Source organism: Streptomyces sp. ML-6 (assembly GCF_030116705.1).
GTDB lineage: Bacteria > Actinomycetota > Actinomycetes > Streptomycetales > Streptomycetaceae > Streptomyces.
This window is the reverse complement of record NZ_JAOTIK010000001.1, coordinates 4,407,545-4,461,962: the sequence shown is the minus strand read 5'-3', so window position 1 is coordinate 4,461,962 and position 54,418 is coordinate 4,407,545. Positions and strand designations below refer to the sequence as shown.

The window sequence follows — 54,418 nt, the reverse complement described above, 5'->3', positions numbered from 1 at the left end:
GCCCAGAAGCCCAGCAGCCACCCGCTCCGTCCACCGCCCTCGGCCCGTCCGCCGCCTCCGGCCCGGACGGTCCGTACGGCCAGGGCCGCCGAGCCGAGGGCGAACCCCAGGAGGCCGACGGTCACCAGCCAGCCGTGCGGCAGGTTGACGTATCTGCTGACCGTCTCGGCCAACGGGTCGTACCCCTCGTTGACCACGTCGGACACGGTGAGGGCGAGGGCGGCGATCGCGAAGCCGGCCAGAGAACTCGTCTTCGTGGAAATTGTCTTCGTCATGAGGCTCGACGGTAGGTTTTCGCCCCCTGCCGGGGCATCGTCCCCACCGCGTCACCCGGACCTGCGCCATCGGAGCAGTCACGTACTCCGATCGATGTATGCCGGCCCGGTACGCGTCAGCCGTGCTCGCGGGCCTTCACGCGCCGCGTCTCGCGGGCCTTCACGCGCCGCGCCTGGCTGCGCACCGCGCCCATGCTCGCCCCGATGACGAGGGCGATCGCCAGCGCGTCGGTGGTCGACAGGGCCTGGTCGAGGACCAGGAAGCCGGCCGTGGCCGCGATGGCCGGTTCCAGGCTCATCAGGATCGCGAAGGTGGGGGCGGGCAGGCGGCGCAGCGCCATGAGTTCGAGGGTGTACGGGAGTACCGAACTCAGCAGCGCCACCAGCGCGCCCAGCCCCAGCGTGGACGGGACCAGCAGTTTCGAGCCCGCCTCCATGACGCCCAGGGGCAGCGAGAAGGCCGCGGCGACGACCAGGGCCAGGGCCAGGCCGTCCGCCTGGGGGAAGCGGCGGCCGGTGCGGGCGCTGAAGACGATGTACGCCGCCCACATGGCGCCCGCGCCGAGCGCGTAGGCGGCACCGGCCGGGTCGAGGCGGTCGAAGCCGCCCCCGCTCAGCAGCACGACCCCGCCCAGCGCGAGGCCCGCCCACACCAGGTTGACCAGGCGGCGGGAGGCCACCACCGAGAGGACGAGCGGGCCCAGCACCTCCAGGGTGACCGCCGCGCCCAGCGGAATGCGGTCGACGGCCTGGTAGAAGAGCGTGTTCATGCCGCCCATGGCAACCCCGAAGGCGAGGACGGTGCCCCAGTCGGCGCGCGAGTGGCCGCGCAGCTTCGGGCGGCAGACGAGCATCATCACGAGGGCGGCCACGGCCAGGCGGAGGGTGACGACGCCGAGCGCACCGGCGCGGGGCATCAGCAGGACCGCGACGGCGGAGCCGAACTGCACGGAGAGGCCGCCCGCGACGACCAGCGCGACCGGGGCGAGCGCCGCCGCCCGGCCGCCGGGGCGGTCCGGCCCCGGCCGCCCGCCCGGGGCGGCGACCGCCTCGGGTACGGCCACGACGGCGGCCCGCTCCGCGGCTGCCACCCCTGCTGCTCTACGTCGGTCGTTCACCTGCGGTGTTCCTTCTGGGTCCGGAAGCCGGGCCGGGAGCGGGTTCGGGAGTACGGTCCGACGCGTTGTCCCACGTGTCGTCCGAGGCGCACGCGCCGGGCTCCCGTCACGTATGTCCCTCTTACGGTAGGTGTCTCCGCGTGGCACGTGAAATGCCTACTGGGCTCCCGTTATGCTCCCCACGCATGAGCCCGGGACGCGATGACGACGACCACGGCGGGGGACGGCCGGGACAGGACGACAACCACCACGGCGGGGGACGGCCGGGCCGCGACCCCGGCCGGGGCATCGAGATCCGCCATCTGCGCGCCTTCCTGGCCATCGCCGACGCGGGCAACGTCACCCGCGCCGCCGCCCGTCTCCGCCTCACCCAGCCCGCGGTCTCCCGTACACTCGCCGCCCTGGAACAGCACCTCGGCATCCGGCTCGTCGACCGGTCCACCCATCACCTGACCCTCACCCCCGAGGGCATCGCCTTCCGGGACAAGGCCGCCGTCGCGGTCGCCGCGTTCGACGAGGCGCTCGCCCCCGGCGGGCCGGGGCACTGGCCCCTGCGGCTCGGGCACGCCTGGTCGGCGTTCGGCCCGTACACCACGCCGTTGCTGCGCCGCTGGCAGGAGCGGTACCCGCGGACGCCGCTCGAACTGCTGCGGATCGACGACCGCACCGCCGGGCTGACCCGCGGCGAGGTCGATGCCGCGCTGCTGCGGGGGCCCGTGGAGGCTCCGGGGCTCGTCACGGAGGTGCTGTTCGACGAGGACCGGATGGCGGCGGTCGCCGCGGACGGCCCGCTCGCCGCCCGCACCACGCTCCGGCTCGCCGACCTGGTGGACGACACCGTCGTCCTCAACACCGTGTCCGGCACCACCACCATGGACCTGTGGCCGCCGCACGCCAGACCCGCCGCGAGCCTCACCGTCGCCAACACCGACGACTGGCTGGCCGCCATCGCGGCGGGCCGGGGCATCGGGGTCTCGGCCGCGTCCACCGCCGCCATGCACCCGCACCCCGGGGTCGCCTACCGCCCCCTGGTCGACGCCCCGCCCGTCCCCGTACTCCTCGCCCGCCGCGACGCCCCCGGCCACCCGGCCCTGCCGGCCCTCGCCGCCCTCGCCCACGAGATCGTGCGCCGGAACACTGCTGCCGGCTGACCAACCCGCGCCGGAGCTACGGAGGCGGCGGCACCACGCCCCCGCCCCGGCGCGCGGGATTTACGGTGCGTCCGCCCTGTCGAGCTCCAGGGTCGGCGGCCCGTCCGGATCGAACTGGAAGTACACCGTCCCCTCGCCCTTCGTGTAGAGCTGGACGCCGCCGATCTTGCCGAGTCCACCGTCCTCGACCGACAGATAGACGAAATCGCTGGACGTCTGGCTGTCGTGGAACTCCCATCGACCGCTGAAGTCGGCCGGCCCGGAGCCCTCACCCATCGATACGTCGGTGGCGGAGAAAGTCCCCTCGGAATCGAGCCGGACCTCGCTGCCCGTCTCTTCGTCGCGGTACACACCGGGCAACTTGCCGACATCCACCGGGGCCGTACACCCCGAGACGACTGCCACGGAAGCGGCCAGAACAGCGCCGAGCAACCACCCACCTGCCCTTTTGCTCATCACGGCCCCAGCGTAGTACCGGGCCCAATGGCCCGGCTCCGGGGGTGACTTCGAGCTGCGGTCGCCGGCCGTCGGCCACCGAGAGGTTCGGGCCGGGAGGAACGCGAGGGAACGGAACCGGCCACATCCAGGGCCCGGCCCGCAAGGTCAGTACCGGTCGACCTCCCGAGCAAGTTCGACGAGCCACCCGACCGCGCTGAGCGGGGCGGGCGGCTCGACCTCCAGACCGAGTTCGGCCAGCCCCGTGACGTAGTCGATTTCCTCGACGGGAAGCGCGAGCAGATCGCGAAGCTCACCGGCGAGCTGGGCCACCAGCCCGGCGTCGGTACCGTCCAGATAGTCCTGGAACGCGGCCTCGTGGCTCGCGAACTCGTCCGGCATGTCCTGCGAATACCAACCACCCAGCAATTGCGCGAGTTCCGGAAAACGGGCGCGCCACTCCCAGTGGGTCTGTGGCGGTGCGGGCGGTGGGGCCTGTCCGGTCTCGATGCTCTCCTTGAGCCGGTCCGCAAGCATCAACAGCCATGCCTGGATCTCCGTGTCCGGCAACCCCACATCGGGCACGGGGTAGAACTCGCCCAGACGCAGCCGCAGCCGCCCCGGAGGGTTGTGTGCGTACTCGCGAAGCTGGAACTCGGCGGTGGCGATGGCCCAGGGACGCGTGCGCCAGGTGTGGCGCAGATAGCCGGTGATGGCCTCCTCGTCACCGGCGGCCCGCCCCAGATAGGCACGAATGACTTGGTCCAACTCGCCGTACTTGCGGTCGTGTTCGAGCGGCTTGAGGGACACGGGCGCCTCTAGAGGTAGATCGGAACGGTGGAGTGGACGACAAAGCCGTGGGGCCGTGTGGGGTCGCGCCTGAGGACAACCCGTGCGGCGCGCACATCGACGGCGGGGCGCCCGGCCAGCATCATCGCCTGCAGCAGCACACGCCCGACCGGCTCGGGACGGGACGGCCACGCCGCCTCGATGGTGAGACGCTGCCGCGTCGACTGGGCCAGCCAGTGGTGGATGGTCTGCTCATTGGCGGTCACGACCTGCTGAGTGGCCCATTGGGCGGTCTCACGATCGGTGTACGTCGCACTGCGGGTCCGCATGATGTGTACGTCAGTCCCTTTCCGGCCACACAGGGGGGTGTTCGGCGGCAAGGTGGTCGATGATCGAGCGGGCGAGCAGAGGAAAGAAGTCGACGAAGTCGGCTCTACCCGATCCCCCACCGAAAACGGAGGAGAAGAATCGGTCCATCGCGTCTTCGTCGTTCTGGAACAGCGCCAGGGCCTCATAGCTTTCGGCAGCCAAGCCAGGAAGCCTCCACATGCAATGAGGGTGAGCTTCCTCGATGACCAAGGCAATACCCTCCTCGATGGTCGAGAACTGCATGTCATCGGAGATCGCCACCCCGTCCTGCCCGAAGTAAATGGGCAAGAACTGACTGAATCGTGGAAATCTGAGCGAGATCTCATGGGCAGTCATCCGACCCTGACGATACTCATCGTCAAGCAGCAAATCATTCTGATCAAGAATATATGCAGCGATATCTCGATAAATTTCGGGAGTCCGGTCGCGAGGAACCGCCGTCGGGATATTCTTCAGCGCGCGCGCATCAGGATCGACGCTGAAAATATCAGCAGCCCTGAGCAACTGGTAGGAGACTTCGTAGCAGCTCCTCCCACCCCCATCCTCGGCGTAGCGCAAGCCACGCACAGTGGGCGCCAGCTTCCTCTTCCACTCACCTGGATCACTGGGCAAACCGCCGTAAGAGAACAAGGAAAGCGCACTGCGCGCACCCTGGAGGCTGAAATAATCCATCAAATTCTGCCGCATTTGAAACTCACCTCCAAATTCGACGTCATTTATCCTTCAAATTCTTGGGATCGGCAGGCATGGACGACAGCACAGTGAACGGCGGATCCAGATCGGGATTGTACACGAGGCGCGTTTCAACCCCCTTCACGTTAATCGCCTTGTCTACAGGAAACGGAGAACCCTTCATCTCGGCCTTGTCGATGCTCCGGCCGCTGTACTCATCCGGATCAGCGGTGTGAGCCACCCGGATATCCAGTCGTTCACCTTTTTTGGGTTGCCTCTCGATCCAACGATCGATGGAATCTTGGTTCGCGTCGATGGTGTACTGGGTCATTCGCTGAGCCGAATCGATGTCCTTGAAGGCAGAGGCTCTGGCAACCATTGGCTGCCCGTACTCCCATTCGGTTCCGGGCCGGGGCCCCTTCTTCAGGTCGTCCCGCAGGCGTTGGGCGAGTTGTTCGTCCGTCAGGCCGACATGTTTGTTCACGGTGTGCGAGTTCTCCAGCCACTCGGTCGAGGCCAGATCGATTTCGTAGACACCGATATCCGCGTTGCCCGGCCGGGACCAGCGATGGCGCGGCTTGAACTCGTCGAGCGCCCGAGCGCCGAACGCGCGGGCACGCGCCTCTTCCGCCGCGAACGTCGGAGCGCTCAACGAGGCTTCCTTCAGTTCGGGTTCGAGTCCTCTCACTGTCTTCGCTGCTTCGTGGAAGGCGGCATGGCAGGCTTCCACCGCCGCGTCCGCACCTTCCTTGTCCATGTGCTTGGCGAAGGTGGCCGTGATCTCCCCGAACGCCAGCGTGGCACCGAGCCTGGTCAGCTCGCCGAAGTCGATGTCCACCGTCAGGTCCTTGACCGTGGCGTTTGCCGCCTCCGCCGCGAGCCGCGAGGTGGTCTCCCGAGACTTGTCCGCCGCGTCCGCCGCGTCGTGGAAGGCCCGGTGCAACGTTTCGCCGGTTCGCGCGAGAACCTCAATGATGGGTCGTCTGCCGGCTGGCGACTCGGAAGGGTTGGTTCTCCACTCCCGGGCGTCCGCAGCACCGCGGGGTGCCGGTTTCGCGTCGGAGATCCTTCGGCTGCCGCCCCAGGCCGTCGTGCCCCAGATCGACTGGCAGAAGGAGTTCATCGCTCCTTGCCACTCACTGTTGCCGCCGTCGGTGAGGTAGGCGATGCACGAAGTGAAGTTGGTGGCGGAGGCTTTCGCCGCCTTCGAGGCCGCGAGCCATGCGTCACCGATGGCCCGTAAATGCTCCGTCTTGGCACCGGGGGTGATCTCCACGGTTTTTCCGAGCCTGAGGACGTGCTCGATGGCCTCGTCGATCTGTCGGGAGAGCCAGTCCGGGCCGTCTCCGGCCCACGCGAGGATCGGGCCGGAGTCGTCGCCCGTCCCCGTCCACTTGATCGACGACACCGGCTTGTACGTCGTCCTGCCCACGCTGACCGGCGGGTTCCTGGACGGAGGTTCCTCCCATCGGTTCCGGCGGCCGGCATCCCGCGAGGCCCAGTCCGCCCGCTGGTAGTTGTTGGCCGTCACCGTGAGGCCGACGATGACCCCTTCGATGCTCATGATGCTCTTGGCCCACAGCTGGAGAAAACTTTCGGCTACATCCGCGTAGGCCGCGGCGAAGGCGTCAGCGCCGTGCCCCCGCCCTGCCACCTGGGTCTGGCTCCACCCTCCGACCGCATCGACCAACCGTCTCGCGGACTTGTCGAACTCGAACTGCTCGTTACTGACGAGACCTGAGGCGTAGTAGACGTGCCCCGGCGAGATATCGAACCCGCCATTGCCGTCCGGAGGAGTCGCGGGCTTGAGCGCCTCGACGTTCCTCTTGCGCTCCCGCTCGGCGGAACCGGTGTCATGACGCGATATGTCCCGCCCCTGGGGGTCCTTGAGCGAACCGGGCGAGGGTTCCGGAGCCGGCTCGGAACCACTGTCCGAGGGCCCCTTCGGTGAGCCGCTGCCGGCCGAGGGCATGGCCGAGGGGGAAGGGCTGGAGGACGGTTCGGCCATCAGGCAGCCCCCCAACCGCGCAGAACGGCCCGGTGGGCTTCCGCGTAGTTGCTGTGACCGGTGGTGACGACCTCGTGCAGCCATGCCTGGGCCGCCTGCAGGTCCTGCATCTGACGGTCCCACTTGTCGAGCTCGTCCACGAACGCGTCCCGGGCTTCCCCTTCCCACGTGAGAACCACCTTCTCGGTTCTTCCGTAAAGCGTTTCGAGCCTCTCGTTGAGCTGTTTGAGTATGTCCTCGAGGTCGCCGGCCAGTTCTCGCAGGGTGGAAAAGGTGACACCTATGTGGTCGTTGGACACGTGGGGCTCCCCCGGGGTCTTCGTTCAGAGGTCGTTGATCTTGCTGTACGGCGGGGCAGTGCCCTCGGAGAGCTCACGTGCCTCGGCCACCACATCGACTTCGGCCTGGACCGATCGCATGGATCGGAGCACGTCCAGGTCCTGCTCCGTGAAGCCGTCCCGCCCCATTCGCACGGCCTCCTCCAGAACCTTGAGGATCTCCCTGATGCGTACAGCGTCCTCGGCAGCTCCCCTGTGGAGGGCCCGATAGCCCTTGGCCGCCTCGCCGCGCCAGCCGGATTCGATCCGGTCCACGATGGCGTCCATCCGCCTGACCTGCTTGTCCAGGTGGTCCTGCATCTCGCTCAAGTCGCCCGCAAGTCGCGTGAGATCGCCCGACGAGACGGCAAGTACCGGTTTTTCCACCATCGTTGCGCCTTCTCCCGTGAGATCTTCAGATCTTCGGGCACTGTAACAACGCGACCACAGTCGTGTCGGCCTGCGATCAAGCCCAGGTGAGGCGTTGCCCGTCGGGTCCGACATGCAGCCGCATGCGGTCGGCGGACGGGCGCCCGTCCGCCCGCCACCGCGTGACGCGCTCGGTGATCTCGTCCCACAAACGCCCCGGGCCGCCCTGCCGGACCAGCCACCGTGCTCCGCCCCGTACGTCCTGGAAGACGGCTGCCCACGATCCGGTGCTCACGTCGATCACGAGGTGTTCCGTCCGGCCGCCGCGTCTCAGCGTCAGCCGCTGTGCGTACGGAGCGGCGGACTGCGCGACGAATCGGGCCGTCCAGTCGTCGAGCACGTCCGCACCGAGTCCGGTCCACACGGCCTCACCTACGTCGATATCCGGCAACATACCGAGCGGTGGCGGGAGTTGGGGGCGGGCCAACATGAACGAGACCTGCCCCCCGAGAACCGGGCCGTCGGCCGTTCCGTCGTCGCGGACCGTGAGGCGTACGAGTTCGGACGCGTTCATCCATCCCGCGACCGTGACCAGGACCTCGCCGCCGGGCCGGGTCTGCGCGAGCCAGCGGGCGGGCACCGTGTGCACACCGCATGTCGCGATCACCCGGTCGTACGGGCCGTTCCCCTCGAAGCCCACCAGGCCGTCGCCGACCACACGAACAGGCCGGTGCCCGACCCCGGCGAGCGCGATCCCGGCACGGGCGGACACCTCGGCGTCGACCTCGACCGTGGTCACGCCGTCCTCACCGACGGCATGGCACAACAACGCGGTCGAGTACCCCGTGCCCGTGCCGATCTCAAGAACGCGCATCCCCTCGGTCACCCGCAACTCTTCGAGCATCCGCACGACCAGCCCCGGCAAGGTGGACGACGACGAGGGGGCTGCGGCGACACGCCCCTCTACCTGGTCGGGGAAGACTCCTCCGGCGACCTGCGTCACGAGGGTGTCGTCCTCGTAGATCCGCGCGAGCCCCTCCGAGGAGTCCCCGGACGCCGGGCGGTACCAGCCGCCCTCCTCGTACTCGAACCAGCCCCGCGAGAGGAACGCCTCCCGGGGCACCGACATGACGGCCGCCTCCCATTCGGGGCTGCGCAGAGTGCCGGCCCCGGACAGCCGCCGCACGAGGTCGGCCCGCAGGCGTTCCGAGGCCGAGGGGCTGGTCATGACAGCTCGCTCCGTTCTCCGGTCTCCAACAGGTCCGTGATCGCGGCGGTGATCGGCAGTCCGGCCACCCCTTCGAGCCACGCCCATTGCCCGTTGGGATTGCACTCCAGGAACCACCACACGCCGTCCCCGGTCACGGCGAAGTCGAAGGCACCGAAGTTCAGCCCGAAGTCCGCGAGGAACCGCACCAGAACCCCACGTACCTCCTCCGGGCAGTCGATCGGCTCGTAGGCGAGGCTCTGGTACTCGGCTCTCCAGTCCACGACCCCGGGCGGCGCGGTGATCCGGGCGCTGAACACCCGCTCGCCGACGACGACCGCGCGCACGTCCGCCACCTTGAGCACCCGCGCCTGGAACAGGTGCGCGCTGTGGCTCACCGCGTCGTCGATCTCGCCCGCCTCGACCGGGGCGGCCCAGATTCCGGCGGGCTCGCCCTCGACGTCGTACGCACCGGCATGCAGGGGCTTGTAGATGACCGGCTGTTCATCGCAGAACGCCTTGGCCTCCGCCGGGTCGTTCGTGATCAATGTGGCGGGGACCATGAGGCCGCCTCGGGCCGCCGCAGCCAGCTGCGCGGGCTTGTACTCCGCCCGTGCGATGGCCTGCGGATGGCTCAGGTACAGACACCCCGGCAGCGCACCGAGCACACCACCCAGGCCACGTCGGTTCTCCCGCGCGGCAAACCGGGCCCCCTGCTCGCCGCTGTCCGTCGGGCAGGGGTTCGGGCGACGGTGGTACAGGGCACGCACGGCGGACAAGTCGACCGTGCGCTCCCCGACCGTGAGCCGTCCGCCCCATCCACCCGGCGCGATGCGTGCGGCAAGCGTGGCGGGGGCGGGGAAGTCCCGTCCGGGGTCGAACCGGAGGACGGGTACCCGGCGCCGGTTCAACTCCGCGATGACCAGATCGGCGGTCGCGTCCTCGTACTGCGTACAGACCAGCACAGGGCGTCCGTCCACGGCGCTGTCCCCTAGTCCTGCGTCGCGTCGTGGCCGGAGTCGGCGTCCATCTTGCCGTCCTTGCCGACCTGCGTGGGCGGATAGGTGTTGACGGACGTGCCGTGCCTCCCGAGCTCGGCCGGTGTCATCGTTCCGTCCTCCCCGACCCACCGGCCGGTCTGCGTGGCCGGGTCGACACCCACGTACCGCCACGGCGAGGGGGAACCGTTGCGCAGCGGAGTCATCCGGCGCAGCCCCCACGGGGCCCGTACCGTCGTGCCGGTGGCTGAGGTGTGTGTTTGCAAGTCTCCTCCTCGGTCGTTTCGTGCAGTGGGTGGGGTGGTGCCGGCCGCGTCGAAACGGGCAGTGGGCACGATCGCGCGTGGACACGGACCGTGCCGCCGGGACCGGTCGCGCCGGAGGCGTCGTACGCTCTCGACTCCTCGTAATTCACTGACTGTCGGCAGCGATCGCACCTCGCCCGCGGGCCTGCTGCCACACGCGGGTGAGCCGGCCCGCGACCGGACACGGCGCACACCGGCAGGCAGCACAGCAGCAGGTGTGGTCGAGGAGCGTGCGGTACGCCTTGTCGCCGCGCGAGCGGACCGGCTTCGTCAGGAAGATCACGTCGACGCGTCCTTCCGACAGGATCGGGGGAACCAGCGAACGATGGACCCGAGCACATCGATCGCCCCAGGCCCCAGGCCGACCGCGTTGTCGGCGGACAGGGTGATGCCGCAGAACACGCAGCACACGCCACGCTGCTGGGCATTCGACAGCGATGCGACCGGGTGCGGCTCCCGAGGGGCGTCCACGGCGGTCGGCGGAACACCTCTGCCGGACTTCCGGGGCCGCTCCCAGCGGGGACCGGGCGAGGGCGCGCCCGCCTCCCGTGTGCGGTGAATCAGCGTGCAGCCCGAGAGGTCGGAAGCCGGTCGGTCCAGGCACGGGCTGTGTGTCCGTAAGGCCATGACCAGGACAGTAGAGGCGTCGGATGCCTACTTGCGGTCCGATTGCCCAGGATTGCGAATACGGGTGCAGAGATTGCTCACCCGAGGTCCAGCGACGCACGTGCACGGCCGATCAGACGTCGAGCCGGTGCCCCGTACTCGGCAGAGTCGGCCAGCCACTCCCACGCTCGCTCATACAGCTGTACGTCCTCGTTGTCGGTGAGCCACAGCTCCTCGGTGATCGTCTCGACAATCACCAACCGGGTGTCGTAGATCCAGAACGCGTGAGGAGCGGTACGGCGCAGCTGTGCGCCGAACGGGATGATGCCCAGCTCGACGCGCTGCCGACCGACGAGGTTGTAGAGGCGATCGAGTTGCTCGGCCATCACCTGGGCCGGGCACGGCCGGTGGTACAGAGCTGCCTCGCAGATCAGGAACCGAAACGTCTTCTCCGGGTCGTACAGGGCCTCTTGCCTGCGCATCCGTTTCTCGACGGCCGCCTCGGTCGTCGCAGGAATGCCCCGGAACTCGGCGAGGGAGTCGAAGACAGTGCGTGCGTACTCCGGAGTCTGGAACAGGCCGGGAACCCGCGAGACCTCGATACCGCGGATCTGTGTTGTGTTCTCGGTGAGCCTGACCGCGATTTCCTGCCTGTTGCCGATGCCGCTGGCCAACTGCTTGCGCCATGACCGGTTGCGCTGCTTCATGTCCAACCCGGCCAACAGGCCATGCAACTCGGGCTCCGCATCCGGCTGTTCGACAGAGTGCGCCCACGCGGTGAGATCGGCACGAGTAGGGGTCTGCTTGCCGTTCTGGAGCCGCGAGACCTTCGAGGCCTGCCAGCCGAGCCGAGCAGCGAGGTCCTTTCCTTCCAGTCCGGCTTCGGTGCGCAGCTCCCGCAGGCGTGCGCCGAGGGCTTCACGAGCGGTCTGGAAGTCGGTTGTCACACTGCCGAAGCTACCTCGCGAATTGTTGCGTGGGCACGGCGTGATGCCAGGCGGCATCACGTGCCTGGCAGGCAGCGAGTACCTCAGCAGGGTCCTCCGTGACGTACACACCGAGAGTGGTGTCGTTCTCGTCGAACGCGAACCGGGCCACGGCCCTGGAATCGAACAGCCAGAAATCGTAGTCGGGCAGGCGCAGCTGCTCGGCCCGTGCACGGGAGAGAGTGCGGATGTCCTCGCCGGCACCCACGTTGCCGGGTGCACTCGCGAGGAGGAATTGTTGTCCCTCGGTGAGCGGCTCGTCGACCAGGCGGACGCGCTCGAACCGTTTGCCGGCCGCTGTCTGTCCGGCGACGTTCTCCAGCCAGCCGCTCGCGTCCCCGGCGACGTTCTCGCCGGCCTGCCAGCGCGTCCACTTCGGACTGCGCCGATCGGAGGCGTACCCGCGGCGGGTCTCCAGCCGCCACGCCGTGTGCCGGAATTCGCGGAACAGATGGGAGATCGAGGAGAACGGTTGCAACTCCGGTGCCTCGGACCTCGGCGCGAACCGGGTGAGCAAGCTGCGCGGGACGCGGATGAACGCCTCGTGCGGTTTCACGTCCCGCAGTTGCACCAGGTGTTCCGGGTCGGTCTCACGATCGCCCTGGACGAGGATTTCGTCCGTTCCCTCGATCTCGTACAAAGTGGGGCAGTCGCCTTCGTCGCTGGTCGTACCGATGAGCCTGAGCGTCACATCGCCCTCCAGGGCTGTGCAGTCGGAGATCCAGGATGAGCGAGACATGGCCCGAGCGAGCAAGAATTGCGGCGAGTTGTGGTTTTCCCTGGAAGCGGCTCGATTGCGCGCAATCGGGTGCGACACAGCCCCGATCGCTCCCCGAGAGAGGAAGCGATCTCCTCACAGGTAGAGCTGCCGCTCGCAGGCCCGGCAGAAGGTCTTGCCGGCGCGGTTCTCGGTCTGCCGGTGCTCGCACGCCGTCGTCCCGGGCCCGCCCGCCGGTGGTGTGTGGGCGGGCAGGGCGAGTCTCGCGGGCCGCACGGTCCGTGCGGGGCGTACGGCGCGGCTGTCGGTTGTGTCGCGGCTGTCGGTTGTGTCGCGGTGGTGGGTCTGGGCTCGCACTATGCGGTCGATCTCCATCAGGCACGGACCGCACGCGTACACGTCGCCCGTCGCGCCGGGGGTATGCACGGAACCGATCCACAGCACGCGCACGCCCTCGCGTCGGCAGTACAGCCAACAGGCCCCCTCCACCCACGCGTTGCCGTCATCCGCCCGCGCGACCGGCGGCCACGCATCGCGCCACGGCCGCCCGGCGGCGGGGGCGAACCTCACGCCGTTCCTCCGTGCGTCCGCGCGAGCCGGGCCGGTTCGTCGGTCAACGGCCGCAGCACCGCGTAGTCGCCGAAGTTCCGGCGGTAGCGCCGGTGGCCCGTCTCCTGCGTGTGCCCGCGCTGCCACTCCTCCACCGGCCCGGGACCGCCGTACGTACCGAACTCCGCACCGCACTCGGTTTTGTCACCGGACACACAACGCGCCCCGTACTCCGGTTCCGCCGTCACGTCCTGCTCGACGGAGAACGGAACGTAACGGAACACCCGCCGGGTCACCGCCCCGCCTCCCGCCGGAGCGCGACAGCGAGCGCACGGGCCGTCTCCACATTGCACCGCCCCAGGTCGACCAGCACACCCGGGGCGGTCCCCGCACAGGAAACGGCATCGAGGGACAGGGACGGCAGCTTCACCCCCGCCACCCTCAGCGCATCCCTCAACTCGTCGCGCGCCCGCTCGGCGTCCTCGATGCCTTCCTCCGTCGGCTGCAGTTCGCCACCTGCCGTCGTCATGTCCGCCGCTCCGTGTGCCATTGGCTGTTCACTCCCGCTGCTCTGTGTAACTTCTTGCTCACACCATGGCTTCGGGGCGCGTACGCTCGATAGACCTGGAGCCATTCCAACGCAAGCGGAATACTGGGGAGTTGAACAGGTGATCGAAGGGGCCGACCAGGCACAGGAGCCGGCGAACGGCGCCGTGTACTTCGGCGAGGAGACCAAGGCGCTGCGTGCAGCCCTGCGGCTGTCGCAGGAACAGTTCGCGGACAAACTGCACTACCGGCAGGCGCAGGTCAGCAAGGTCGAGAACGGCTCCGTGCTCGCGTCGGAAGCCTTCGCGGACGCCATGGATCGCGTGGCCGGAACGCCTGGCGTGTACGCCCGCCTGCGCGCCAAGCTGGGCAAGCAGGGGCATCCCGAATGGTTCGTGCCGTACATCACCCTTGAGGAATCCGCGAGCGGGATCACGGACTACTCGTGCACGTTCCTCATGGGCCTGTTGCAGACCACGGAGTACGCGACTGCTGTCTTCCGCGCCGCCCACCCGCGCGAGGCGGAGGAACGACTCAAGGAACGCGTGGGGCTGCGCATCAGACGGCAGGCCGTCATAGAGCGCGACGCGCCACCGCTCCTGTGGGTGGTGATTCACGAAGCCGTCCTGCGCGCATGCGTCGGTGGTCGGGACGTCATGATCGGGCAGCTTGAGCACCTGATCGCGCAGATGGCATCGCCCCACGTCACGGTCCAGGTGCTGCCGTACAGGGCAGGTGCCGCACCCAGCCATCTGCCGTTTACGCTGCTCTCGTCGAACAACGCACCTCACGCGGTCTACACCGAGACCCCCACCCATGGTGGTCAGGTGGACAACTCCCCTAGCGTGGTGGCGGCAGCCGTCGGCATGTTCGACCGGCTTCGCATGGCGGCGCTGTCCGAGGAAGATTCACTGACCCTGATTCGCAAGATCATGGAGGATCACGCCACATGAGCAGCGCGCCCGACCCTCGGTCCATACGGTGGGTCAAGAGCACCTACAGCGGCGGTGACGGGGGGCAGTGCGTCGAGTGGGCGCCCGACCACGCACGCACAACCGGTGAGTTCCTGATCCGCGACAGCAAGAATCCGAGCGGCCCGCACCTGACCCTGACGAATGAGGCGTTCACCGGCCTCGTGGAGTTCGCCAAGCACCACGGGTGATCCGCTGATACCCGACCGGACGGCCCTCGCCGTGCAGCGGGGGCCGTTCGTCAGGTTCGGCTCGACTTCTTCGGCCGACCGTCACCAGTTCCCGTAGTCCTCCACCAAGTTGGCGGTGAGCGCGAGCAGTGCGTCGACCCGGTGCCGGTCCTCGTGCTGGTCCTGCAGGGCCTGGTGGGCTGTCCGGAGCCGGGCCAGAGCAGCCGGCTCGCCGTCCATCACGCCGTCGATCACCGGCTCGGTGATCAGGTCCAGGCACGCGCTGAGCAGTCGGCGGGTGGACGGGGAAGGCGGGGTGGGGTCGGGGGCGGCGTAACCGGTGGTCAGATAGCGTGCGGGATCAGTCAGGCTCCAGCCGACGACGGAGCCGTGCTGGACCAGGAGCGCCACGTCCGGAGCAATGCCGATGCGGGCCTCCAGCGGTTCATCGAGGACGGCGAGGTCGCGCAGGCAGGTCAGAACGGCGTCCCCGGGCGCACGGCACAGCACCGAGGTCACCTCAAGGCGGCAGTTCCGCTCTTCGTCCGCGCGCAGCCCGCCCGGGCGGACGGGAGGCGTGGAAGGGAGGCGGGCGCAGTCCTCGGCGGAGGCGGACTCACCGGGCAGCTCGAACTCGGCGCCGATCAGTTCCCGGGTGCCCCGGTCGAACCCAAGCGTGTCCGGGGTGTCCCACAGCCACTCCTGGCTGCCGAAGGTGTCCAGGAGGAAGCGCTCACGCTCTTCCCGGTTCGTGTGGTGCGCAATGGCCACGGAATTGCCCGAAAAGCGGGGGACGACGGGCAGCGGATCGGGTGTCACCGTCGCATACCAGTCGTCTTCGAAGGCCAGTCTCACGGTCAGTACTGCCTCAATCGATTCGGAGGCCTGCAATCCGGCGTCGCCGCACCGGGCTCACCTCTGATGCCCGACGAACCGTACGTTGTGGTGTCCAGGCCGGCCCGGGAACCCGACTCATGGGTCATGACGCCTTCTTCGCCTGCTGGAAGATGAGACATCCCCCAAGAAATCAATGATCCGATCGAAATCGCGCAGGGCCGCAACACAAAACTCTTGGTCTTCATCTTTTATTTCACACATGATCTCCTGAGACTTGAAATTGCCACGCTCCTCCAGCTCCCGAACGACACGAGAGGGAGTTATAAGCCAGTTTTTCATGGATGAATCAAATACCCACCCAAACTGCAGCGAGTTGCAATTTACCGCACGCTCGAACACTTCCACGATCCCCTCTCCCGGAGAGTCATACCGCCACGCCAGGTAAGGAACCTGCTGATGGCCGCGGAGGGAGTCCGGCCCCGAGACGAGCTTGAACCATGCCAACTCACCGAATCCGACCAGGATCTCCATGCACCGAGTGCCCCGCGAAGTCATTTGCAGTCCATTTCACGCTTTCCGTAACAACTGCGAACCCGGGTCAGAAATACTCTTCCGCAAGGTAGTCGAAGTGATCCACCGTCGCCCTGTCCAGTGCATCGCGCCGGATCTGCCTCAGCGGCGCGAGGTCCTCGGCCTCGACGAAGCCCGTCTCGGTGAGCCCGCCCAAAGCATTCAGTTCGCTTTCGCGGCAGTCCGGCTCGGTTTCCAGAACCACGAGGGAGGACAGCAGCGCAGAGAGCAGTCTCACCTCCCGACGATCAAAGGATTTCAGCCAGTCGCAGACCGTTTCGGATGCCTCCTCCCTGACATCGAGGTCCGAGGAAGCCAGCCCACGAACAACCGAGACAAGATTTTCGTCACCCACTGCCATGACTCTCCTCTTTCTCTACATGGGATGACCGGTCTCGAAGAGGTTCCAGGGGAGGTTAGCCGACAACAGCCTTGATCCGAGCAGGAATTACCCCGCATCTGCTCGATGGAGCCCCGGTCATGAGCCCCCGGCGGGCAGCCGTTTCCAGGGGTGGGGCGGAATGTTCGTGGTGGCTGCCGTGGGCGACCCCGTGCGGACCGCGTTCCTCGTGCACGTCGACTCCGAGCGGCACCCTTCGGCGTTGGCCGCTGCCTTCGAGGTCGACGAGTGGGCGGGGGAGCTCGCGCCGCAGGACGACGACATCGAGCAGGCCGCCTTCTTCCCCCTGCCCGAGGCCCTGGAGCTGATCGGCGAGCTGGACAGCGCAACGCAGCGGGAGCCCATCGTCGGCTATCTGACCGGGGCCGTCGCGCCGGGGACCACCTGGCTGTACCGCAACCGGGGTACGGAGGAGAAGCTCGTCGCCCGCTGGTGACGGCGGGCAGTGGCCCTTGCCCGGCCGGCGGGCCGAGCCGGTTCGGCTCTGTTCGAAGCGGTGTCCGCCGGACCGATGAGTTCTGGGGGCGGGGCCGGTCTGTATGGGCATGAAGACCTACACACTCGAAACGGCCGGTGCGGACCTCGTCTACGACGTTCGCGGGCCGTTGCCGACCGCGGACGGGCGTCCGCCGTTGCTGATGATCGGGCAGCCCATGGACGCCGCCGGTTTTGCCGCGCTCGCCGCGCGCTTCCCCGAGCGGACCGTTGCCACCTACGACCCGCGCGGGCTCGGTCGCAGCACTCGCAAGGACGGCCGGACCGACCACACGCCGCAGACCCAGGCCGACGACGTGCACGCCGTCATCGAGGCGCTCGGGGCCGGGCCGGTCGAGATGTTCGCCAGCAGTGGCGGAGCGGTCACCGCGCTCGCGGTCGTGGCGCAGTACCCCGCGGACGTGATCACCCTGGTCGCGCACGAGCCGCCGCTCATCACCCTCACCCCGGACGGCCCGGCGGCCGTGCGGGCGCGGGCGGGGGTCCGGGATGCCTACGAGAAGCGCGGATGGGGGGCCGGGATGGCCGCGTTCGTGGCCATGACCTCGTGGGAGGGAGAGTTCACCGACGCGTACTTCGCCCAGCCGGAGGCCGATCCCGCCGCGTTCGGGATGCCCACGGAGGACGACGGCTCACGCGATGATCCGCTGCTGTCCGACCGGTCATGGGCGGTCAGCGGCTACCGGCCGGACGCCGACGCGATCGCCGCCGCCCCGACCCGGGTCGTGATCGCCATGGGCGAGGAGTCCGTGGACGTGCAGACCGGGCGTACCTCCGTCGCGACCGCCGAACTGCTCGGCCGGCGGGTGACCGTGTTCCCGAGCCACCACGGCGGCTTCTGCGACGGGGAGTTCGGATACCCGGGGAAGCCGGACGAGTTCGCACAGCGGCTGCGCGAGGTCCTCGACGGGGCCTCGTAGGCCGGTGTCGGCTCCGGTCACCGGATCCTGTGAAATGTCCCGTGGAGACCGGCTCACTTGCGTGCGAGTTCTTCGACGCCGGGGACGGGAGGAACGGACATGGGGAGCAGAGGCATGGCGGAAGTGCACCAGGAGCACGGGTGGGCCGAGCGGCTGACTGAAGGAGTCATCGTCGCCGTGGTGCTGGGCCTCTCGTCCTTCCTGCTGGCCGGACCCGTCATGGTCTTCGGTACGACGGTCTGGCAGTCGTCCACCGAGACCGGAACCACCGCGGCCGGTCAGTTCCTGGTGCCGGTGGTCTTCCTCGCCCTCACGGTGCTGCCGCTCGTCCTGGCCTGCCGGGTGTTCCGCTCGGGCCTGCGCAAGGGCAAGAGGCGGCTGACGGCGGCGGTCCCGGCCGCGCTGACGCTGCTCGGCGGGTCCATGGTGCTCTTCGCCGTCCTGTGTCTGCTCTTCGTGTACGCGGACTGACCGCCGTCAACCGCCGGTGGCGGTGGCGGTCAGAAAACGGGGTCGGGGTCGGGCCGGCGACAGGGTTTGCACAGGCCGTCGCGGAACGCTTCGGGGCGGCCGGGGGTGCGGCATTCGGTGCACTCGACCATCCTGCGGCGCAGGGGGGCTGTCTGTGTGGGCCGGGTGCTGAAGGCGGGCATGCGGGGCGGGAGCTTGTCGCGCAGGCGGCGGCGTACGAAGCCGAAGGGTGAGCCGATGGCATCGGGGAGTCCGGCGGCCAGGGCGCTCGTCAGGTACTCGGCACCCACGCCCCGTTCAAACCACTCGGCCGCCAACGGCTCCAGCTCCGCACAGTCCGCCGCGGAGAGCGCCAGCCGGGAATCCGCGCGGCCCAGGCGGGCCAGGGCCATGTATGCCTTCGAAGGCCGCTGCTCCTCGCTCCCCGCTTCCGGCTCCGGTTCTGGTTCTGGTTCCGGCTGCGGCTGGGGTTCTGGCTGGGGCTGGGGTTCTGGCTGGGGCTGGGGCTCCGGCTGGGATTCTGGCTCCAACTCCCGTGCCGGCTGCGGCTCTTCGGTGCGCTGTTGCGGGACCGGCGCCGGTACGGGGACGGGCTCGGGGGCGGGCTCGGTTTCGTCGTTGAGGAAGGCGTTCCACCACTCGTTGTCGCGGGCGATGCGTGACCAGTAGGTGCGGGTGACCCAACGGACCGGGCGTCCCTGGTCGCCCTTGTCGCTGCGTTCCCGGACGCGCCGCAGGTGGCCGGCCACGCCGAGGGCGCGTAACGCGCTGCTGACGGCCATCTGGCCGTACAGGGGCAGGACCTTGGCCAGGGACTTGATGTCCATCACCGCGCCGTCGGGCAGTGCGTCGATGAAGCCGGCGATGTGCCGTTCGCGGTCGGGCAGGAAGGCGAAATCGCTTTCGAGCGGGGGGCGTTGCACCGGAACGGAACGCTTTCCGTAGCCCGGACGGGCCTTCCGGGGGGCGCGCGAGGATGCGGGCGCGCAGGGGGCGGAGCTAAGGTCTGAAGCAGCCACGGGATCGTCTTTCTAGGTGGTTCGATCTTGGGGTCAGGCCCCGGCCGGTGCGTCAACACCGCGTCCGGGGTCGTTCCTTTGGCACGGTAGACAGTCGCGACTCTGCGCCGCAACTCGGTCACGATTAGTCATACTTGCTGGCCGATACGGGTATGGGAGGGGAGGGGGGTTTCCCCAACCCCCCAGTAAAACCAACCGCGTGAACACCACAGCTCGAATCCCGGCTCTCGAATTTCGGCTCCCGAATCCCGAAGCTCAAGTCCCGGCGCCGGCCTCGCCTTCGTACACCCTGGAGAGTGAACGAGCCCTCCCGAAGCCCGAAGTCCGAAGCCCGGGGCTCGAAGTCCGGGGCTCGAAGTCCGGGGGTCGAGACCCGAGATCCGAGGCTCGGGCCCGTGCTCAGGGAGCGTCCGGTTCCGGGGGCAGGCCCTCCGCCAGCAGTTCCGCCAGGTGCCGGGCCCGTACGCCGCCCAGTTGGTCCAGCTGCGTACGGCAGGAGAAGCCGTCCGCGAGGAAGGCCGTGTCCGGGGCCGCCGCCCGTACCGACGGCAGCAGGGTCTCCTCCGCGCAGGCCACCGAGACGTCCCAGTGGCCGCGTTCGAAGCCGAAGTTTCCGGCGAGGCCGCAGCAGCCGCCGCTCAGTTCGCCCGTCAGTCCGGCCCGTTCGCGCAGTCGGCGTTCCGCCGCGTCGCCCAGGACCGCGTGCTGGTGGCAGTGGGTCTGGCCGGCGACCGGGCGGTCCAGGCGGGGTGGCCGCCAGTCCGGGGCGTACTCCTCCAGGTACTGGGCCAAGGTCCGCACGGAGGCGGCGAGTTCGGCGGCGCGCGGGTCGTCGGGGAGGAGTTCGGGCAGGTCGGTGCGGAGGGTGGCGGCGCAGCTCGGTTCGAGGACGACCAGCGGGTCGCCGAGGCTCGGCCCCATCCGGTCCAGGGTGCGGCGCATGACCTTGCGGGCCTTGTCGAGCCGGCCCGTGGACACGTAGGTCAGGCCGCAGCACAGGCCCCGGCCCGCCGATCCCGGGCCCAGTCCCCGGCCGGCCGACTCCGGCCCCAGACCCGCCGGGACCAGTCCCCGGCCCGGCAGGAGCACGGTGCGGCCCGTCGACTCCAGGACGCGGACCGCCGCCCGGCCCACCTCGGGCGAGAGGTGGTTGGTGAAGGTGTCGGGCCAGAGGGTGACCACCCGGTCGTGGGAGATGACCGCCGTGCCCTTGCCCCGGCGCCGTGCGAGCCACCGCGTGAACGGCCGTCGGGGCAGGACCGGAAGCGTGCGTTCCGGGGCGATTCCGGCCAGCCGTTTGGCCAGGGCCGCCAGGGGGCGGACCCGGGCCAGGGCGTTCAGGACGGGGGCGAACGGGGCGGCCGGGCGCAGCCACCCCGGCAGCCCGCCCATCGAGTAGTGCGCGGCCGGGCGCAGCCGCCCCCGGTAGTGGTGGTGCAGGAACTCCGCCTTGTACGTGGCCATGTCGACGCCCACCGGGCAGTCGCTCCGGCAGCCCTTGCAGGACAGGCAGAGGTCGAGGGCCTCGCGCACCTCCGCCGACCGCCAGCCGTCCGTGATCACCTCGCCCGCGAGCATCTCGTGCAGCAGCCGGGCCCGGCCCCGGGTGGAGTGGGCCTCCTCGCCGGTCGCCCGGTACGACGGGCACATCACGTCCGCGCCGGTGGTGCGGGGCGTACGGCACTTGGCGACGCCCACGCACCGGCGCACAGCCGCGGAGAAGTCGCCGCCGTCGTGCGGGTAGCCGAACGCGACGTCCACGGGGCGTTTCGGCAGCACCTCGAAGCGGAGGTTCTCGTCGAGCCGGGCGGGGCGGGCGAGGATGCCGGGGTTCATGCCGCCGTCCGGGTCCCAGATGTCCTTGTAACGGGAGAAGAGGGCGACCAGCTCGTCCCCGTACATGCGGGGCAGCAGCTCGGCGCGGGCCTGGCCGTCGCCGTGCTCGCCGCTCAGCGATCCGCCGTGGGCGACGACCAGGTCGGCGAGGTCCTCGGAGAAGCGGCGGAAGCGGGCCACGCCCGCCGTGCTCAGCAGGTCGAAGTCGATCCGGACGTGGATGCAGCCGTCGCCGAAGTGCCCGTACGGGGTGCCGCGCAGGCCGTGCCCGGCGAGCAGGGCGCGGAACTCGCGGAGGTAGGGGCCGAGGCGGGCGGGCGGTACGGCGCAGTCCTCCCAGCCGGGCCAGGCCTCGGTGCCGTCCGGCATGCGGGTCGCGGTGCCGGCCGCGTCCTCGCGGATGCGCCACAGGGCCCGCTGCCCGGCCGGGTCGGTCACAACGGTGCCGTCCAGGGCGTCGGCGGCGCGCAGGACGCGTTCGGCGTGCGCGCGGGCCTCGGCCGGGGTGGCGCCGCCCGTCTCGACGAAGAGCCAGGCGCCGCCGCGCGGCAGCCCGGCCGGTGCGCGGACGAGGTCGGCGGCCATGCCCTCGACGGTGAGCGGGTGGTGCGGGAGCAGGCCGGGGGCGGCCTCGGCCGCCGCGGACTCGTCGGCGTAGCCGAGTACGGCCAGCGCGCGGGCCGCCGGTGCCTCGACCAGTCGTACGGTCGCCTCCGTCACCACGCCGAGCGTGCCCTCGCTGCCGCAGAAGGCGCGGGCGAGGTCGGTGCCGCGCTCGGGCAGCAGCGCGTCCAGGGCGTATCCGGAGATGCGGCGCGGGAGGTCGGGGAAGCCGGTGCGCAGGAGGGCCAGGTTCGCTGCGGCGAACGCGGGGAGTTCGCGCAACGCGTCGGGGAGGCCGGTCGTCGCGGCCCGGCCCAGGCGCAGGGTGTCGCCGCCGTAGCGGGCCACGGTCAGGGTGTGCACGTTGTCGGCCGTGGTGCCCCAGGCGACCGAGTGCGCGCCGCAGGAGTTGTTGCCGATCATGCCGCCGAGGGTGCAGCGGCCGTGCGTGGAGGGGTCGGGGCCGAAGGTGAGGCCGTGCGGGGCGGCGGCGGTGCGCAGGTCGTCCAGGATCACGCCGGGCTGGACGACCGCGGTGCGGGAGGGGGCGTCCAGCGCGACGATCCGGTGGAGGTGGCGGGTGAGGTCGAGGACGACGCCGGTGCCGGTGGCCTGGCCCGCGATGGAGGTTCCGCCGCCGCGCGGCACCACGGGGACCCCGTGCTCGCGGCAGACGGCGAGGGCGGCGGAGACGTCGGCGGCGTCGCGCGGGGCGACGGTGCCGAGCGGGACGCGGCGGTAGTTGGAGGCGTCCATCGTCGTCAACGCCCGTGCGGCGGCGTCGAATTCGACCTCTCCGCGGAGCTCGGCGCGCAGGGCCCGTTCGAGTGCGGGGTGTTCCGTTTGATTCCGGTGTGCGGCCATGGCCCCAGGATGCCGCCGCCCGGACCGTCCGGCCGCTCCGGGCGGCGTGTTTCCCGTGAATACGCCGCTACGTCGGAATACGTCGGACGCCTGATCACATACGCAACAGAAAACACCACAAGCGCTTCCCAAAGAGAGCGCCAATTCTCATATAGTGACCTCGACTTACCTTGGAATTACCAGCTCCAGTTGTCGCTTTTGCTCCTGCTGTGACGAACCGTCCGGAACCACCCGGATCCGAGCGGTTCACACCGATCGACCTCGGTCGGACTCGGTCAATCTCGGCCGAGATCGATAATCGGTCGCTCAACCTGCTCCACCCGCTCCACCCGCTCCACCCGCTTCACCTGCAAGACCGCACGACCTGATCCACCTGCTCGACCCGCAAGACCGCACGACCATCCGCCCGCCCGCCCGTACGTCCGCACCCGTCCGCCCCCAAGGACTCCCAAGGACTCCCATTGAGCCCCTCATCCCGGCCGACCGCAGCGGCCCTGCTGATATCGCTGGCCGTCACCGGCGCCCTGTGCCTGTGGGCGGTCGTCGCCGCCCCCGACTCGGTGCGGACCACGCTGGCCTGGGGTGCGGGCGCCGCCGCCGTGGTGCTGTCCGCCGCCGTGGCCACCGCCGTCCACGCCCGCAGCACCGCGAACCGCCTGCGGGCCCGTATCGCCTCGGAGAACCAGCGGTTCACCGGCGAGATCAGCCGCCTCGTGTCCGCCTCCGCGGCCGAGGGGCAGCGGTTCACCGCCGAGACGGCCCGGATCAAGTCCGCCGCCGCGGCCGAGACCGCCCGGATCAGGTCGGCCGCGGAGGCCGAGACCGCCCGCGCCGCGGCCCAGGCCGCCGCCGACACCCAGCGGTTCACCGCCGAGATCGAGCGGCTCACCGCCCGCGCCACCCGCAGCGAGACCGAGCGCTCCGCCGCCCTCGCCGCCTGCGCCAACGCCGCCGGCCGGATGCAGGCCCTGGCCACCAGCATGCTCGCCGACCTGCGCGAGATGGAGCACCGGCACGCGGCCGAGGACGTCCTGGGCGACCTGCTCCACCTGGACCACCGCACCGCCCAGGCGGGCCGGCTCGCCGACTCCATCGCCGTGCTGACCGGCGCCCGCTCCGGGCGGCGCTGGGCGAAGCCGATCGTGATGGAGTCGATCCTGCGCGGCGCGATGGGCCGGATCAGCGGCTACCAGCGGGTGCGGCTCCACTCGACCAGCGACGTCGCCGTCGCCGGTCACGCGGCGGAGGGCGTCATGCACGCGCTCGCCGAGCTCCTCGACAACGCCGCCAACTTCTCGCCGCCCACGGCGGAGGTCCACGTGTACGTCGAGGAGGTCCCGGCCGGCATCGTGCTGACCGTCGAGGACAGCGGCCTGGTCATGAGCGAGGTGCAGCTGCGCCGCGCCGAACGCGCGGTGTCCGCCGACGTCCAGGACCTGACGGGGCTGTCCGGCACCCGGCTCGGCCTCGCCGTCGTCGGCCGGCTGGCCCGCAAGCACGGGCTGACCGTGTCGTTCCGCCCGTCCGCGCGCGGCGGCACCGGCGCCCTGATGATGCTGCCCCAGGAGCTCCTCACCCGCGCCCCCGCGCGGGTCCCGGCAGCCGCCGAACCCGTACCCACCACGACCCCGGCCGCGACCACGACCCCGGCCGCGACCCGGGTCCCGGACCAGGCCGCCGCGCCCGCCGCCGTACCCGCCCCCGTGTCCGAGGACGCTTCCGCGCACACCTCCGCGCACACCTCCGCGAGCACCCCGGCGCCCACCTCCGTATCCGAGGAGGCTTCCGCGCACACCTCCGCGAACGCCTCTGCGGACACCTCCACGAACACCCCCGCGGACGGCTCCGAGACCACCCGCAGCCTCCCCCGGTTCGGCGAGAGCGGGCTGCCCAAGCGCCGCCGCGGCCACACCCTCGCCGCCGCCGAGGCCCGCGCCCACGCCCACGCCAACCCGGACGGGGCGAGTACCCCCCGTCCCCGCACCTCCGACCCCAAGGAACAGGCAGCCCGCTTCAGCAGCTTCCGTCAGGCTGTTCGGGCCAATTCCCCGCACCCGGAAGAAGGCAACACCCGATGACCGCGACCACCGACGAGAAGCTCAACTGGCTGCTGGAGGGGCTGCTGGAGCGCACCCCCGGCGCCCGTCACGCCCTCGTCCTGTCCCGGGACGGCCTCAAGCTGTGCCGCACCCCCGAGCTCTCCATCGACCAGGCCGACCAGCTGGCCGCGATCTCCGCCGGCATCCAGAGCCTGTCGCACGGCGCGTCCGTCGAGTTCGGTGACGGCACCGGCGGCGTACGGTCCGCGATGGCCGAGTTCTACGGCGGGGTGCTGTTCATCGTCGAGGCGGGCGACGGCGCCCACCTCGCGGTCGTCGCCTCCGAGGACTCCGACGTCGGCCTCATCGGGCACAACATGAGCGAACTCGTCGAGCAGCTCGGCGAGCACCTCAGCGCCCCGCCGCGCTCCCCCGCCGTCGACGCGACCGCGGCCGTATGACCACCCGCCCCCGTCCCCGGCCCGGCCGGGACGACGACCCGGACCGGCTGTACACCCTCACCGGGGGCCGCAGCCGGTCCGACTCGGACGCGTTCGACCTGGTGACGCTGGTGGTGTCCGAGTGCGAGCCGACCCCCGGCATGCAGTCGGAGCACGTCACGATCCTGCGGATGTGCCAACGGCCCACCGCGGTCGTGGAGATCGCGGCGGGCCTCGGCCTGCCCGTCGGCATCGTCCGGATCATGCTGTCCGATCTGCTGGACACCGGCCGCATCAGCGCCCGCCACCCCCGTACCGCCCGTGTCGCGGACCGGCTCCCCGACCCCGACATCCTGGAACAGGTGCTCGTTGGACTCCGCAACCTCTGACCGTGCCGCCCTGCAGGCGACGGCCGACAACGGACTGAAGATCGTCGTCGTCGGCGGCTTCGGGGTCGGCAAGACCACCATGGTCCGCTCCGTCAGCGAGATCCGTCCGCTGAACACGGAAGAGACCATGACCCGCGCGGGCGAGGCCGTCGACCACCTCGACGGCGTGCAGTCGAAGACGTCCACGACCGTCGCCTTCGACTTCGGCCGCATCTCGCTCGACGCCCGCTCGGTGCTGTACCTCTTCGGCGCACCCGGCCAGGAGCGCTTCTGGTTCCTGTGGGACCGGCTGTTCTCCGGCACCCTCGGCGCCGTCGTGCTCGTCGACACCCGCAGGCTCGCCGACTCCTGGTACGCCATCGACCGCCTGGAGCACCACGGCACGCCGTTCATCGTGGCGTGCAACGACTTCGGCGGGCCGCTCCACAGCGAGCAGCAGATACGGGAGGCGCTCGACCTCCCGGCCGACGTGCCCCTGGTGGAGTGCGACGCCCGGGACCGCTCGTCCAGCAAGTACGTACTGATCACGCTGGTCGAGTACCTGCGCACCCTCTCCCAGAAGAGGCTCGCCGAGCGGTCCGGCACCCCGGACCCCGCCTCGGACCCCGCCCCGCGCCCGGAGATCACCCCGGCGATGACCCCGGAGCCCACCTCGTGACCCAGTCCCCGGCGCCGGTCTCCGGCTGCCCCTTCTCCCAGGGCCGCGTGCCGCTCTCCGGCCCCCGGTTCCAGACCGAACCGGCCCGGCTGTACCGGGAGATGCGCCTCGAGCACGGTGCGGTGGCGCCCGTCGTGCTCGACGGCGACGTCCCCGCCTGGCTGGTGCTCGGCTACCGCGAACTGCACCAGGTCACCGCCGACCCGGTGCTGTTCAGCCGCGACTCCGACCTGTGGAACCAGTGGGACCGCATCCCGGCCGACTGGCCGCTGCTGCCGATGATCGGCCGCAAGCAGCCGTCGATCCTGTACACGGTCGGCCCCCGGCACACCGAACGCGCCGCGATGATCAGCAACGCGCTGGAGGCCGTCGACCCGTTCGCCCTCAAGCGGTACGCGGAGGAGTTCGCCGACGGCCTCATCGACCGGTTCTGCTCCACCGGCGGCACGGAGATCATCGCCGAGTACACGATGCTGCTCCCCGCCCTCGTCCTGGCGAAGCTCTACGGCTTCAGCGACACCGTCGGCGCCGCGCTCGTCGGCTCGCTCAACGACATGATCGACGGCCGGGAACGGGCCCTGGCCGGACAGCAGCACCTCGTCTCGTCCATGGTGCAGCTGCTGGCCGACAAGCACGCCGCGCCCGGCGACGACGTCACCTCGCGGATGCTCGCCGACCGCGGCGGCTTCACCGACGAGGAGGTCGCCCAGGACCTCATGGTCATGATGGCCGCGGGCCACCAGCCGACCGCCGACTGGATCGGCAACTCGCTGCGGCTCATGCTCACCGACGACCGGTTCGCCGCCTCCCTGTCGGGCGGCCGGCACAGCGTCGCCGAGGCCATGAACGAGGTGCTGTGGGAGGACACCCCGACGCAGAACGTCGCGGGCCGCTGGGCCTCCCGCGACACCCGCCTCGGCGGGCGCCACATCCAGGCGGGCGACCTGCTGCTGCTGGGCATCGCCGCCGCCAACGCCGACCCGCAGGTCCGCACCGACGGTTCCGCGCTGACCGGCGGCAACAACGCCTTCCTCTCCTTCGGCCACGGCGAGCACCGCTGCCCGTTCCCGGCCCAGGAGACCGCCGAGGTCATCGCCCGTACCGGCATCGAGGTCCTGCTCGACCGGCTCCCGGACATCGACCTCGCCGTCCCGGCCGAGCAGCTCACCCGGCGGCCGTCCCCGTGGCTGCGGGGGCTGACCGACCTGCCGGTGACGTTCACGCCCACCCCTGCCCTGGGCCCCGCCTCCGCCCCGGGCCCCACCGCGGCCACCGACACCGGAGACCAGAGATGACCCGGATCGCCCTCGACCCCTTCGTCACCGACCTCGACGGCGAGAGCGCCCGGCTGCGGGCCGCCGGTCCGCTCGCCGAGGTGGAACTGCCCGGCGGGGTGAACTGCTACGCGGTCACCCACCACGCCGAGGCACGGCAGCTGCTCACCGACAGCCGGATCGTGAAGGACATCAACGTCTGGAACGCCTGGCAGCGCGGCGAGATACCGCTGGACTGGCCACTGATCGGGCTCGCCAACCCGGGCCGCTCCATGCTCACGGTCGACGGCGCGGACCACCGCCGGCTGCGCACCCTGGTGGCGCAGGCGCTGACCGTGAAGCGGGTGGAACGGCTGCGCACCGGCATCGAGGCGCTGACCACGGCGAGCCTGGACCGGCTGGCCGCGCTGCCGAAGGGCGAGCCGGTCGACCTGAAGGCGGAGTTCGCCTACCCGCTGCCGATGAACGTCATCAGCGAACTGATGGGTGTGGACAGCGCGGACCACCCGCGGCTGAAGGAGCTCTTCGAGAAGTTCTTCTCGACGCAGACGCCGCCGGAGGAGGTCCCGCAGGTGCTGGCGGACCTCGGCACGCTCTTCACGAAGATCGTCGACAGCAAGCGGGAGAACCCGGGCGACGACCTCACCAGCGCCCTGATCGCGGCCTCCGAGGACGGCGACCACCTCACCGACGAGGAGATCGTCAACACCCTCCAGCTGATCATCGCGGCCGGTCACGAGACCACGATCAGCCTGATCGTGAACGCGGTCGTCGCGCTCCAGACCCACCCCGAGCAGCGCAAGCAAGTGCTGAACGGCGAGGTGCCGTGGGAGAACGTGATCGAGGAGACCCTGCGCTGGAACACGCCCACGTCGCACGTCCTGATCCGGTTCGCCACCGAGGACATCCAGGTGGGCGACAAGGTGCTGCCGAAGGGCGAGGCGCTGATCGTCTCCTTCGGCGCGCTCGGCCGCGACGAGACGCAGCACGGTCCGTCGGCCGGTGAGTTCGACGTCACCCGCTCCCCCAACCGCCACATCGCCTTCGGTCACGGCCCGCACGTGTGCCCGGGTGCGGCGCTGTCCCGGCTGGAGGCGGGGGTGGCCCTGCCCGCGCTGTACGAGCGGTTCCCCGAGCTGGAGCTCGCCGTGCCCGCATCCGAGCTGCGGAACAAGCCGATCGTCACCCAGAACGACCTGCACGAGCTGCCGGTACGACTGGGCTGACCGGGCCCCTCCCGGCGCGCCGCGCACCGACCACTGCCGGTGTGCCGTGCACCGGCGCTGCCGGGCTCTTCCGGGCGCGCCGCGCACCGGGCCGCCCGGCGCCCCCCGGAGCTGTCCACGGACCGGGGTACATATCTCACCTCACGGACACGGCGCCCGGCCGTGTCCGTGAGGTACTACGCTCCGGTTCGTGGCCGATATCCAGATTCCCGCTGACATCAAGCCCGCCGACGGACGCTTCGGCGCCGGTCCTTCCAAGGTGCGGACGGAGGCGCTCGACGCCCTGGCCGCCACCGGCACGTCCCTTCTCGGTACGTCCCACCGCCAGGCCCCGGTCAAGAACCTGGTCGGCGCGGTGCGTCAGGGCGTACGCGACCTCTTCTCCCTCCCCGAGGGCTACGAGGTGATCCTGGGCAACGGCGGCTCCACCGCCTTCTGGGACATCGCGACGCACGGACTCATCGAGACGAAGTCCCAGCACCTGAACTTCGGCGAGTTCTCCTCGAAGTTCGCGAAGGCCGCCAAGCTCGCCCCGTGGCTGGCCGACCCGACCGTGATCGCCTCCGAGCCGGGCACCCACCCGGACCCGCGGGCCGAGGCGGGCGTCGACGTCTACGCCTTCACGCACAACGAGACCTCGACCGGTGTCGCCGCGCCGATCGAGCGCGTCGCGGGCGCCGACGAGGGCGCCCTCGTCCTGGTGGACGCCACCTCCGGCGCGGGCGGCCTGCCGGTCGACATCACCCGGACGGACGTCTACTACTTCGCCCCGCAGAAGTCCTTCGCCTCGGACGGCGGCCTCTGGATCGGCGTCTTCTCCCCGGCGGCCCTGGAGCGCGCCGCGCGCGTCCACGCCTCGGGCCGGCACGTCCCGGAGTTCTTCTCGCTCCCGACGGCGATCGACAACTCCCTCAAGAACCAGACGTACAACACCCCGGCCCTGGCCACGCTCTTCCTCCTGAACGAGCAGCTGACCTGGATGAACACCCAGGGCGGCCTGGACTTCACCACCGGCCGCACCGCCGCCTCGGCGCAGAACCTGTACGGCTGGGCCGAGGAGTCGAAGTACGCGACCCCGTTCGTCACCGACCCGGCCAAGCGCTCGCAGGTCATCGGCACGATCGACTTCACGGACGAGATCGACGCCGCGGCCGTCGCCAAGGCCCTGCGCGCCAACGGCATCGTGGACACCGAGCCGTACCGCAAGCTGGGCCGCAACCAGCTGCGCGTGGCGATGTTCCCGGCGATCGACCCGGCGGACGTGGAGGCGCTGACGGCCTGCATCGACTACGTGATCGAGAAGCTGTGACGGCGTAGTACCCGTACGCAGGATCCGTACGCAACACCCCGTACGAGGAAGTGCCCCGCGCGTCAGCGCGGGGCACTTCTCGTTCATCCGGTCGGGTGGCGGAACGCCTTTCGGGCGATTCACCGCGGACCGTCCTACGATGATGACCTCGACATCACCCCTTCAGGAGGCCCGCAATGTCTGCAGCAGCAGTCGAGCACCCCTGTGACGGTGACCCGGAATCGCTGCTCGAAACGGCCAACAAGCTCATGGAGCAGCACCCGGGTTACCACGTCGAGATCATCGGAGGCGTCATCACCGTGGCCCCACCCCCGGACGGACCGCACGGCCGAGCGTTGACCAAGATCATGCGCCCCTTCATCGCAGCCGGTCTGGACGACGGCGAGACGGAGGTCATTCAGGGAATCGGCCTGTGGCTCCCCGGCGGCCCCGAGGACTACGCCATTCCCGACCTGGCGATCGTCGACGCCGATCTCGACGAGCACCTGATCGAGAACAACTGCTACGACCCCGCCGTCTTCCGCCTCGTGCTGGAGGTCACCTCCAGCAACTACAACAACGACCTGCGCAACAAGGTCGTCGCATACGCCGAGGCCAAGATCCCGGTGTACGTGATCGTCGACCGCCGGCACGGCCGGGTGCACGTCCTGACGGAGCCCGTCGGCGGCGGTTACGACAGCCACCAGGTGTACGCCCCCGGGCAGACGGTCACGCTGCCCGAGTCGATCGGCGCCCCGGTGACCCTCGACGTCGACGAGCTCGTCCGGGCCGGCCGCCCCCGCGTCTGATCGACCGGCCGCCCCCGCGACCGATCGGCCCGGCGCCTGATCAGCCGGAGGCCGCCACCAGCACCTCCCGGAGCCGGGCGATGCCCGCGGCCCATTCCTCGTCGCCCCCCTCGTCCCACAGCTCGCGCAGCTCCGAGTCCTCGCCCAGCACCGCGTCGAGGGCCTTCACCGCGAGGGGACGCAGGTCCGTCGACAGGGTCGGCAGCGGCTTGTCGGGGCCGTACGCGGTGGTCACCGGTTCGCCTCCCGGGCACTGGGCGGCGACCAGCGCCGCCGCCGCGACCGCGACCGCCCCGTCGTCACTGTCCAGGTAGTCCGAGGGGGCGATCACCGCCTCCAGGGCCTCGCGGATCACCGCTTCCCGTTCGTTCTCCGGCGTGTCGTCGACCGTCCCGGAGAAGTCCGCCGCGGTGTCGTTGTCGAAGTGGCCGGTGTCCCACGTGCCCATGGATCCTCCGTAAGCGCTGTTCCTGTGCCCCCGTGCTTCCTTACGGAGCGCATGCTCGCACGGGCCACTGACAACGACGGCCCGGCAACTCGGCAACTCTTCAGCTCAGCGGCTCAGTCGTTGGAACCGCCGCACCGCCAGCGGCAGGAACACCGCGGTCAGCACCAGCGGCCACACCACCGCCATCAGCAGGGCGTGTTCCTCCACCCAGGTCCCGCCGCCCGCCACCGGGTTGCCGAAGAGTTCACGGGCCGCCGTGACCGTCGACGAGATCGGGTTCCAGGCGGCGAGGGTGCCCAGCCAGCCCGGCATCAGGGAGGGGGCGACCAGGGCGCTGGAGATCATCGTGACCGGGAAGGCGACGGCGTACAGGCCGCCCGCCGCCTCCGGGTCCGGGAGCAGGAGCCCCAGCCAGACGCCGACCCAGATCAGGCTGAACCGGAGCAGCAGCAACAGTCCGAACGCACCGACGGCGGCGGCCGGTCCGCCGTCCGCGCGCCAGCCGATCGCGAGGGCCGTCACCGCGAGGATCACCAGTTCGGCGGCGGCGACCACCAGGTCGGCGAGGCCGCGTCCGGCGGAGACCGCGGACGGCGCCATCGGCATGGAGCGGAACCGGTCGACGACGCCCTTGCCGATGTCGGTGGCCACGGCCATCGCGGTGTTCATGAACCCCATCGCCATGGTCGTGGCGAACATGCCCGGCATCAGGAACTCCCGGTAGTCGCCGCCTCCGGGCACCTTCATGGCGCTGCCGAAGACGTACCCGTACAGCAGCACGGAGAGGATCGGGAATCCCAACTGCCAGACGATGGCGGTCGGTTGGCGCTGGTAGTGGGTGAGGCTGCGCCGGGTGACGTTCCAGCTGTCGGCGAGCGCCCAGCCGAGCCGGCCGCGTTCGGGGCCGGTCATGTGCGGGGCGGGTCCGGCCGGGTGCGGTGCGAGGGCGGTCGTCATGCCGCCGCCTCCTTCTTCTCGAACTCTTCGGGCGTCTTCGTGCGGTGTCCGGTCAGGTTCAGGAACACGTCGTCGAGGCTCGGTCGGCGCAGCCCGATGTCCTCGATCCCGACGCCCTCGTCCTGGAGGGTGCGCGCGACCTCGGTGAGCGCGGCGACCCGGTCGGCGGTGACCTGGGCGTGGACGCGGCGGGCCTCCTCGTCCCGGACCACGGGGCCGGTCCCGGCGACGCGCTCCACGGCCTTCGCGACCGCCGGCAGGTCGGCGGACTCGGCCGCGACGACCTCGATCCGGTCGCCGCCCACCCGGTTCTTCAACCCGTCCGGGGTGTCATCGGCGATGGCCCGGCCCCGGTCGATGACGGTGATGCGCGAGGCGAGCCGGTCGGCCTCCTCCAGGTACTGGGTGGTGAGCAGCACCGTCGTGCCGCCCGCGACCAACGCCCGTACGCTGTCCCAGACCTCGCCCCGGCTCCGCGGGTCGAGTCCCGTCGTCGGCTCGTCCAGGAACAGCACCCGGGGCGCGAGGATCACCGAGGCCGCGAGGTCGAGGCGGCGCCGCATGCCGCCGCTGTACTCCTTGACGCCCTGGTCGGCGGCGTCGCACAGATCGAACCGTTCCAGCAGCTCCGCGGCCCGCAACCGGGCCCGCGCGCCGCCCAGGCGGAAGAGCCGCCCGAACATCTCCAGGTTCTGCCGCCCGGTCAGGACCTCGTCGACCGCGGCGTACTGCCCGGTGAGCCCGATCCTCGCGCGTACGAGCCGGGGGTCGCGCGCCACGTCCACCCCGGCGACCTCGGCCCGCCCCCCGTCGAACCGCAGCAGCGTCGACAGGGCGCGCACGGCGGTGGTCTTGCCGGCCCCGTTGGGCCCCAACAGCCCGTGGACGGTACCGGGCCGGACAGCCAGGTCGAACCCGTCGAGCGCCCGCTTCTCCTCGGCGCCCCGCTTCCCCCGGCGCCCTCCCCCGTACCGCTTCACCAGTCCTTCGGCACGTACGGCACATTCGCTCACGGCCATGCCGGAACCCCCTCCGTCAATGAATTGGGTACACCGTACCCTAATTAGAGTACAGCGTACTCATTTTTTGGCCGGAGTCTTACGCTGAACCCATGACGAAAAGCGTTTCAGCGGGTGGGGCGGACGGAACGACGAGCGGCAGCGGCGACATCGCGCGCAGTCTGGAACTCCTCTGGGACACCGGCGACCGGCCCAGCCGCGGCCCCAAACCGGCTCTCACCCTCGGCCGGATCGTCACCGCCGCCGTGGCGATCGCCGATGCGGAGGGCTTGGCCGCCCTCTCGATGCGCCGGCTCTCCGCCGACCTGGGCACCGGCACGATGTCGCTCTACCGCTACGTCCCCGGCAAGGCCGAGCTGCTCGACCTGATGCTCGACCACGTACAGGGCGAGTCCCTGGACGCCGCCCCGGCCGACGTACCGGCGGACTGGCGCGTCGCCCTCGCCACCATGGCCCGCGCCTACCTGGAGCAGCTCAACCGCCACCCCTGGCTCCTCAAGGTCAACCAGGCGCGCACGGTCCTGGGCCCCAGCGCCCTGCGGGGCCTCGAACTGGCCCTCACCGGCCTCGGGAACATGGGGCTGCCCGACCGGGAGCTGATCTCGACGATCATCACGGTCAACAGCTTCGTGGAGGGCATCGCCCGCACCCGGCTCCAGGCCGTCGAGGCCGCGCGGCAGACCGGACTGAGCGACGACGCCTTCTGGGAGAACCAGACCCCCTACCTGGAACGGGCCATGGCGAGCGGCGACTACCCGCTGATGGCGGCGCTCGACGAGGACGCCTTCAGCTACGACGTCGACCACTTCGCGTTCGGCCTGCAACGGCTGATCGACGGCTTCGAGGTGCTCGTCGAGCAGCGCGCCGGGGAGTGAACGAGCGCCGCGCCGGGGAGTGCACGGGCGGCCCCGGACGATCAGCCCTCCCGCGCCCCCGAGGGTCCTCCTTCTGCACCCCCGCCGGGTCAGCCCTTCTTCCGCCGCAGCCCCAGGAACACCAGGAAGCCCACCCCCACGAGCACCAGCGTGCCGGTCAGGCCGATGCTCTTCGCGCCGTCCGTGCCCCCGTCGGACGAGCCGGACGAGGTGCCGTCCCCGGACGGCGACTTCCCGTCCTCACCGGGCCGACCGGTCACCTCCACCCGCTCCACGTCGCTCTGCTCCCCCTCCGAGCCGAACATCAGCGCCGACCCGTCCGCCGTGTACGTCACCGACTCGGCCTGCCGCTGGATCGGGGCCCGTACGGCGCGGTCGGCGCCGAGCCTGCCGTTCTCGAAGGCGTAGGCGCGGGCACTGAAGTAGGAGCGCAGCAGCAGCTCCTCGCCGTCCGGCGAGAACGCCCCGTCCGTCACCCACGGCACCTCCCCCACCCGCTTGAACACGTTGGCGCCGCCGGTGGTCAGCTTCTCCGGGCCCTCGTACAGCCCGCCGCCCTCCTCGTTCTTCGACGCGATGTAGACCCGCCCCGTCTTCGGGTGGACCATCAGCGCCTCCGCGTTGCGCGGGCCGTCGGCGTACTTCACGTCGAACTGGGTGGCCCGGACCGTCGTGTCCTTCAGCTCCTTCGGCTCCGGGAAGCGGTAGATCCAGACGTGGTCCCAGCTGCCGTTCAGGTTGTCGCCGATGTCACCGACGTACAGGTTGCCGTCGGGGCCGAGCGAGATGGCCTCCACGTCGCGCGGTTGCCCCACCCCGCGCAGGGTGATCGTCGCGACGGTCCTCCCGGTGCGGGAGTCGACGGCGTAGACGTACGGCCCGTCGTCGCTGTCGTTGTGCGTCCAGTAGATGCCGGGGTGGGCGCGGCTGGCGGCGAGGCCGCTGGACTCGGTGATCCGGGGGTCCTCGATCGTGAAGCTCCGGTCGGCCCCGTCGTCGGCCACGGCCGGGGCCGGCCCGGCGAGGAGGAACAGCGCGGCGGCCACGGACACAGTCAGGTACGAACGCATGGCCCAAGTGTCCATCGTCACGTCGCAGGCCGGAGCGGTGATCCGCGATGATGACGCCATGCGGTTCACGTTTGTCGGCGATTCCATGACCATCGGCTGCGCCGGCGACTTCACCTGGCGCTACCGGATGTGGCAGCACCTCACCGCCACGCTCGGCACGCCGTTCGCGATCGTCGGACCGCGCAGCGCGTTGTACGACACGGCGGCGGACGCCCCGGTCTGTCACGAGTACGGCGCGCCGGACTTCCCCGCCGCGGCCCGCGCCCACCTGGCCGGCTGGGGCGAGGGCTGGCTGCACATGGCCCCGGTGATAGCCGGCACGGTGGCCGAGCACCGCACCGACGTGCTGCTCGTCTCGCTCGGCCTGATAGACCTCGGGTTCTACACCGACAGCGGGCAGACCGCGCTGAACGCCAGGGCGTTCGTCGCGGCGGCCCGGACCGCGAACCCGCACGTCAGGATGGTGTTCATGCCCGTGATACCGAACGTCCGGGCGGAGTCGGACGCCCCGTTCGCCGCCGAGTGCGAGCGCTTCAACGAACTGCTGGCGAAGGTCGTCGCCGACCTCGACGAGCCGATGTCCCCGATCCTGCTGGCGTCCCGCCCGCCGGGGTACGACATCCACCGGGACACGTACGACGGGACGCACCCCGGCCCCACCGGCGAACACCTGCTGGCGGGCGCGTTCGCCGACGCGATGCACCAGGCGTGGGGGGTGGGCGGCCCGTACACGGCCCGCCCGTGAGCCGTTCCCGCCCCGTTTCGGGTACGCGCCCGACGCGGCTCACCGCTGGGCGGGCCGGGCCCTCACGTGCATCCGCTCCCCCTGCTGTCCGAACAGGCTGAGGAACTCCACCGGCTCCGGCCCGGCACTGGCCCACGCGTGCGGGGTGCGCGTGTCGAACTCGGCGGCCTCGCCCGCCGTGAGCACCATGTCGTGCTCCCCCAGCACCAGCCGCAACCGCCCCGCCAGCACGTACAGCCACTCGTACCCCTCGTGCACCCGCTGCTCCAGCGGCCCCGTCGACCCCCGTCCGCCGGGCAGGATCTGCTTGTACGCGTGCAGCCCGCCGAGGTGCCGGGTGAGCGGTACGAACGTCATGCCGTCACGGACGAAGGGGCGGAAGTGGACGCGCGGGTCGCCGGTGGTCGGGGCGCCGACGAGTTCGTCCAGCTGCACCCCGTACGCCTTGGCCAGGGGCAGGAGCAGTTCGAGCGTGGGCTTGCGGCCACCGGACTCCAGGCGGGAGAGGGTGCTGAGGGAGATCCCGGTCGCCTCGCTGAGCTGGGCCAGGGTCGTGCCGCGGTCCCGGCGCAGGGCCCGCAGCCGGGGCCCGACGCCGGTCAGGACGGTCGTGATCTCGTCGTCCGGTCGTTCCGTGTGATCCGCGCCTTTCGCCATCCCCCCATTATTCGGTTCGCGCCCCTGCGGGTCGTCGTCCGGTCCGCGGCGGTTGCGGCGGGTCGCCCGGTCCTCGGGAGGGCCGGGGCGGGTCGCCCGGTCCACGGGGGGAGGAGCAGAGGAGCAGGTCAGGATGACAGGATCATGGCCAGCGAGAGACGGGTCAGCTCGTCGGTCAGCCACTCGGCGTCGACCTGCCGGGGCCGTCGGCCGTGGTGGGCCATGAGCTCGTCCACCGAGTGGTTCAGCACCGTGACGGTGACCGTGTGGTCCCGCGCCACCGCCTCGCCCCGGCGCACGGCGCGCTCGGCCTCGGACGTGAGGAACTCGATCCACATCGACCGCCAGGTCGCCAGGTGCTTGTCCACCTCCCGGCTCACCCCCAGGACCTCCACGAAGGCCACCCTGGCGGCGCACGGGTCCACGGTGACCGCCTTGACGTAGGCCTCGAAGAGCAGCCGGACCCGTTCCGTCGTGGTGCAGTCCTCCATGCCCTCCGCCATCAGGGCGTTCTCGGCCGCGCGGATGCCGTGGGTCGCCACCTCGTCGTACAGCGCCATCAGCAGCACTTCACGGGAGAGGAACTCCTGGTGGAAGACGTGCGTGGGCACCTTCGCCCGGACGCACAGATCCTCGACGCTCGTGTTCGCGTACCCGTACAGGGCGAACAACTCCCGCCCCGCCCGCAGAAGTCGCTCCCGCGCCTCCAGAACCTCCATGGACTGCCCGACCGCACCGTTCCGCTGCTTCGCCACGACACCCACCACGGTCCTCCTTCGTCTTCCGTACCGCTGCCCCCACTCTCCTCGCTCCGCCCCACCGTTGGTGACTCCGCCACGCAATCGGACCCGCGCAGGGTGGTCCCTGGGCCAAGTCCGATTACCCATCGAACCGTTGCTGGTATGGGGTTCCGGGCGGACGGCGGGGCCGGACGGACCTACGATCGCCGTTCGCCGGAAAGACCTGAAAGGGGGTCCCCCGTGGACCGCGACATACACACGGTGGATGACGTGCTGCGCCTGCTGGACGGCCTGTTCGCACCCGATCCGTACCGGTCGGAAACGCGGCGCGGCCGGTGGAGCGGGGGCTCCACCGGCCGCGCGGTGTCCATCCGTGTGGTCCGTTCACAAGGACCCGAAGGACCCGAAGGACCTGAAGGACCCGATCGAACCCGAACCGATCGGATCCGGACCGAACCGACCCGTCCGGTCAGATCTTGCTCGTGCAGATCGCGTTGTACGGACGGCCCGGGCTCGGGAACAGCTCCAGCGGGTCGGAGCCGGACGGGCACTGCTCGGCCTTCTCCTTCAGGTCGACCACCTTGGTCACGCCGCTGCCCGCACCGGCACAGGCGACCTCCTTGGCCTGGTCGGTGACGCAGTCGCCCTTCACCAGCTGACCGCCGCCCGCACCGGCGTCACCGGGGTGGTCGCCGGACAGGTTGCGGCCGCAGATGGTCTTGCTCGGGAGCCCGGACTTGGCGTCGCCGGAGCCGAAGGACACCTTCACCGAGATGATCTGGTCCGTCCCGGCCGGGCACTGAATGGCGTCGGAGAACATGGAACCGCCCTTGACCTCAAGGGCCTTGATCGTCGCCCCGGCCTCGTCGCAGTCCATCGGCTGGTAGCTGTCCTTGACCTCCTTGTCGGGCCCGGCGCAGTCGCCGACCTTCCACTCCTTGGCGGCGTGCGTCCCGTCCTTCTCGGACGAGTCGCTGCACGCGGTGGCCGCACCCACGAGGAGCCCGACGACCAGCACCGCCTTCGAACAGTCCAGGAGAGCCCTGCGGGTGCCGCGCCGGGCCGGAAGACCGGTGCTGCTGCGGCTGCCGCTCCGGGATCGCGTGCTGCCGTTGACGCTCATGCTGCTCCTCAGGATCTGTGCGGGACGTGCCCGCACGGTTTTCGGCGCGCCGCCCGCACGGGCGGCGCGCGTGAGGACGCCGGGAGCGGGCCCGGCGGTTCCCGATCGTCCGGTCTCCCGGGCCGGGCCTCCGCAAGCACGAACCGCACAACCGGACTCATGGAGTTCTTTTCTAGAAAAATCCTCTAATCACGGTGCGATAGGCTGTCGTCATGGCGGAAAACCGGGCGACGGACCACCGGGCAGCGGACACGACGCCCCTCACAGGGCGGAATCACCGTGGCTAAGCAACAACGCGGTGAGGTCACCGTCGACCGGCTCCTGACCGCAGCGCTGGAGGTGTACGCGACGTCCGGCCGGCCGGGGTTCACCGTCACCGCGGTCACCGAGGCCAGCGGCGTCAGCCTCGGCAGCCTCTACCACCACTTCGGCAGCTTCGACGGCCTCGCCGCCGCCCTGTACATCCGCTGCATGGAGCAGCTCTTCGACGAGATGACCGCCGCGCTGAACCGCGCGCGCACCGCCCGTACCGGGGTCCGGGCCCTGATCGTCGCCTATCTGCGTTTCACCGAGGAGCACCCGGACGCCGCGCTCTTCCTGCACGCGTCCGCCCACTCCGGCTACCTCGCAACGCACGCCGACGAGATCCGTACCGCCAAGGCGGCCAAGCTGGCGGTCATCTCGGAGTGGATGACGCCGCGGGTCCTGGCGGGCGAGATCGCCCCCATGCCGGTGCCCATCCTGGAGGTCCTGGTCATGGGGCCGGTCGCCGAGGCAGCGCACCGCTGGCTGGCCCATACGTACGACATGGACCTCGCGCAGGCCGCGCGCATCCTGCCCGACCGGATCTGGCGCACCCTCAGGCCCGACTGACCGCCCGGATCCGGCCACCCCGCCGCCCGCTGCTCTGTCGCCCCACCACCCTGTCGTCCCGTCCCGTCGTCCCGTCGCGTTCTTCAGCCTTCGGCCGGTACGCGGGGCAGGGCGGTGAACACGACGTCCGCGGCACGGGCCACGACCTCCAGGTCGCTGCCCAGGGCCCATTCGGCGACCCGTGAGACCGCGGCGGCCGGGACCATGTCGCTGATCCCGGGCGCGGCCGGTATGTCGTGCGTCGCGTGGGCGTCGTGCGGCATGACGACCCGGTACCCCAGTTCCAGTGCCGTACGGGCGGTGGCCTGCACGCACATCTCCGACATCACGCCGCAGACGACGAGCGACCGGACCCCGTGACCGGTCAGCAGGCTCTCCAGTGACGTCTCCTCGAAGCCGTCGTCCCAGGTCTTGCGGATCACGGTCTCCACGGGGGACGGCTCGACGGGGTGGTGCAACTCCCAGCCGGGCGTGCCCGGTTCGTCGCCCGCACCGGGCTCCCCGTCGTTCTGCACATGGACGACGAGCGCCCCCTCCCGCCGCGCCCGGGCGATCAGGTCCGCCGTACGGTCCACGAGCCGTACGGCGTCGGGCACCGCCCGGTCACCGGTCACGGCATCGGCCTGGACGTCCACGACGATCAGGGCTTCCACGGGGGCTGCGGGCACACGATTGCTCATGGCGTCATCATGACCGCCGACGCCGGGTGCCTCCACGGATTTTGGACGCCCGGCGGCCGGTGGGCGCCGACGCCGCAGGGCCGTGCCGTGAGAGGATCGCCCCCGTGGAGTCATGGACCTTGACGGACGGCGCCGCCCCGGTGGCCGCGGACACGGTGACGGAAGTGCTCCGGAGCAGGATCACCGCGGGGAAGCTCGACGCCTGGCTGGAAAGCGCGTCCGGACGGTCCCTGGCCGTCGTGAGCAACACCGAACGGGCGATGGTGATGCTCCTCGAACACCCCGGCGACCCGGGCGGGCACGCCGCGGACCCCGGGGCCGACGGGTGGAGCGACGGTTTCGAGCTCTCGAACGGCCAGTCCGACGAGTACCCGGACGCCGACACCGTGCCCCTCGGCGAGGCGTTCCGGATCGTCCGCCACGTCCTCGCCACCGGCCGGCCCCCGGCCGATGCCGCGTGGGTCGTCGACCGCTGAGCGAACCCACCGATCCGCCCCCGTCGACCCATCGACCCATCGACCTGGCGCACCGTCACATCAGGACCGGCACTCCGCCATCTTCGGCTTCTTCGGCGGGTTCGTCCTGTCCAGCAGCGGGGAGAGGTGGTCGGCGTACAACTTCTCCCAGGACCCGTCGGTCATGATCCTCTCCAGGGCCGAACACACCTCCTTCTTCAGCCCCTTCTCGTCCGGGTTCATCGCGACGCCGTAGCCCTCCGCGCCCGCGCTGCTGTCCAGCCGCTTCAGCTCGGCGGAGTTGCCCTTGACGAACCCGGCGAGGATGACGTCGTCCGTGCTCACCGCGTAGACCGGCGACGCCGGGTCCAGCAGGTCCCGCACGCACCGGTCGTAGCCGTTCGGGAGCAACTCCGTCATGGTGTAACCGGCCTTGGGCAGCCACCCCTCGTACGTCGACCCCCGCGCCGTGCACACCTCCAGATCCTTCTTCTTCAGCACCCTGGAGTCGTCGATCGACACGGCCTTCGCCTTCCTGCGCACCATGAAGCTGCGGCTCGCCACGTAGTACGGACCGGCGAACGCGACGCTGTAGTCCGGCGCCTTCGCGTGCTTGCGCTCCTCCGTGATGCTGTAGGTGGCGATGACCAGGTCCACCTCGCCCATCTTCAGCTTCGTGCTCCGGTTCTCACTGCTCACGGGCACGAAGACGACGCGCTCACGGCTGTAGCCCATGTCGTGCGCGATCGCGTAGGCCAGGTCGACCTCGTACCCCCGGTACGTGCCGCCCTTGACCCTCTCGCTCAGACCGGGCTGGTCGTCCTTGACGCCCACGGTCAGGGTCGGCTGCTTCTTGATGTACGGCTCCGGTGCGGGCCCCGACCCGGCTTGGCCGCCCGTCGGGTCCGTCCCGCCGTCCTTCCCCAGCCATTCCGCGCCACCCCATACGAGACCGGCCAGCAGCGCCGCGCACACCGCACCCACCACGGCCTTCCGCCGTCCCCGGCCTCCGCCCCGCCCCTCCGGCTCCCGGGCGGCACGCACGGGTGGTACGGGCGGCGTCGCGGACACCTGTACCGGCGGCGTCGCGGGCACCGGTGCCTGCGGCGTCACGGGCGCGGACGCCGCGTTCCCCTTGTTCCCCTTCTTCCCCTCCGCCGCTTCTGCCGCTGCTTCTTCCCCTGCCTTTTCTGCCGGCTCCTCCGCCGCCTTCGCCGGGGCGGGCTCGGGCACAGACTCGGGGGCGGAAGCGGGGTCAGGAGTGGGAGTGGGGTCGGAGGCCCGGGACACGGCGGTCCTGCGGAGAACGTTCCGCAGCATCTCCTCCGCGGTCTCCGCGCTCAGCCGCTGCTGCGGGTCCTTGTGCATCAGCCGCCCCACGACCTCGGCCAGAGCCTTGCCGTGTTCCATCGGCAGCGGGTCCGACTGACAGACCGCGACCAGGACCTCGTACTCGTTGGGCCGGTCGAACGGGTGCCTGCCCTCGACCATCTCGTACAGCGTGACGCCCAGCGACCACAGGTCGGACGCCGGGGTCGCGGCACTCTGCTGCGACGTCTGGCCGAGGAGTTCGGGCGCCAGGTACTTGAACGTTCCGATGAGTTCCCCGGCCCTGGTGAGCGGCACGGCGCCGTCGAAGGTCGCGATCCCGAAGTCCGCCAGGATCGCGAAGTCGTCCTTGGCGAAGAGGATGTTGGACGGCTTCACGTCGCGGTGGACCACCCGCGCCTCGTGGACCGCCCGCAGCCCGCCCAGCACCTGAAGGCCGATCGCGGCCGTCCGCCGCACCGAGAGCCGCTGTTCCGCACGCATCAGGTCCGCGAGCGAACGCGCGTCGAGCAGGTCCATCACGATCCAGACCTGGTTGCCGGACTCGACCCTGTCGTGCACGGCCACCACGTTCTGGTGCCTGATCTTGGCGATGGCCGCGGCCTCGCGCCGCGCCCGGTGCATCATCTGCTCCTGCGTGGCCACTCCCACGGCGTCCCGGCCGAGCAGGCCCTTCACCGCGACGTGCCGGTCGAGACGGGTGTCCAGGGCTTCCCAGACCTCGCCCATGCCGCCGCGTCCGAGGCTGTGCAGGAGTTCGTAACGGCCGTCGATCACATGGTGCGGTGCGGGGGTCGCCGTCGCACGGCCCGACGCCCCGGGGGTCGGCTGCGTCTCCGGCCACGGCTGGGCGTGCTCGGTCGAGTCGCTCCGGAGGCAGTCGTCCGTCCAGCCGCCACCGGGCCCACGGAGGGATTCGTCGCCCTGCCCACTGCCCGAATCGCGGCCGTCCGTACCCTCGCTGTGCATGCGACCCCCTGTGGACTACATGGAGGCAACAGATTAGACGCTCAGTCATATCCGGGCCGATCAACATGACTTGCGATTCGGTCACGTCACGGGGCCTCCCGCATCGGCTCGCACCCGGCCCGTCGACCGGTACAACGGCTGCCGTGCCCTTCTCGATCGGGGAACGGCCTCCGTCGGTCCCGACCGGGAACCAGTCGCACGACGTCGTGTGCCTCAGCGCTTGCGGCCGGGGCTCCACTCGTAGGTCATCGGGGCCGTCTCGACGACTTCGACCGGCCAGGTCCGCCTCACCCGGTCCGCGCCCTCCCGGAGTCGGGCGAGCCAGTTCCCTTCCGGGCGGATTCCCAGGAGCGTGGTGAGGCGGTCCGGGTCCACGACCGAGACCGACAGCAGGCCGCCCTCGTGGGCGCGGAGGACGAGCCGCAGGCCGCGGTCCCCGCCGAGGCCGATCTGCCGCCCCGGGACGAGGCCGGGCAGGCCCTCCTGCCAGGCGTCGAGATCCTGCGGGAGGAGGTACATGTCCAGCCGGGCGTCGAGGAAGCTCGCGGACACGAGCACGTCGGCGCACAGGACGTCGTGCCCGGTCAGCACCCCGGGGCGGAAACGCCCGGTGACGCGTACGACACAGCTGTTGCCCTCGGTGTCCTCCAGCCGGACCAGGTCCACCGGCGCGGGCTCCGTCATCACCGTGCTCGCCTCCCCTGTTTCCCGCTGCCGGCTCCCAGCCCCCGCACCTACGCGAACCGCTCCCCGCACCGGCTGCAGAACACCGGTTCCGGGTCGTGCGAGAGGCGTCCGCAGGCGGGGCAGACGCGGTCCAGCATGCAGGGGGCCTCGCCGCCGCCCCCGTCGTACGGCATCGGCGACGCGACCGGGGGCACGGCGGGCCTCTCGACCCGGGACGTGACCCGGGACGTGGCCGGGGAAGCGGCCGGGGGCTTGATGGTCAGGCCGGGGCGGCGGCGGTGGACGGTCAGGTGGGCGAGGCCGTCCGGGCCGGCGGCGAGCGCGCGGCGGGAGCCGCGGGGCAGCCAGACGGCCGTGGTCGGGGCCAGGTCCAGTACGCCGTCCGGCGTGGTGATCCGGCCGCTGCCCTCGACGACGACGAGGAGGACGTCCAGGACGTCCTCCTGGTGCTCGCCCACCTCGGCGCCCGGCGGGAGGCGCACCAGGTTGGCGTCCAGCTCCCGCCCCTGCTCGGCCAGTTGCCACAACGCGCCACGCTCTTCGTGGGTCGCGGCACGGAGCAGATCGTCGAGTACGGCCAGAACACGCGGTGCGGGATTCACGCCCCTCAGGTTACGCCCCGGCCGTAGGCTGGCTCCTTTGCCCGCGGGAGCCGTCCCGGGCCGGAGAGACGAAGAACCGACAAGTCGAAGAGCCGAAGAGCCGAAGCACCGAGGGAGTTCGCCGTGGACCGCAGACCCGACGAGAAGTACCCGCCGATCGAACCGTACGAGCACGGCATGCTCGACGTGGGCGAGGGCAACCTCGTGTACTGGGAGGTGTGCGGCAACCCGGACGGCAAGCCCGCCGTCGTCGTGCACGGCGGCCCCGGGTCGGGGTGCACCGAGCGGCCCCGGCGGTACTTCGACCCGGACCTGTACCGGATCGTCCTCTTCGACCAGCGGGGCTGCGGGCGTTCCACCCCGCACGCCAGCGACCCGGCCACCGACATGCGGTTCAACACCACCGACCGGCTGATCGCCGACATGGAGCGGCTGCGGGTCCGGCTCGGGATCGAGAAGTGGCTGCTGTACGGGGGCTCCTGGGGCTCGACGCTGATCCTCGCGTACGCCGAACAGCACCCGGAGCGGGTCTCGGAGATCGTGATCCCGGCCGTCACCACCACCCGGCGCTCCGAGATCGACTGGCTGTACCGGGGCGCGGGCCACATCTTCCCCGAGGCGTGGGAGCTGTTCCGGGCCGGGGTCCCGGAGGTCGAGGGGAGCGCGACGCCCGACGTACTGGCCGCGTACGCCCGGCGGATGGAGAGCCCCGACGCCGCCGTGCGGGAGCGGGCGACGGCCGACTGGTGCGCGTGGGAGGACGCGGTGCTCTCCCAGGAGGCGTACGCCGGTCCGCCCCCGTACAGCGGGCGGCCCGACCGGGCGCGGCAGGCGCTGGTGCGGATCTGCTCGCACTACTTCTCGCAGGGCGCCTGGCTGGAGGAGGGGCAGTTGCTCCGGGACGCGGGACGGCTGGCGGGGATTCCGGGCGTGCTGGTGCACGGCCGGGCCGACCTGGGCGGGCCGCTCATCACCGCGTGGGAACTGGCGAAGGCGTGGCCGGACGCCGAGCTGACCGTGATCGAGGGCGCCGGACACCTGGGCGGTGCGGCGACGAGCCGGGCGGTGCTGGCGGCCCTGGACCGGTTCGCGGTCCGGGACGCTTCGTAGCGTCGTCGCGTCACCGCCCCGTCATGTCCCGGGTGGGGCACGGGAGTTCGCAGGAGATCCGAGTAGGACCAGGGTTGTACGGCGTCCGCCCACGGAGGTACGTTCCGCCGCTCCGTTCACCACCCGTGGGCCGACGTGCCGGGCGGTGCCCCGGACCTAGCGTTCGGGGCATGAACCGACGCCGCGGCACGACCGCCTCCGCCCTCCTCGGACTCTCCCTGGCCCTCACCCTCCTGGGTACGGGCCCGGCCACGGCCGCCCCTTCCACCCCCGCCCCCGCCTCCGAGGTCGCGGCGGCCACGGAGTTGGCCCTGCCGCGCCCCGGGGGCCGACACGCGGTCGGGACCCAGACCCTGCACCTGACCGACCCCGGGCGCCGCGACCCGTGGGTGCCCTCGGCGGACCGGGAGCTGATGGTGTCGGTGTACTACCCGGCGCACCGCCCGGCCGGTCCGGGAGGGGGCGGCTCCGCGGCGTACATGACCCCGGAGGAGGCCCGGCTCCTGCTGGAGTCGAGGGGGCTCGACGGTGTCGTCCCCGCCGGGACCGTCGCCGCCACCCGCACCCACGCACGCGTCGACGCCCGCCCCGCCCCCGGCCGCTTCCCGCTGGTGGTGCTCTCGCCGGGCTTCTCGATGCCCCGCAGCACCCTCACGTCCCTGGCGAACGACCTGGCGAGCCGCGGGTACGTCGTCGCCGCCGTCGACCACGCGTACGAGTCGATCGGCACCTCCTTCCCCGGCGGCCGGGTGCTCACCTGCACCGCGTGCGAACGGGTCGAGTCGACCGGGGACTACGCGCGGGTGGCCGTGGGGCGGGCGCACGACCTCTCGTTCGTGATCGACCGGCTGACGACCGCGTCGGGGGCGACGGCCCGGACCGTTCAGGGGCGTCCGGCCCTCCCGTACGCCCGCATGGTCGATCCGCGACGGATCGGTGCGGCGGGGCACTCCATCGGGGGCGCGAGCGCCGCCGCGCTCATGGCGCGCGACCAGCGGGTGGGGGCCGGGCTGAACCTGGACGGCGGCTTCTTCGAGCCGCTGCCCGAGGACGGCCTGGACGGCCGCCCGTTCCTGATGATGGGCACCGAGACCACGCACAGCCCCGGCGGGCAGAACGACTGGTCGGCCGCCTGGGCGCGGCTGGACGGCTGGAAGCGCTGGCTGACGGTCACCGGGGCCGAGCACTTCACCTTCACCGACCTGCCCGTACTGGCCGACCAGCTCGGCCTGGCCGACCCCGCCGCGCCGCTCACCGGGCAGCGGTCCTGGCAGCTCACGCGCGACTACCTGACCGCCTTCTTCGGCCTCCACCTGCGCGGCACGCCGCAGCCACTGCTGGACGGGCCCTCGGCCGGCCACCCGGAGGTCGCCTTCCGGCAGCCGTGAGCGACGGCAACCATGACCGGTGGCCGGTCGTGACCGGTCACGGCAGCCCCGACCGGCCCGGTGCCCTTGCTTCGAGCGGGCTCGAAGGCGTTGGCTGGAGAACCATGAAGTACACACAGCTCGGACGCACCGGACTCAAGGTCAGCCGACTCGTGCTCGGCACGATGAACTTCGGCCCGCACACCAACGAGGTGGACAGCCACGCCATCATGGACGCGGCGCTGGACACGGGTCTGAATTTCTTCGACACGGCGAACGTGTATGGCTGGGGCGAGAACAAGGGCCGTACCGAGGAGATCATCGGCACCTGGTTCGCCCAGGGCGGCGAACGCCGCGACAAGGTGGTCCTGGCCACCAAGATGTACGGGAACATGGGCCCCGACGGCGCGGCGTGGCCCAACCACGACAAGCTCTCCGCCCTGAACATCCGGCGCTCGGTCGAGGCGTCGCTGAAGCGGCTCCAGACGGACCACATCGACCTGTACCAGTTCCACCACGTCGACCGGAACACGCCCTTCGACGAGATCTGGCAGGCGATCGACGTCCTGGTCCAGCAGGGCAAGATCCTCTACGCGGGTTCGTCGAACTTCGCCGGGTACAAGATCGCTCAGGCCAATGAACTGGCCGCCCGGCGCGGCTCGTTGGGGCTGGTCAGCGAGCAGTGCATCTACAACCTGATGGAGCGCCGCGCCGAGATGGAGGTCATCCCGGCGGCGCGGGAGTACGGGCTCGGCATCATCCCGTGGTCCCCGCTGCACGGCGGCCTGCTGGGCGGCGCGATCCGCAAGGAGCGCGAGGGCGCGACCGGCCGCTCGGCCTCCGGCCGCGGCGCGGAGGCCCTGCGCGACCCGGAGCAGCGCAAGCAGATCCAGGCGTACGAGGACCTGCTCGACAAGCACGGCCTGGAGCCCGGCGAGGTCGGCCTGGCGTGGCTCCTGGCGCAGCCGGGGGTGACGGGACCGATCATCGGGCCGCGCAACCAGGAGCAGCTGGACTCGGCGCTGCGGGCGCTGGAGCTCGACCTGTCCCCGGAGCTGCTGGCGTCGCTGGACGAGATCTTCCCGGGGCCGGGGCCCGCCCCGGAGGCCTTCGCCTGGTAGCGCTCGACGACCGAGGGGTGACAGCCCCGCCCGGCCCCGGCCGTCCCGCCTCCTCGCTGCGGCGAGGGCGGGGCGGCGGCGCGCCGGTTCGGCCGCTCGCGGCGCTCCCGCTGAAACCGGGCAGGTGTCAGCGCCCGGCCCGGCGGGCCCGCCGGGTCACGCCCCGGCCGCGGCCGCCACGGCGACGACGAGGAACATCAGCACGAGCACGGCCGCCATGATGCGGTTTCTGGTCTTCGGATCCACCCTTCGAGCGTAACCGCAGCCCTCAGCGCCCCAGCGACCAGGATGCGACCACCTCGTACCGGGGCTGTTCCCCCCGCACCCCGGCGACCGGCAGGTCGCTGCGTACGAGGGACAGCTCGCCGACCTCCCACGGGGTGCCCTCGAAGCCGCCGAGCGCGTCGGTCCAGGGGCGCAGGTCGACCTCGGCCCGGCGGCTGCGGGCGAGGGTGAGGTGCGGGACGTAGCGGCGGTGCTCCTCCATGGGGACGCCGGCGCGGCGGGCGGCGGCGTCGGCGCGTTCGGCGAGGAGCCGCAGCATGTCGAGCGAGCCCGCGGCCCCCGCCCAGAGCGCCCGGCCGCCGAACCGCCCGGCGCCGTGGATGCGCAGCGGGAAGGGGTCGGTGCGGTGGGCGGCCCGCGCGAGGCGCGCGTCCAGTTCGGGCAGCAGCTCCTCGTCCACGGGCCCGAAGAAGGCGAGCGTGAAGTGCCAGCCGGGCACCCCCGTCCAGCGCAGGCCCCCGGCCCCGGGAAGCGTCTGCAACGGGGTGACGGCACGGCGCAGTTCCTCGACTGCGGAAGCGGGCGGCAGCACGGCGGCGAAGAGTCTGGGACAGCTCATGCGCCGAGTGTGGCACCGCCCCGGCGGTACCCGTGGGCACTGCCGGGGCGGTGGGGTCCCGGGGAGGGGTTCAGGCCGCGGTGGCCAGCTCCTCCCGGGGGACGAACCGGACGTGCGGGCGGCCCGGACGCAGGTCGACGCGGAGGCGGAGGTTGCCGACCCGGGCCAGCACGATGCCGACGCCGATCGCGGCCACCAGCGAGAACGCGCCGCCGACGGCCATGCCCGTACGGACCCCGTAGGCGTCGCTGATCCAGCCGACGATCGGGGCGCCCACCGGCGTACCACCGGCGAAGACCATCATGTACAGGCTCATGACCCGGCCGCGCATGGCGGGGTCGGCGGCCATCTGGACGCTCGTGTTCGCGCTGATGTTGGTCGTCAGGCCGATCATGCCGATCGGGACCAGCAGGATCGAGAAGAGCCAGACGGACGGCGACAGGGACGCGATGATCTCCAGCAGGCCGAACACCGTGCCCGCGGCCACCAGCATCCGCAGCCGCGAGGAGCGGCGGCGGGCGGCGAGCAGGGCACCGGCGAGGGAGCCGGCCGCCATGAGGATGTTGAAGAACGAGTACATCCCGGCGCCGCCGTGGAAGATCTCGTCCGCGAAGGCCGTGAGCCAGATCGGGAAGTTGAAGCCGAACGTGCCGACGAAGCCGACCAGGACGATCGGCCAGATCAGCTCGGGGCGCCCGGAGACGTACCGCAGCCCCTCGCGCAGCTGGCCCTTGGCGCGCGGCACGACGGCGACGTGGTGCAGCTCGTTCGTGCGCATCATCAGCAGGCCGACGAGCGGGGCGAGGAACGACAGGCCGTTGAACATGAAGGCCCAGCCGCTGCCGACCGTGGTGATCAGGACACCCGCGACGGCGGGGCCGATGAGCCGGGCGGACTGGAAGTTGGCCGAGTTGAGGCTGACCGCGTTCCGCAGTTGCGCGGGGCCGACCATCTCGGACACGAAGGACTGGCGGGCCGGGTTGTCGACCACCGTCACCATGCCGAGCAGGAACGCGATGAGGTAGACGTGCCACACCTGGACGACGCCGGAGAGCGTGAGGACCGCCAGGGCGATCCCGCACAGGCCGAGCGCCGCCTGGCTGAACAGGAGGAGCTTCCGCTTCGGGAAGCGGTCCGCGATGACCCCGCCGTACAGGCCGAAGAGGAGCATCGGGAGGAACTGGAGGGCCGTGGTGATGCCGACGGCTGCGGCGGACCCGGTGAGGCTCAGGACGAGCCAGTCCTGCGTGATGCGGGACATCCAGGTACCGGTGTTGGAGATCACGGCGCCCGTGGCGAACAGGCGGTAGTTGCGTATCTTCAACGACGAGAAGGTCCCGCCGGGCTTGCTCTCGTGGGTGGAGGTCGGTGCGGGGGCGGAGTCTGCTCCGGATCCCGTACTCAAAGGGGTTCGCCTCCTCGGGCGTATACGTTTCGCTGACTGACGAGGTGCGACGGTGCGGGCAGCGCGACGGCCGGGGCCGGCGCGCCGCCCGCGCCGCTACAGGTGGGCGAGCTTCTCCAGCACGGGCGCCGCCTTGCGCAGCGTCTCCCACTCGTCCTCGTCCAGGCCCTCGGCGAGGGCGGTCAGCCAGGCGTTCCGCTTGGAGCGGCTCTCCTCGAGCATGGCTTCCGCCTGCTCGGTCTGGCTGACCACCTTCTGGCGACGGTCATCGGGGTGCGGTTCCAGCCTGACCAGCCCCTTCGCTTCCAACAGCGCGACGATTCGGGTCATCGACGGGGGCTGCACATGCTCCTTGCGGGCCAGCTCGCCGGGTGTGGCGGAGCCGCACCGCGCGAGGGTGCCGAGCACCGACATCTCGGTGGGGCTCAGCGACTCGTCGACGCGCTGGTGCTTGAGGCGCCGGCTGAGCAGCATCACGGCGGAGCGGAGGGAGCTCACGGCGGCGGCACTTTCGCCGTCGTGGATCAGGTCAGGCATGTTCATTAGCGTAACTCATTACCCAACCTAAAGACCATTCGTGTTACACGCGTGAGCGGCACTTCGCCCAATTGCTCACCCGAACGAGTGAGTCGAATCCGGAAAGTGACATGAAACGACGCCCCGGGCCGTAACCCTGCTTGCCATGGGATCGACTGTGCTCAGCCTGCGGATAGACGGTGAGCTGCTCGACCGGCTCCGGCAGCACGCCGCGAAACGCGGAATGAGCGTCCAGGACTATGTCGTCCGGACGCTCATTCGCGATGACTTCGACGAGCGCTTCAAGGCGGCCGTCGACGAGACTGAGAAGTTCTACGGGGCGGAGGGAGCCCCGGGGATCAGGACCGGGGAGGTCACGTGAGGCCGAGGGCCGGCATCGCGTAGTAGAAGACGAAGACCGCCGACACCACGTACATGGGCACCGGCACCTCGCGCCAGCGCCCGGCCGCCACCCGCAGCACGGAGAAGGCGATGAAGCCGATGCCGATGCCGTTGGTGATCGAGTACGTGAACGGCATCATCAGCATGGCGAGGAAGGCCGGAATGGCGAGCGTGTAGTCGCTCCAGTCGATGTCCCGCACCGAGCCCGAGATGATCAGGAAGCCCACCGCCAGCAGCGCGGGGGTGGCCGCCTGCGACGGGACCATGGTCGCCAGGGGGGTCAGGAACAGCGCGCCGGTGAACAGCGCACCCGTCACGATGCTCGCGAAGCCGGTACGGGCCCCCTCGCCGACCCCCGCCGTGGACTCCACGAAGCAGGTCGTGGCGGAGGAGGAGCTGGCGCCGCCCGCGGCGACCGCGATGCCGTCCACGAACAGCACCTTGTTGATGCCGGGGAAGTTGCCCTCCGGGTCGGTCAGCTTAGCCTCGTCGCCGACGCCGAGGATGGTGCCCATCGCGTCGAAGAAGCAGGACAGCAGCACGGTGAAGACGAACAGGATGCCGGTGAGGAGCCCGACCTTGCCGAACCCGCCGAACAGGCTGACCTGACCGACCAGCCCGAAGTCCGGCGTGGCGACCGGGTTGCCCGGCCACTCCGGGACGGTCAGGCCCCACGCCCCGGCCGGCAGGTCGGCGACGGCGTTGATGATCAGCGCGACGACCGTCATCGCGACGATGGAGATCAGGATCGCGCCCGGCACCTTGCGGACGAGCAGCGCGAGGGTGAGCAGCGTGCCGAGGACGAAGACGAGGACCGGCCAGCCGTTGAGGTGGCCGTCGCCGCCGAGCTGGAGCGGCACGGTGGTGTGCGCGGCGTCCGGGATGCGGGAGACGAAGCCCGAGTCGACCAGGCCGATCAGCAGGATGAACAGGCCGATGCCGATCGCGATGCCCTTGCGGAGCGAGGCCGGCACGGCGTGCATGACGCGTTCCCGCAGACCGGTCGCGACCAGCAGCATCACCACGAAGCCCGCGAGGACGACCATGCCCATCGCGTCCGGCCAGCTCATCCGGGGGGCGAGCTGGAGCGCCACGACGGTGTTGACCCCGAGGCCCGCGGCCAGCGCGATCGGCACGTTGCCGATGACGCCCATCAGGAGCGTGGAGAACGCGGCGGTCAGCACGGTGGCGGTGACCAGCTGGCCGCCGTCGAGCTGGTGACCGTACATGTCCTTCGCGCTGCCGAGGATGATCGGATTCAGCACGATGATGTAGGCCATCGCGAAGAACGTGGCGAATCCGCCGCGGATCTCGCGCGCGACCGACGACCCCCGCTCAGAGATCTTGAAGAAACGATCCAGCGCACTGTGCGGCTGTTGGGCCGAAGGCTGCTCGGAGTCGACCGGAGCGGTGGCCGAGGGGGACATGTATGACCTCAGACGTACAGAGAGGGGGGCTAAATGCGGTCAGCTTTGGACTTTCACACGAATAAATCGAGACAGCCATAAGCAGATTCAGTATGAATACATAAAGGAAAGATCGCTATCTCCGCGCGTAGACCCTTGGGGTGCCGGGGTGCGGCGGCGGGGACGGAGGGTTCGGGAAGGGGTCCGGGACGGCCCCATACACTGAGCCCATGGCGAAGTGGACACCGAAGCACGAGGCACCCGAGCCCCTGGAGGGGCCCGTCGTCGCCACCATCACCGGCGGCACGATCCTCTGGTTCGTCCTCTTCCTGGTCCAGCTCCCGTTCTACGGCTGGTTCGACGACCACGGCCACCTGTGGTGGCTGTGGACCTGCCTGGCCGGTGCGGGGCTCGGGCTGATCGGCATCTGGTACGTGCGGGGGCGCGACGCCGCGATCAAGCGGGCCGCCGCGGCGGCCGCCACCGGCCGGGACGAGACCGCCGAAAGCGCCGCTTCCTGACACCGGCGTACGCGGGGGGTGCGCCCCCACGCGCCGGGCCGCACACACCCGCGTACGCCCGTCACGCCGAGCCGCGTACGCCCACGCCCGGACACCCGTGCACGACCGCGCCCGGACCCGCGTACGTCCGGGCCCGGACCCGCGCGCCCGTCCCGCATCCGCTGTCGGGGTCTTCGTCCACCCACGGGACCATTCATCTCCTCCCCCGGTCTGATCTTCGTACCACCCGGTAGGTGAACCGGACCATCCACCCGTACCGTCGGTACCATGACGCACCGGTCACCCCAATCCTTCGGCGAGCAGCCTTCCGAGACGACCGGCTCGGCCGGCTCCGTCGGATCCCCCGGCCTCGCCGGTCCCACCGGCTCCACCAGTCCGGCGATGATCGACGCCGGGGCCGAGCTCGATCCGGTCCACCCGATGGACCTTCCCGGCCCGGCCGTGAACACCCGCGGTCTGACGGCCGCCGAGGTGGCCGAACGGATCGCCCGCGGCGAGGTCAACGACGTACCGGTCCGCTCGTCCCGCTCGCTGAGCGAGATCGTCCGCGCCAACGTCTTCACCCGGTTCAACCTGATCATCGGCGTGCTCTGGGCGATCATGCTGTTCGTCGCGCCGATCCAGGACAGCCTCTTCGGCTTCGTGATCGTCGCCAACACCGGCATCGGCATCATCCAGGAGTGGCGGGCCAAGAAGACCCTGGACAGCCTCGCGGTCATCGGCGAGGCCAAACCCACGGTGCGGCGCGACGGGGTCGCCGCCGAGATCTCCACCTCCGAGATCGTCCTCGGCGACCTCGTGGAGCTGGGCCCCGGCGACAAGGTCGTGGTGGACGGCACGGTCGCCGAGGCCGACGGCCTGGAGGTCGACGAGTCGCTGCTGACCGGCGAGGCCGACCCGGTGCTGAAACACCCCGGCGACCCGGTGATGTCCGGCAGCTTCGTCGTCGCGGGCGGCGGCGCCTTCACCGCCACCAAGGTCGGCCGCGAGGCCTACGCCGCCCAGCTCGCCGAGGAGGCGTCCCGCTTCACCCTCGTCCAGTCCGAGCTGCGCAGCGGCATCTCCACGATCCTGAAGTACGTCACCTGGATGATGGTGCCGACCGCGATCGGCCTGGTGATCAGCCAGCTCGTCGTCAAGGACAACGACTTCAAGGGGTCGATCGCCCGGACCGTCGGCGGCATCGTGCCGATGATCCCGGAGGGGCTCGTGCTGCTCACCTCGGTCGCCTTCGCGATCGGGGTGGTACGGCTCGGCCGCAAGCAGTGCCTGGTGCAGGAGCTGCCCGCCATCGAGGGGTTGGCCCGGGTCGACGTCGTCTGCCTGGACAAGACCGGCACCCTCACCGAGGGCGGCATGGACGTCAGCGAGGTCCGCACCCTCGGCGACGCGGACCGGGCCTACCTGGAACGCGTCCTGGGCGCCCTCGGCTCGTCCGACCCCCGGCCCAACGCCAGCCTGCAGGCCATCGCCGACGCCTACCCGGACGGCGAGCGGTGGCGGTGCACACAGACGCTGCCGTTCTCCTCGGCCCGCAAGTACAGCGGCGCCGCGTTCGACGAGGGCGGCGGCCGGGAGTCGTCCTGGCTGCTCGGCGCCCCCGACGTGCTGCTGCCCGAACAGCACCCGGCGCTCGCCGAGATCGAGCAGCTCAACGAGCAGGGCCTGCGGGTGCTGCTGCTGTCCCGCGCGCGGGGCGGGGTCGAGGGGAGCGACGCCCCCGAGGGGGCCGTGCCGAGCGCGCTGGTCGTCCTGGAGCAGCGGCTGCGGCCCGACGCCGAGGAGACCCTGGCCTACTTC

At 70.8% G+C, this 54,418-nt stretch carries 61 protein-coding genes (2 of these 61 cut by a window edge); 24 read left to right on the top strand and 37 right to left on the bottom strand.

Going from position 1 to position 54,418, the window contains the following annotated elements; translation table 11 throughout:
* Window positions 1-275, bottom strand: partial view of a DUF998 domain-containing protein gene (locus OCT49_RS19880; RefSeq protein WP_283853205.1) — the 5' portion only. The gene continues 409 nt to the left of window position 1, outside the view; 275 of the gene's 684 nt are visible here — the first part of the coding sequence; the start codon lies at window positions 273-275; the stop codon falls past the left edge of the window.
* A gap of 116 nt (window positions 276-391) precedes the next feature.
* Window positions 392-1,393, bottom strand: coding sequence for an EamA family transporter (locus OCT49_RS19875; protein WP_283853204.1), 1,002 nt, complete (start codon window positions 1,391-1,393; stop codon window positions 392-394).
* Window positions 1,394-1,680: 287 nt separating this feature from the next.
* Between OCT49_RS19875 and OCT49_RS19870 the strand changes: the two genes are divergently transcribed.
* Window positions 1,681-2,544, top strand: a complete 864-nt coding sequence (locus tag OCT49_RS19870; protein WP_283855864.1) for a LysR family transcriptional regulator — start codon at window positions 1,681-1,683, stop codon at window positions 2,542-2,544.
* A 60-nt stretch (window positions 2,545-2,604) separates the two neighbouring features.
* Here OCT49_RS19870 and OCT49_RS19865 read toward each other — a convergent pair whose 3' ends face one another.
* The 15 genes from OCT49_RS19865 to OCT49_RS19795 form a co-directional block, all read right to left on the bottom strand.
* The gene (locus tag OCT49_RS19865) at window positions 2,605-2,895 is read right to left on the bottom strand and encodes a hypothetical protein (RefSeq protein ID WP_283853203.1); all 291 of its coding nucleotides are present in this window, start codon (window positions 2,893-2,895) and stop codon (window positions 2,605-2,607) included.
* A 252-nt stretch (window positions 2,896-3,147) separates the two neighbouring features.
* Window positions 3,148-3,789, bottom strand: a complete 642-nt coding sequence (locus tag OCT49_RS19860; protein WP_283853202.1) for a contact-dependent growth inhibition system immunity protein — start codon at window positions 3,787-3,789, stop codon at window positions 3,148-3,150.
* A gap of 8 nt (window positions 3,790-3,797) precedes the next feature.
* Entirely contained in the window at window positions 3,798-4,097 is a 300-nt protein-coding gene (locus OCT49_RS19855; protein WP_283853201.1) for an RNase A-like domain-containing protein, read from the bottom strand.
* A 10-nt stretch (window positions 4,098-4,107) separates the two neighbouring features.
* The gene (locus OCT49_RS19850; protein WP_283853200.1) at window positions 4,108-4,824 is read right to left on the bottom strand and encodes a hypothetical protein; all 717 of its coding nucleotides are present in this window, start codon (window positions 4,822-4,824) and stop codon (window positions 4,108-4,110) included.
* Window positions 4,825-4,849: 25 nt separating this feature from the next.
* On the bottom strand, window positions 4,850-6,817 hold the full coding sequence (locus tag OCT49_RS19845) for an RNase A-like domain-containing protein (RefSeq protein WP_283853199.1): 1,968 nt from the start codon (window positions 6,815-6,817) through the stop codon (window positions 4,850-4,852).
* Entirely contained in the window at window positions 6,817-7,116 is a 300-nt protein-coding gene (locus tag OCT49_RS19840) for a WXG100 family type VII secretion target (RefSeq protein ID WP_266491388.1), read from the bottom strand. Before OCT49_RS19840 ends, OCT49_RS19845 begins: the two co-directional genes overlap by 1 nt.
* Window positions 7,117-7,140: 24 nt before the next feature.
* Entirely contained in the window at window positions 7,141-7,524 is a 384-nt protein-coding gene (locus OCT49_RS19835; RefSeq protein WP_283853198.1) for a WXG100 family type VII secretion target, read from the bottom strand.
* A 76-nt stretch (window positions 7,525-7,600) separates the two neighbouring features.
* Entirely contained in the window at window positions 7,601-8,731 is a 1,131-nt protein-coding gene (tgmC, locus tag OCT49_RS19830; protein WP_283853197.1) for an ATP-grasp peptide maturase system methyltransferase, read from the bottom strand.
* Window positions 8,728-9,690: an ATP-grasp ribosomal peptide maturase gene (gene tgmB, locus OCT49_RS19825; protein ID WP_283853196.1), complete on the bottom strand. Its 963-nt coding sequence runs from the start codon at window positions 9,688-9,690 to the stop codon at window positions 8,728-8,730. The genes tgmC and tgmB overlap by 4 nt, the downstream gene beginning before the upstream one ends.
* An 11-nt stretch (window positions 9,691-9,701) precedes the next feature.
* The gene (gene tgmA / locus OCT49_RS19820) at window positions 9,702-9,974 is read right to left on the bottom strand and encodes a putative ATP-grasp-modified RiPP (RefSeq protein ID WP_283853195.1); all 273 of its coding nucleotides are present in this window, start codon (window positions 9,972-9,974) and stop codon (window positions 9,702-9,704) included.
* A gap of 743 nt (window positions 9,975-10,717) precedes the next feature.
* Entirely contained in the window at window positions 10,718-11,566 is an 849-nt protein-coding gene (locus OCT49_RS19815; RefSeq protein WP_283853194.1) for a helix-turn-helix domain-containing protein, read from the bottom strand.
* Window positions 11,567-11,576: 10 nt separating this feature from the next.
* Complete coding sequence (locus OCT49_RS19810; protein WP_283855863.1) at window positions 11,577-12,296, bottom strand: DUF6879 family protein; 720 nt, start codon at window positions 12,294-12,296, stop codon at window positions 11,577-11,579.
* 162 nt (window positions 12,297-12,458) lie between these two features.
* A complete protein-coding gene (locus tag OCT49_RS19805; RefSeq protein WP_283853193.1) occupies window positions 12,459-12,893 on the bottom strand; it encodes a hypothetical protein in 435 nt (144 codons plus the stop codon).
* Window positions 12,890-13,168: a DUF7848 domain-containing protein gene (locus OCT49_RS19800; protein WP_283853192.1), complete on the bottom strand. Its 279-nt coding sequence runs from the start codon at window positions 13,166-13,168 to the stop codon at window positions 12,890-12,892. Before OCT49_RS19800 ends, OCT49_RS19805 begins: the two co-directional genes overlap by 4 nt.
* The gene (locus tag OCT49_RS19795; protein WP_283853191.1) at window positions 13,165-13,401 is read right to left on the bottom strand and encodes a hypothetical protein; all 237 of its coding nucleotides are present in this window, start codon (window positions 13,399-13,401) and stop codon (window positions 13,165-13,167) included. Before OCT49_RS19795 ends, OCT49_RS19800 begins: the two co-directional genes overlap by 4 nt.
* 139 nt (window positions 13,402-13,540) lie before the next feature.
* Between OCT49_RS19795 and OCT49_RS19790 the strand changes: the two genes are divergently transcribed.
* Both OCT49_RS19790 and OCT49_RS19785 read left to right on the top strand, forming a co-directional pair.
* A complete protein-coding gene (locus tag OCT49_RS19790; protein WP_283853190.1) occupies window positions 13,541-14,371 on the top strand; it encodes a helix-turn-helix domain-containing protein in 831 nt (276 codons plus the stop codon).
* Window positions 14,368-14,580: a DUF397 domain-containing protein gene (locus tag OCT49_RS19785; RefSeq protein ID WP_283853189.1), complete on the top strand. Its 213-nt coding sequence runs from the start codon at window positions 14,368-14,370 to the stop codon at window positions 14,578-14,580. Before OCT49_RS19790 ends, OCT49_RS19785 begins: the two co-directional genes overlap by 4 nt.
* A gap of 81 nt (window positions 14,581-14,661) precedes the next feature.
* Here the strand turns inward: OCT49_RS19785 and OCT49_RS19780 are convergent, their stop codons facing one another.
* The 3 genes from OCT49_RS19780 to OCT49_RS19770 form a co-directional block, all read right to left on the bottom strand.
* On the bottom strand, window positions 14,662-15,414 hold the full coding sequence (locus OCT49_RS19780; protein WP_283853188.1) for a hypothetical protein: 753 nt from the start codon (window positions 15,412-15,414) through the stop codon (window positions 14,662-14,664).
* A 117-nt stretch (window positions 15,415-15,531) separates the two neighbouring features.
* A complete protein-coding gene (locus tag OCT49_RS19775; protein WP_283853187.1) occupies window positions 15,532-15,927 on the bottom strand; it encodes a hypothetical protein in 396 nt (131 codons plus the stop codon).
* 67 nt (window positions 15,928-15,994) lie between these two features.
* Window positions 15,995-16,327 (bottom strand): hypothetical protein, encoded by a 333-nt coding sequence (locus OCT49_RS19770; protein WP_283853186.1) that lies wholly within the window; start codon window positions 16,325-16,327, stop codon window positions 15,995-15,997.
* A 160-nt stretch (window positions 16,328-16,487) separates the two neighbouring features.
* Here OCT49_RS19770 and OCT49_RS19765 point away from each other — a divergent pair, with 160 nt between their 5' ends.
* From OCT49_RS19765 to OCT49_RS19755, 3 genes are all read left to right on the top strand, one after another.
* Window positions 16,488-16,802, top strand: coding sequence for a hypothetical protein (locus OCT49_RS19765; RefSeq protein ID WP_283853185.1), 315 nt, complete (start codon window positions 16,488-16,490; stop codon window positions 16,800-16,802).
* A 109-nt stretch (window positions 16,803-16,911) separates the two neighbouring features.
* Complete coding sequence (locus OCT49_RS19760) at window positions 16,912-17,781, top strand: alpha/beta fold hydrolase (protein WP_283853184.1); 870 nt, start codon at window positions 16,912-16,914, stop codon at window positions 17,779-17,781.
* 114 nt (window positions 17,782-17,895) lie between these two features.
* A complete protein-coding gene (locus tag OCT49_RS19755; protein WP_283853183.1) occupies window positions 17,896-18,252 on the top strand; it encodes a hypothetical protein in 357 nt (118 codons plus the stop codon).
* Window positions 18,253-18,281: 29 nt separating this feature from the next.
* Here OCT49_RS19755 and OCT49_RS19750 read toward each other — a convergent pair whose 3' ends face one another.
* Window positions 18,282-19,175 (bottom strand): MarR family transcriptional regulator, encoded by an 894-nt coding sequence (locus OCT49_RS19750; RefSeq protein WP_283853182.1) that lies wholly within the window; start codon window positions 19,173-19,175, stop codon window positions 18,282-18,284.
* A 495-nt stretch (window positions 19,176-19,670) separates the two neighbouring features.
* A complete protein-coding gene (locus OCT49_RS19745) occupies window positions 19,671-22,574 on the bottom strand; it encodes an FAD-binding and (Fe-S)-binding domain-containing protein (protein ID WP_283853181.1) in 2,904 nt (967 codons plus the stop codon).
* 461 nt (window positions 22,575-23,035) lie between these two features.
* On the opposite strand from OCT49_RS19745, the gene OCT49_RS19740 reads away from it, so the two are divergent.
* The 8 genes from OCT49_RS19740 (at window position 23,036) to OCT49_RS19705 (ending at window position 30,697) form a co-directional block, all read left to right on the top strand.
* Window positions 23,036-24,652 (top strand): sensor histidine kinase, encoded by a 1,617-nt coding sequence (locus OCT49_RS19740; protein ID WP_283853180.1) that lies wholly within the window; start codon window positions 23,036-23,038, stop codon window positions 24,650-24,652.
* On the top strand, window positions 24,649-25,074 hold the full coding sequence (locus OCT49_RS19735; protein ID WP_283853179.1) for a roadblock/LC7 domain-containing protein: 426 nt from the start codon (window positions 24,649-24,651) through the stop codon (window positions 25,072-25,074). Before OCT49_RS19740 ends, OCT49_RS19735 begins: the two co-directional genes overlap by 4 nt.
* A complete protein-coding gene (locus OCT49_RS19730) occupies window positions 25,071-25,442 on the top strand; it encodes a DUF742 domain-containing protein (protein ID WP_148837267.1) in 372 nt (123 codons plus the stop codon). The genes OCT49_RS19735 and OCT49_RS19730 overlap by 4 nt, the downstream gene beginning before the upstream one ends.
* Window positions 25,423-26,100, top strand: coding sequence for a GTP-binding protein (locus tag OCT49_RS19725; protein ID WP_283853178.1), 678 nt, complete (start codon window positions 25,423-25,425; stop codon window positions 26,098-26,100). Before OCT49_RS19730 ends, OCT49_RS19725 begins: the two co-directional genes overlap by 20 nt.
* The gene (locus OCT49_RS19720) at window positions 26,097-27,395 is read left to right on the top strand and encodes a cytochrome P450 (protein ID WP_283853177.1); all 1,299 of its coding nucleotides are present in this window, start codon (window positions 26,097-26,099) and stop codon (window positions 27,393-27,395) included. Before OCT49_RS19725 ends, OCT49_RS19720 begins: the two co-directional genes overlap by 4 nt.
* Window positions 27,392-28,600, top strand: coding sequence for a cytochrome P450 family protein (locus tag OCT49_RS19715; RefSeq protein WP_283853176.1), 1,209 nt, complete (start codon window positions 27,392-27,394; stop codon window positions 28,598-28,600). Before OCT49_RS19720 ends, OCT49_RS19715 begins: the two co-directional genes overlap by 4 nt.
* A 190-nt stretch (window positions 28,601-28,790) precedes the next feature.
* Complete coding sequence (serC, locus tag OCT49_RS19710; RefSeq protein WP_283853175.1) at window positions 28,791-29,909, top strand: phosphoserine transaminase; 1,119 nt, start codon at window positions 28,791-28,793, stop codon at window positions 29,907-29,909.
* A 176-nt stretch (window positions 29,910-30,085) separates the two neighbouring features.
* Window positions 30,086-30,697, top strand: coding sequence for a Uma2 family endonuclease (locus OCT49_RS19705; RefSeq protein WP_283853174.1), 612 nt, complete (start codon window positions 30,086-30,088; stop codon window positions 30,695-30,697).
* Between the two features lie 40 nt (window positions 30,698-30,737).
* Here the strand turns inward: OCT49_RS19705 and OCT49_RS19700 are convergent, their stop codons facing one another.
* The 3 genes from OCT49_RS19700 to OCT49_RS19690 all read right to left on the bottom strand — a co-directional run bounded on the left by OCT49_RS19700 (window position 30,738) and on the right by OCT49_RS19690 (window position 33,121).
* Window positions 30,738-31,145, bottom strand: coding sequence for a DUF4259 domain-containing protein (locus OCT49_RS19700; protein WP_283853173.1), 408 nt, complete (start codon window positions 31,143-31,145; stop codon window positions 30,738-30,740).
* Between the two features lie 105 nt (window positions 31,146-31,250).
* Window positions 31,251-32,102, bottom strand: coding sequence for an ABC transporter permease (locus OCT49_RS19695; RefSeq protein ID WP_502963396.1), 852 nt, complete (start codon window positions 32,100-32,102; stop codon window positions 31,251-31,253).
* Window positions 32,099-33,121: an ATP-binding cassette domain-containing protein gene (locus tag OCT49_RS19690; protein ID WP_283853172.1), complete on the bottom strand. Its 1,023-nt coding sequence runs from the start codon at window positions 33,119-33,121 to the stop codon at window positions 32,099-32,101. Before OCT49_RS19690 ends, OCT49_RS19695 begins: the two co-directional genes overlap by 4 nt.
* 92 nt (window positions 33,122-33,213) lie before the next feature.
* Here OCT49_RS19690 and OCT49_RS19685 point away from each other — a divergent pair, with 92 nt between their 5' ends.
* A complete protein-coding gene (locus OCT49_RS19685; protein ID WP_283853171.1) occupies window positions 33,214-33,996 on the top strand; it encodes a TetR/AcrR family transcriptional regulator in 783 nt (260 codons plus the stop codon).
* Between the two features lie 89 nt (window positions 33,997-34,085).
* On the opposite strand, the gene OCT49_RS19680 is transcribed toward OCT49_RS19685, so the two are convergent.
* A complete protein-coding gene (locus OCT49_RS19680) occupies window positions 34,086-35,066 on the bottom strand; it encodes a YncE family protein (RefSeq protein WP_283853170.1) in 981 nt (326 codons plus the stop codon).
* On the opposite strand from OCT49_RS19680, the gene OCT49_RS19675 reads away from it, so the two are divergent.
* The gene (locus tag OCT49_RS19675; protein WP_283853169.1) at window positions 35,065-35,811 is read left to right on the top strand and encodes a GDSL-type esterase/lipase family protein; all 747 of its coding nucleotides are present in this window, start codon (window positions 35,065-35,067) and stop codon (window positions 35,809-35,811) included. The genes OCT49_RS19680 and OCT49_RS19675 overlap by 2 nt on opposite strands.
* A 39-nt stretch (window positions 35,812-35,850) precedes the next feature.
* On the opposite strand, the gene OCT49_RS19670 is transcribed toward OCT49_RS19675, so the two are convergent.
* The 3 genes from OCT49_RS19670 to OCT49_RS19660 form a co-directional block, all read right to left on the bottom strand.
* On the bottom strand, window positions 35,851-36,468 hold the full coding sequence (locus OCT49_RS19670; RefSeq protein WP_283853168.1) for a helix-turn-helix domain-containing protein: 618 nt from the start codon (window positions 36,466-36,468) through the stop codon (window positions 35,851-35,853).
* A 128-nt stretch (window positions 36,469-36,596) separates the two neighbouring features.
* Window positions 36,597-37,187, bottom strand: coding sequence for a TetR/AcrR family transcriptional regulator (locus OCT49_RS19665; RefSeq protein ID WP_283855861.1), 591 nt, complete (start codon window positions 37,185-37,187; stop codon window positions 36,597-36,599).
* A 490-nt stretch (window positions 37,188-37,677) separates the two neighbouring features.
* Window positions 37,678-38,331, bottom strand: a complete 654-nt coding sequence (locus tag OCT49_RS19660) for a hypothetical protein (protein ID WP_283853167.1) — start codon at window positions 38,329-38,331, stop codon at window positions 37,678-37,680.
* Between the two features lie 279 nt (window positions 38,332-38,610).
* Between OCT49_RS19660 and OCT49_RS19655 the strand changes: the two genes are divergently transcribed.
* Window positions 38,611-39,204 (top strand): TetR/AcrR family transcriptional regulator, encoded by a 594-nt coding sequence (locus OCT49_RS19655; RefSeq protein WP_283853166.1) that lies wholly within the window; start codon window positions 38,611-38,613, stop codon window positions 39,202-39,204.
* A gap of 83 nt (window positions 39,205-39,287) precedes the next feature.
* Here OCT49_RS19655 and OCT49_RS19650 read toward each other — a convergent pair whose 3' ends face one another.
* Window positions 39,288-39,884, bottom strand: a complete 597-nt coding sequence (locus OCT49_RS19650) for a cysteine hydrolase family protein (RefSeq protein WP_283853165.1) — start codon at window positions 39,882-39,884, stop codon at window positions 39,288-39,290.
* 104 nt (window positions 39,885-39,988) lie between these two features.
* Here OCT49_RS19650 and OCT49_RS19645 point away from each other — a divergent pair, with 104 nt between their 5' ends.
* Window positions 39,989-40,360 (top strand): hypothetical protein, encoded by a 372-nt coding sequence (locus OCT49_RS19645; RefSeq protein ID WP_283853164.1) that lies wholly within the window; start codon window positions 39,989-39,991, stop codon window positions 40,358-40,360.
* Window positions 40,361-40,420: 60 nt separating this feature from the next.
* Here OCT49_RS19645 and OCT49_RS19640 read toward each other — a convergent pair whose 3' ends face one another.
* The 3 genes from OCT49_RS19640 to OCT49_RS19630 all read right to left on the bottom strand — a co-directional run bounded on the left by OCT49_RS19640 (window position 40,421) and on the right by OCT49_RS19630 (window position 43,926).
* Window positions 40,421-42,637, bottom strand: coding sequence for a serine/threonine-protein kinase (locus OCT49_RS19640; protein ID WP_283853163.1), 2,217 nt, complete (start codon window positions 42,635-42,637; stop codon window positions 40,421-40,423).
* A gap of 213 nt (window positions 42,638-42,850) precedes the next feature.
* Window positions 42,851-43,321 carry a DUF5959 family protein gene (locus tag OCT49_RS19635; RefSeq protein ID WP_283853162.1) on the bottom strand — a complete coding sequence of 157 codons (471 nt, stop codon included), beginning with the start codon at window positions 43,319-43,321 and terminating at the stop codon, window positions 42,851-42,853.
* A gap of 50 nt (window positions 43,322-43,371) precedes the next feature.
* On the bottom strand, window positions 43,372-43,926 hold the full coding sequence (locus OCT49_RS19630) for a hypothetical protein (RefSeq protein WP_283853161.1): 555 nt from the start codon (window positions 43,924-43,926) through the stop codon (window positions 43,372-43,374).
* Between the two features lie 123 nt (window positions 43,927-44,049).
* Here OCT49_RS19630 and pip point away from each other — a divergent pair, with 123 nt between their 5' ends.
* The 3 genes from pip to OCT49_RS19615 all read left to right on the top strand — a co-directional run bounded on the left by pip (window position 44,050) and on the right by OCT49_RS19615 (window position 47,524).
* Complete coding sequence (gene pip, locus OCT49_RS19625) at window positions 44,050-45,036, top strand: prolyl aminopeptidase (protein ID WP_283853160.1); 987 nt, start codon at window positions 44,050-44,052, stop codon at window positions 45,034-45,036.
* A gap of 170 nt (window positions 45,037-45,206) precedes the next feature.
* Window positions 45,207-46,424 carry an alpha/beta hydrolase family protein gene (locus OCT49_RS19620; RefSeq protein ID WP_283853159.1) on the top strand — a complete coding sequence of 406 codons (1,218 nt, stop codon included), beginning with the start codon at window positions 45,207-45,209 and terminating at the stop codon, window positions 46,422-46,424.
* 104 nt (window positions 46,425-46,528) lie between these two features.
* Entirely contained in the window at window positions 46,529-47,524 is a 996-nt protein-coding gene (locus tag OCT49_RS19615) for an aldo/keto reductase (protein ID WP_283853158.1), read from the top strand.
* Between the two features lie 268 nt (window positions 47,525-47,792).
* Here OCT49_RS19615 and thpR read toward each other — a convergent pair whose 3' ends face one another.
* The 3 genes from thpR to OCT49_RS19600 all read right to left on the bottom strand — a co-directional run bounded on the left by thpR (window position 47,793) and on the right by OCT49_RS19600 (window position 50,310).
* A complete protein-coding gene (thpR, locus tag OCT49_RS19610; RefSeq protein WP_283853157.1) occupies window positions 47,793-48,368 on the bottom strand; it encodes an RNA 2',3'-cyclic phosphodiesterase in 576 nt (191 codons plus the stop codon).
* 70 nt (window positions 48,369-48,438) lie between these two features.
* Window positions 48,439-49,773, bottom strand: a complete 1,335-nt coding sequence (locus OCT49_RS19605; protein ID WP_283853156.1) for an MFS transporter — start codon at window positions 49,771-49,773, stop codon at window positions 48,439-48,441.
* A gap of 96 nt (window positions 49,774-49,869) precedes the next feature.
* Window positions 49,870-50,310, bottom strand: a complete 441-nt coding sequence (locus tag OCT49_RS19600) for a MarR family winged helix-turn-helix transcriptional regulator (RefSeq protein ID WP_283853155.1) — start codon at window positions 50,308-50,310, stop codon at window positions 49,870-49,872.
* Between the two features lie 145 nt (window positions 50,311-50,455).
* Here OCT49_RS19600 and OCT49_RS19595 point away from each other — a divergent pair, with 145 nt between their 5' ends.
* Window positions 50,456-50,671 carry a ribbon-helix-helix protein, CopG family gene (locus tag OCT49_RS19595; protein WP_283853154.1) on the top strand — a complete coding sequence of 72 codons (216 nt, stop codon included), beginning with the start codon at window positions 50,456-50,458 and terminating at the stop codon, window positions 50,669-50,671.
* Here the strand turns inward: OCT49_RS19595 and OCT49_RS19590 are convergent.
* Window positions 50,664-52,118 (bottom strand): NCS2 family permease, encoded by a 1,455-nt coding sequence (locus OCT49_RS19590; protein ID WP_283853153.1) that lies wholly within the window; start codon window positions 52,116-52,118, stop codon window positions 50,664-50,666. The genes OCT49_RS19595 and OCT49_RS19590 overlap by 8 nt on opposite strands.
* A gap of 209 nt (window positions 52,119-52,327) precedes the next feature.
* Here OCT49_RS19590 and OCT49_RS19585 point away from each other — a divergent pair, with 209 nt between their 5' ends.
* Window positions 52,328-52,618: a DUF2530 domain-containing protein gene (locus tag OCT49_RS19585; protein WP_283853152.1), complete on the top strand. Its 291-nt coding sequence runs from the start codon at window positions 52,328-52,330 to the stop codon at window positions 52,616-52,618.
* A 381-nt stretch (window positions 52,619-52,999) separates the two neighbouring features.
* Window positions 53,000-54,418 carry the 5' portion of a cation-translocating P-type ATPase gene (locus OCT49_RS19580; RefSeq protein ID WP_391724427.1) on the top strand. Its footprint extends 984 nt past the window's final position, so 1,419 of the gene's 2,403 nt are visible here — the first part of the coding sequence; the start codon lies at window positions 53,000-53,002; the stop codon falls past the right edge of the window.

Excerpts from the sequence above, each read along its gene's own strand:
- OCT49_RS19855 (WP_283853201.1), bottom strand. The coding sequence starts at position 4,097 with ATGCGGACCCGCAGTGCGACGTACACCGATCGTGAGACCGCCCAATGG.
- OCT49_RS19850 (WP_283853200.1), bottom strand. The coding sequence starts at position 4,824 with ATGCGGCAGAATTTGATGGATTATTTCAGCCTCCAGGGTGCGCGCAGT.
- OCT49_RS19845 (WP_283853199.1), bottom strand. The coding sequence starts at position 6,817 with ATGGCCGAACCGTCCTCCAGCCCTTCCCCCTCGGCCATGCCCTCGGCC.
- OCT49_RS19835 (WP_283853198.1), bottom strand. The coding sequence starts at position 7,524 with ATGGTGGAAAAACCGGTACTTGCCGTCTCGTCGGGCGATCTCACGCGA.
- tgmC (WP_283853197.1), bottom strand. The coding sequence starts at position 8,731 with ATGACCAGCCCCTCGGCCTCGGAACGCCTGCGGGCCGACCTCGTGCGG.
- OCT49_RS19795 (WP_283853191.1), bottom strand. The coding sequence starts at position 13,401 with ATGACGACGGCAGGTGGCGAACTGCAGCCGACGGAGGAAGGCATCGAG.
- OCT49_RS19785 (WP_283853189.1), top strand. The coding sequence starts at position 14,368 with ATGAGCAGCGCGCCCGACCCTCGGTCCATACGGTGGGTCAAGAGCACC.
- OCT49_RS19775 (WP_283853187.1), bottom strand. The coding sequence starts at position 15,927 with ATGGAGATCCTGGTCGGATTCGGTGAGTTGGCATGGTTCAAGCTCGTC.
- OCT49_RS19770 (WP_283853186.1), bottom strand. The coding sequence starts at position 16,327 with ATGGCAGTGGGTGACGAAAATCTTGTCTCGGTTGTTCGTGGGCTGGCT.
- OCT49_RS19765 (WP_283853185.1), top strand. The coding sequence starts at position 16,488 with ATGTTCGTGGTGGCTGCCGTGGGCGACCCCGTGCGGACCGCGTTCCTC.
- OCT49_RS19760 (WP_283853184.1), top strand. The coding sequence starts at position 16,912 with ATGAAGACCTACACACTCGAAACGGCCGGTGCGGACCTCGTCTACGAC.
- OCT49_RS19755 (WP_283853183.1), top strand. The coding sequence starts at position 17,896 with ATGGCGGAAGTGCACCAGGAGCACGGGTGGGCCGAGCGGCTGACTGAA.
- OCT49_RS19745 (WP_283853181.1), bottom strand. The coding sequence starts at position 22,574 with ATGGCCGCACACCGGAATCAAACGGAACACCCCGCACTCGAACGGGCC.
- OCT49_RS19735 (WP_283853179.1), top strand. The coding sequence starts at position 24,649 with ATGACCGCGACCACCGACGAGAAGCTCAACTGGCTGCTGGAGGGGCTG.
- OCT49_RS19730 (WP_148837267.1), top strand. The coding sequence starts at position 25,071 with ATGACCACCCGCCCCCGTCCCCGGCCCGGCCGGGACGACGACCCGGAC.
- OCT49_RS19715 (WP_283853176.1), top strand. The coding sequence starts at position 27,392 with ATGACCCGGATCGCCCTCGACCCCTTCGTCACCGACCTCGACGGCGAG.
- OCT49_RS19705 (WP_283853174.1), top strand. The coding sequence starts at position 30,086 with ATGTCTGCAGCAGCAGTCGAGCACCCCTGTGACGGTGACCCGGAATCG.
- OCT49_RS19700 (WP_283853173.1), bottom strand. The coding sequence starts at position 31,145 with ATGGGCACGTGGGACACCGGCCACTTCGACAACGACACCGCGGCGGAC.
- OCT49_RS19695 (WP_502963396.1), bottom strand. The coding sequence starts at position 32,102 with ATGACGACCGCCCTCGCACCGCACCCGGCCGGACCCGCCCCGCACATG.
- OCT49_RS19690 (WP_283853172.1), bottom strand. The coding sequence starts at position 33,121 with ATGGCCGTGAGCGAATGTGCCGTACGTGCCGAAGGACTGGTGAAGCGG.
- OCT49_RS19685 (WP_283853171.1), top strand. The coding sequence starts at position 33,214 with ATGACGAAAAGCGTTTCAGCGGGTGGGGCGGACGGAACGACGAGCGGC.
- OCT49_RS19675 (WP_283853169.1), top strand. The coding sequence starts at position 35,065 with ATGGCCCAAGTGTCCATCGTCACGTCGCAGGCCGGAGCGGTGATCCGC.
- OCT49_RS19680 (WP_283853170.1), bottom strand. The coding sequence starts at position 35,066 with ATGCGTTCGTACCTGACTGTGTCCGTGGCCGCCGCGCTGTTCCTCCTC.
- OCT49_RS19670 (WP_283853168.1), bottom strand. The coding sequence starts at position 36,468 with ATGGCGAAAGGCGCGGATCACACGGAACGACCGGACGACGAGATCACG.
- OCT49_RS19665 (WP_283855861.1), bottom strand. The coding sequence starts at position 37,187 with ATGGAGGTTCTGGAGGCGCGGGAGCGACTTCTGCGGGCGGGGCGGGAG.
- OCT49_RS19660 (WP_283853167.1), bottom strand. The coding sequence starts at position 38,331 with ATGAGCGTCAACGGCAGCACGCGATCCCGGAGCGGCAGCCGCAGCAGC.
- OCT49_RS19650 (WP_283853165.1), bottom strand. The coding sequence starts at position 39,884 with ATGAGCAATCGTGTGCCCGCAGCCCCCGTGGAAGCCCTGATCGTCGTG.
- OCT49_RS19640 (WP_283853163.1), bottom strand. The coding sequence starts at position 42,637 with ATGCACAGCGAGGGTACGGACGGCCGCGATTCGGGCAGTGGGCAGGGC.
- OCT49_RS19635 (WP_283853162.1), bottom strand. The coding sequence starts at position 43,321 with ATGACGGAGCCCGCGCCGGTGGACCTGGTCCGGCTGGAGGACACCGAG.
- OCT49_RS19620 (WP_283853159.1), top strand. The coding sequence starts at position 45,207 with ATGAACCGACGCCGCGGCACGACCGCCTCCGCCCTCCTCGGACTCTCC.
- OCT49_RS19615 (WP_283853158.1), top strand. The coding sequence starts at position 46,529 with ATGAAGTACACACAGCTCGGACGCACCGGACTCAAGGTCAGCCGACTC.
- thpR (WP_283853157.1), bottom strand. The coding sequence starts at position 48,368 with ATGAGCTGTCCCAGACTCTTCGCCGCCGTGCTGCCGCCCGCTTCCGCA.
- OCT49_RS19600 (WP_283853155.1), bottom strand. The coding sequence starts at position 50,310 with ATGCCTGACCTGATCCACGACGGCGAAAGTGCCGCCGCCGTGAGCTCC.
- OCT49_RS19595 (WP_283853154.1), top strand. The coding sequence starts at position 50,456 with ATGGGATCGACTGTGCTCAGCCTGCGGATAGACGGTGAGCTGCTCGAC.
- OCT49_RS19590 (WP_283853153.1), bottom strand. The coding sequence starts at position 52,118 with ATGTCCCCCTCGGCCACCGCTCCGGTCGACTCCGAGCAGCCTTCGGCC.
- OCT49_RS19585 (WP_283853152.1), top strand. The coding sequence starts at position 52,328 with ATGGCGAAGTGGACACCGAAGCACGAGGCACCCGAGCCCCTGGAGGGG.